This window comes from Streptomyces cinereospinus (assembly GCF_042430725.1).
Classification (GTDB): Bacteria; Actinomycetota; Actinomycetes; order Streptomycetales; family Streptomycetaceae; genus Streptomyces; species Streptomyces cinereospinus.
In genome coordinates, this window is record NZ_JBHMCY010000011.1 from 84,102 (window position 1) to 129,188 (window position 45,087).

At 73.1% G+C, this 45,087-nt stretch carries 40 protein-coding genes; 32 read left to right on the forward strand and 8 right to left on the reverse strand.

Annotation, left to right across the window (positions count from 1 at the left end):
- Positions 1-499: 499 nt before the first annotated feature.
- The 3 genes from ACFF45_RS08235 to ACFF45_RS08245 form a co-directional block, all read right to left on the reverse strand.
- On the reverse strand, positions 500-1,753 hold the full coding sequence (locus tag ACFF45_RS08235; RefSeq protein ID WP_381343962.1) for an ATP-grasp domain-containing protein: 1,254 nt from the start codon (positions 1,751-1,753) through the stop codon (positions 500-502).
- Between the two features lie 79 nt (positions 1,754-1,832).
- Complete coding sequence (locus tag ACFF45_RS08240; protein WP_381343965.1) at positions 1,833-3,167, reverse strand: hypothetical protein; 1,335 nt, start codon at positions 3,165-3,167, stop codon at positions 1,833-1,835.
- 35 nt (positions 3,168-3,202) lie between these two features.
- On the reverse strand, positions 3,203-4,180 hold the full coding sequence (locus ACFF45_RS08245) for an alpha/beta hydrolase (protein WP_381343967.1): 978 nt from the start codon (positions 4,178-4,180) through the stop codon (positions 3,203-3,205).
- A 353-nt stretch (positions 4,181-4,533) separates the two neighbouring features.
- Here ACFF45_RS08245 and ACFF45_RS08250 point away from each other — a divergent pair, with 353 nt between their 5' ends.
- From ACFF45_RS08250 to ACFF45_RS08300, 11 genes are all read left to right on the forward strand, one after another.
- The gene (locus ACFF45_RS08250) at positions 4,534-5,679 is read left to right on the forward strand and encodes a hypothetical protein (RefSeq protein ID WP_381343970.1); all 1,146 of its coding nucleotides are present in this window, start codon (positions 4,534-4,536) and stop codon (positions 5,677-5,679) included.
- 29 nt (positions 5,680-5,708) lie between these two features.
- Positions 5,709-7,046 (forward strand): DUF8614 domain-containing protein, encoded by a 1,338-nt coding sequence (locus tag ACFF45_RS08255; RefSeq protein WP_381343972.1) that lies wholly within the window; start codon positions 5,709-5,711, stop codon positions 7,044-7,046.
- Positions 7,047-7,052: 6 nt separating this feature from the next.
- Entirely contained in the window at positions 7,053-7,796 is a 744-nt protein-coding gene (locus ACFF45_RS08260) for an SDR family NAD(P)-dependent oxidoreductase (RefSeq protein WP_381343974.1), read from the forward strand.
- Between the two features lie 30 nt (positions 7,797-7,826).
- On the forward strand, positions 7,827-8,603 hold the full coding sequence (locus ACFF45_RS08265) for a hypothetical protein (RefSeq protein ID WP_381343976.1): 777 nt from the start codon (positions 7,827-7,829) through the stop codon (positions 8,601-8,603).
- Between the two features lie 22 nt (positions 8,604-8,625).
- On the forward strand, positions 8,626-9,462 hold the full coding sequence (locus tag ACFF45_RS08270; RefSeq protein WP_381343979.1) for a nitrilase-related carbon-nitrogen hydrolase: 837 nt from the start codon (positions 8,626-8,628) through the stop codon (positions 9,460-9,462).
- A gap of 32 nt (positions 9,463-9,494) precedes the next feature.
- Complete coding sequence (locus tag ACFF45_RS08275) at positions 9,495-10,472, forward strand: alpha/beta hydrolase (RefSeq protein ID WP_381343982.1); 978 nt, start codon at positions 9,495-9,497, stop codon at positions 10,470-10,472.
- A 189-nt stretch (positions 10,473-10,661) separates the two neighbouring features.
- Positions 10,662-11,885: an ATP-grasp domain-containing protein gene (locus tag ACFF45_RS08280; protein ID WP_381343984.1), complete on the forward strand. Its 1,224-nt coding sequence runs from the start codon at positions 10,662-10,664 to the stop codon at positions 11,883-11,885.
- The gene (locus ACFF45_RS08285; protein ID WP_381343987.1) at positions 11,882-13,093 is read left to right on the forward strand and encodes an MFS transporter; all 1,212 of its coding nucleotides are present in this window, start codon (positions 11,882-11,884) and stop codon (positions 13,091-13,093) included. Before ACFF45_RS08280 ends, ACFF45_RS08285 begins: the two co-directional genes overlap by 4 nt.
- Positions 13,094-13,160: 67 nt before the next feature.
- A complete protein-coding gene (locus tag ACFF45_RS08290) occupies positions 13,161-14,819 on the forward strand; it encodes an AMP-binding protein (RefSeq protein ID WP_381343989.1) in 1,659 nt (552 codons plus the stop codon).
- 58 nt (positions 14,820-14,877) lie between these two features.
- On the forward strand, positions 14,878-15,135 hold the full coding sequence (locus ACFF45_RS08295; RefSeq protein ID WP_381343992.1) for an acyl carrier protein: 258 nt from the start codon (positions 14,878-14,880) through the stop codon (positions 15,133-15,135).
- Between the two features lie 77 nt (positions 15,136-15,212).
- Positions 15,213-15,980, forward strand: a complete 768-nt coding sequence (locus ACFF45_RS08300) for a B3/B4 domain-containing protein (protein WP_381343995.1) — start codon at positions 15,213-15,215, stop codon at positions 15,978-15,980.
- Between the two features lie 173 nt (positions 15,981-16,153).
- Here ACFF45_RS08300 and ACFF45_RS08305 read toward each other — a convergent pair whose 3' ends face one another.
- Positions 16,154-17,428 (reverse strand): ATP-grasp domain-containing protein, encoded by a 1,275-nt coding sequence (locus tag ACFF45_RS08305; protein WP_381343997.1) that lies wholly within the window; start codon positions 17,426-17,428, stop codon positions 16,154-16,156.
- A gap of 287 nt (positions 17,429-17,715) precedes the next feature.
- Here ACFF45_RS08305 and ACFF45_RS08310 point away from each other — a divergent pair, with 287 nt between their 5' ends.
- Genes ACFF45_RS08310 through pdxR form a run of 5 tightly spaced genes read left to right on the forward strand, consistent with a single transcriptional unit; the run spans position 17,716 to position 23,172 of the window.
- Positions 17,716-18,942, forward strand: a complete 1,227-nt coding sequence (locus tag ACFF45_RS08310; RefSeq protein ID WP_381343999.1) for an MFS transporter — start codon at positions 17,716-17,718, stop codon at positions 18,940-18,942.
- Between the two features lie 6 nt (positions 18,943-18,948).
- Positions 18,949-19,947, forward strand: coding sequence for a thiamine pyrophosphate-dependent dehydrogenase E1 component subunit alpha (locus ACFF45_RS08315; RefSeq protein ID WP_381344001.1), 999 nt, complete (start codon positions 18,949-18,951; stop codon positions 19,945-19,947).
- Positions 19,944-20,996 carry an alpha-ketoacid dehydrogenase subunit beta gene (locus ACFF45_RS08320; protein ID WP_381344004.1) on the forward strand — a complete coding sequence of 351 codons (1,053 nt, stop codon included), beginning with the start codon at positions 19,944-19,946 and terminating at the stop codon, positions 20,994-20,996. The genes ACFF45_RS08315 and ACFF45_RS08320 overlap by 4 nt, the downstream gene beginning before the upstream one ends.
- A gap of 2 nt (positions 20,997-20,998) precedes the next feature.
- On the forward strand, positions 20,999-21,766 hold the full coding sequence (locus tag ACFF45_RS08325) for an SDR family NAD(P)-dependent oxidoreductase (RefSeq protein ID WP_381344006.1): 768 nt from the start codon (positions 20,999-21,001) through the stop codon (positions 21,764-21,766).
- Positions 21,763-23,172, forward strand: a complete 1,410-nt coding sequence (pdxR, locus tag ACFF45_RS08330) for a MocR-like pyridoxine biosynthesis transcription factor PdxR (protein ID WP_381344008.1) — start codon at positions 21,763-21,765, stop codon at positions 23,170-23,172. Before ACFF45_RS08325 ends, pdxR begins: the two co-directional genes overlap by 4 nt.
- A gap of 50 nt (positions 23,173-23,222) precedes the next feature.
- Here the strand turns inward: pdxR and ACFF45_RS08335 are convergent, their stop codons facing one another.
- A complete protein-coding gene (locus ACFF45_RS08335) occupies positions 23,223-24,623 on the reverse strand; it encodes a nitrosuccinate lyase (protein ID WP_381344010.1) in 1,401 nt (466 codons plus the stop codon).
- Positions 24,620-26,578: an FAD/NAD(P)-binding protein gene (locus ACFF45_RS08340; RefSeq protein WP_381344013.1), complete on the reverse strand. Its 1,959-nt coding sequence runs from the start codon at positions 26,576-26,578 to the stop codon at positions 24,620-24,622. Before ACFF45_RS08340 ends, ACFF45_RS08335 begins: the two co-directional genes overlap by 4 nt.
- A 338-nt stretch (positions 26,579-26,916) precedes the next feature.
- Here ACFF45_RS08340 and ACFF45_RS08345 point away from each other — a divergent pair, with 338 nt between their 5' ends.
- The 10 genes from ACFF45_RS08345 to ACFF45_RS08390 all read left to right on the forward strand — a co-directional run bounded on the left by ACFF45_RS08345 (position 26,917) and on the right by ACFF45_RS08390 (position 36,935).
- Entirely contained in the window at positions 26,917-27,960 is a 1,044-nt protein-coding gene (locus tag ACFF45_RS08345; protein WP_381344016.1) for an NAD(P)/FAD-dependent oxidoreductase, read from the forward strand.
- Positions 27,961-28,065: 105 nt separating this feature from the next.
- Entirely contained in the window at positions 28,066-29,391 is a 1,326-nt protein-coding gene (locus ACFF45_RS08350; protein WP_381344018.1) for a lysine N(6)-hydroxylase/L-ornithine N(5)-oxygenase family protein, read from the forward strand.
- 78 nt (positions 29,392-29,469) lie between these two features.
- Positions 29,470-29,835, forward strand: coding sequence for a cupin domain-containing protein (locus tag ACFF45_RS08355; RefSeq protein ID WP_381344021.1), 366 nt, complete (start codon positions 29,470-29,472; stop codon positions 29,833-29,835).
- Positions 29,835-31,475: a class I tRNA ligase family protein gene (locus ACFF45_RS08360; RefSeq protein WP_381344023.1), complete on the forward strand. Its 1,641-nt coding sequence runs from the start codon at positions 29,835-29,837 to the stop codon at positions 31,473-31,475. Before ACFF45_RS08355 ends, ACFF45_RS08360 begins: the two co-directional genes overlap by 1 nt.
- The gene (locus tag ACFF45_RS08365) at positions 31,472-32,734 is read left to right on the forward strand and encodes an ATP-grasp domain-containing protein (protein WP_381344026.1); all 1,263 of its coding nucleotides are present in this window, start codon (positions 31,472-31,474) and stop codon (positions 32,732-32,734) included. The genes ACFF45_RS08360 and ACFF45_RS08365 overlap by 4 nt, the downstream gene beginning before the upstream one ends.
- Entirely contained in the window at positions 32,731-33,093 is a 363-nt protein-coding gene (locus ACFF45_RS08370) for an avidin-fold protein (protein WP_381344028.1), read from the forward strand. Before ACFF45_RS08365 ends, ACFF45_RS08370 begins: the two co-directional genes overlap by 4 nt.
- Before the next feature lie 136 nt (positions 33,094-33,229).
- A complete protein-coding gene (locus ACFF45_RS08375; RefSeq protein ID WP_381344030.1) occupies positions 33,230-34,321 on the forward strand; it encodes an S-(hydroxymethyl)mycothiol dehydrogenase in 1,092 nt (363 codons plus the stop codon).
- A gap of 61 nt (positions 34,322-34,382) precedes the next feature.
- Complete coding sequence (locus ACFF45_RS08380) at positions 34,383-35,687, forward strand: MFS transporter (RefSeq protein ID WP_381344033.1); 1,305 nt, start codon at positions 34,383-34,385, stop codon at positions 35,685-35,687.
- A gap of 58 nt (positions 35,688-35,745) precedes the next feature.
- Positions 35,746-36,660, forward strand: coding sequence for a HipA family kinase (locus ACFF45_RS08385; protein ID WP_381344035.1), 915 nt, complete (start codon positions 35,746-35,748; stop codon positions 36,658-36,660).
- Positions 36,657-36,935 (forward strand): Rdx family protein, encoded by a 279-nt coding sequence (locus ACFF45_RS08390; RefSeq protein ID WP_381344038.1) that lies wholly within the window; start codon positions 36,657-36,659, stop codon positions 36,933-36,935. Before ACFF45_RS08385 ends, ACFF45_RS08390 begins: the two co-directional genes overlap by 4 nt.
- A gap of 195 nt (positions 36,936-37,130) precedes the next feature.
- Here the strand turns inward: ACFF45_RS08390 and ACFF45_RS08395 are convergent, their stop codons facing one another.
- On the reverse strand, positions 37,131-37,733 hold the full coding sequence (locus tag ACFF45_RS08395) for a nucleotidyltransferase family protein (RefSeq protein ID WP_381344041.1): 603 nt from the start codon (positions 37,731-37,733) through the stop codon (positions 37,131-37,133).
- A 213-nt stretch (positions 37,734-37,946) separates the two neighbouring features.
- On the opposite strand from ACFF45_RS08395, the gene ACFF45_RS08400 reads away from it, so the two are divergent.
- A complete protein-coding gene (locus ACFF45_RS08400; protein WP_381344075.1) occupies positions 37,947-38,243 on the forward strand; it encodes a DUF5955 family protein in 297 nt (98 codons plus the stop codon).
- Between the two features lie 171 nt (positions 38,244-38,414).
- On the opposite strand, the gene ACFF45_RS08405 is transcribed toward ACFF45_RS08400, so the two are convergent.
- On the reverse strand, positions 38,415-39,212 hold the full coding sequence (locus ACFF45_RS08405; RefSeq protein WP_381344044.1) for an IclR family transcriptional regulator: 798 nt from the start codon (positions 39,210-39,212) through the stop codon (positions 38,415-38,417).
- 332 nt (positions 39,213-39,544) lie between these two features.
- Here ACFF45_RS08405 and allB point away from each other — a divergent pair, with 332 nt between their 5' ends.
- The 5 genes from allB (at position 39,545) to ACFF45_RS08430 (ending at position 44,610) form a co-directional block, all read left to right on the forward strand.
- The gene (gene allB / locus ACFF45_RS08410) at positions 39,545-40,879 is read left to right on the forward strand and encodes an allantoinase AllB (RefSeq protein ID WP_381344047.1); all 1,335 of its coding nucleotides are present in this window, start codon (positions 39,545-39,547) and stop codon (positions 40,877-40,879) included.
- A gap of 32 nt (positions 40,880-40,911) precedes the next feature.
- Complete coding sequence (alc, locus tag ACFF45_RS08415) at positions 40,912-42,027, forward strand: allantoicase (RefSeq protein WP_381344048.1); 1,116 nt, start codon at positions 40,912-40,914, stop codon at positions 42,025-42,027.
- Between the two features lie 200 nt (positions 42,028-42,227).
- The gene (locus ACFF45_RS08420; RefSeq protein WP_381344051.1) at positions 42,228-43,055 is read left to right on the forward strand and encodes an AIM24 family protein; all 828 of its coding nucleotides are present in this window, start codon (positions 42,228-42,230) and stop codon (positions 43,053-43,055) included.
- 143 nt (positions 43,056-43,198) lie between these two features.
- Positions 43,199-44,116, forward strand: a complete 918-nt coding sequence (locus tag ACFF45_RS08425) for a DMT family transporter (RefSeq protein ID WP_381344054.1) — start codon at positions 43,199-43,201, stop codon at positions 44,114-44,116.
- Positions 44,117-44,214: 98 nt separating this feature from the next.
- Positions 44,215-44,610: a guanyl-specific ribonuclease gene (locus tag ACFF45_RS08430; RefSeq protein WP_381344057.1), complete on the forward strand. Its 396-nt coding sequence runs from the start codon at positions 44,215-44,217 to the stop codon at positions 44,608-44,610.
- Positions 44,611-45,087 lie beyond the last annotated feature (477 nt).

Consider the following 45,087-nt stretch of genomic DNA (forward strand, 5'->3'; position numbering starts at 1 on the left):
GGCCGTTCTGTGCGTGGTCGGGGTGGGTGCGGGGCTTGGCGGGCCGTTCTGTGCGTGGTCGGGGTGGGTGCGGGGCTTGGCGGGCCGTTCTGTGCGTGGTCGGGGGGCCTCGGGGCTTGCCCGGTCTTCCCTCCGTCGCGGGGCGGCCTCGCTCGCCGGGCCCTCCCGTGCGTCCTTGGTGCGGCCTGGGGCGGGCCCGGGCCCTCCGTCCGTCGCGGGGGCGGCCTCGGGGCTTGCCGGGCCCGTCCTGTGCGTCGTCGGGGCGGCCCGGGGCTCCGCCCGCCCTCCGTCCGTTCCGGGGCGGCCCTTGAGGTTGCCCGGTCCGTCCCGCGCGTCTGCGAGGCGGCCCTGGAGCCTGCCCGGTCCGTCCCGCCCCCTCCCGGACCGGCTCAGGGCCCGCCCGGCCCTCCCGTCCGCCTCGGAAGGCCCCTGGGAGGGGTCTCCGTGGGCCGTCGGCGACGTGGGGGCCGGGCGGGCCCTGGAGGGGGCCGCCACCCGGTCAGCGGGGGGCGTACACCGCCTCGGTGCCGGTGTCGATGTGCAGTCGGGACAGGGACGCGCGGGCCCGGTCCAGCGCCTGCCGGCCGGTGCGGCCGACGGCGATGGCGTGGGCGTGGCGGGCGGTGTTGTTGAGCTGGGGCCGGCTGTGGTCGCCCGCGCTCACGTAGACGCTGACGTCCGTGACGCCCTCCGCGAGGCGCGCGTGGCCGGCGCCCCGCACGGCCCGGACGTCACCGGGGTCGGCCGGCAGGAACGCGATGGCCGCGGCCTGCCGGGTGGTCACGGTGGGCGGGGTCCACGGTCCGAGGTGCATCCGCACCAGCTCCGCGCAGAGGTCCACGCCGGTCGACAGGGCGACCAGGTGCGTGATGCGGTCACCGGCCGGCCGGCAGTTGATCTCGATCAGCCGCGGACCGTCGGCCGCCAGCCGCAGTTCGACGTGGGCCGCGCCCAGGTCGAAGCCGACGGCCCGCAGCGCGTCGGTGGCCACCCGGGCGCAGCGGTCGGCCAGGTCGCCGTCCAGGTCGGCCGGCACGTGGTGCCCCGTCTCGAAGAAGTAGGGCGGCCGGCTCAGCTCCTTCCAGGTCAGCGCGACGACGGTGGGCGTGCCGCCGTGCACCAGGATCTCGACGCTCACCTCGGGACCGTCGACGTACTCCTCCATCAGGGCGGCGGGTATCTTGCGCTGGCCGCGTTCGTTGTGGGTGTCGGCCAGCAGCGCGCCGATGTGCGCGGCGGCCTCCGCGGCGGACGCGCACAGGCGCACGCCGTTGCTGCCGGCGTCGTCCAGGGGCTTGACGACGCACGGGTAGGGCAGTTCCCACCGGTACGCCTCGTCCGGGTCGGTCACCCGGGCGAAACGGGGGATCGGCACCCCCGCCGCGGCGCACAGCCGCCGGGTCAGGGACTTGTCGCGGGCCGCCCGCACCCCGTCCGGGGAGGGACCGGGCAGCCCCAGGGACCGGCTCGCGTCGGCGGCGCAGATCATGTGCCACTCACCGACGGCCAGCAGCGCGTCGACCTGCCGGTCGAGGTTCTTGACGGTGGCGACGACGCTGTCCGGGTCGTTGGTGTCGCAGCTCACGACGGAGTCCAGCCAGGCCGGGTCCAGCTTCTCGTGACCGGGCGCCAGGTACAGGTCCAGGTCCTGGGTCAGGAAGGTGACACGGTGGCCGGCGGCCCGGGCGGCGGCCATGGCCTCGTACCCGCTGCCGGTCAGGTTGCTTTCGAGGAAGGCGATGTGCTTCGTCATGCGTGGAGTCAGCCTGTCGGTGGGAGGGCGCGGTCGGACGGCGGGTCCTCGCGGCGGCGAGGACCCCTGAGGCGGAGGGTCAGCCGAAGGTCCAGCCGAACTCCACGGGGGGCAGCGGCTCCTGCACCGCCGACCGGGCCCGGTGCTGCACTCCGGCGGCGAACGCCGCACGCACCTCGGCCAGGGCGAACACGTCGGCCTCCCACAGCGCCGCGTGCAGCGAGCGGACGAGGCTCTCCAGCGCCGGGCGGGCGGCGGCGACCGCCTCCGGGGTGAGCGGGCGGCTCCACGCGGAGTGGCCCTGCCGCAGCCGGCCGATGACCAGCAGGGCCGCGGCCGTGTCGGCGGCGTCCTGGTGGGGAAGCTCCGTGTACGGGGTCAGTTCCTCGACGATGTCGCGCAGCGGGTCGGGCGTGCCGGTGGACTCCGCCGCCGCCAGCACGCCGAGCAGCACGGCGTACGCCTCCTCGAACCCGGCGCGCTCGAAGCTCTTCAGCCCGGGTGCCGGCGCCCCGGCGCCCGCCAGCGACGCCCGGCGCCACCCGTGCGCCGCGACCTGGGCGACGCTGCGCCGGAGCGAGCGGCGCAGGGAGGTGTCGAGGTCCTCGGCGGATCGTTCCGGTGCCGAGGCCAGGGCCTGTCGCAGACGGTGACGCCGTACGTTGGCGAAGAGCACCACCGGGCCCGGCGGCCGCAGCGGGGTCAGGTCCCAGTGGCCGGAAAGCGTCACCCCGCCGGCCAGCAGCAGATCGGCGACGGCGAAGCCGGGCCGCCCGTCCGCCCGGTCGGCGGCGTCCTCGCCCAGGACGCCGCCCGCCGCGCGCCGGAGCTCGTCCAGCCGGGCGCCCACGGCGTCCGCCTCGGCCTGCAGTTCGCCGTGCGGAGCGGCGACGAGCAGGCACGGCGGGACCCGGCCGTGCCGTGCGGAGAGGCCGTCGTCCGGCGCCCCGGAGGCGGCGGGAGCCGGGCCGACGCCGACCCAGGGGTCGTCGCCGGTGCCGGGGCCGGCGGAGGCCGGGGGCGCGGGCTGCCACTGCCCCGAACCCGCGTACGCCGACAGCGCGTCGGCCGCCAGGCGGGCGGAGGAGTTCCGCTCCGCGTCCGCGACCTCGGACAGCTCCCGGGCGGCGGCGCGCAGGAGCGGGGCGACCTGCTCGGCGTACTGCTGGTCCGGCAGGACGGTGGCGGGCAGGTCGAGCAGTGCCGCGGCGTCCAGCAGGGCCTGGACGCGGAGCAGGTGCTGCCAGGAGTTGGGGAAACGGTTCCGCAGCGCTGTGTGCGCCGGATCGAGTCGGGCGAGGTGAAGGCGGGGTTCGTCGTGGTGCCAGAAGACGAGCCGTCGGTGCGCCTGTCGGACAGGGGACTCCCTGCCGATGTGCTGAGCACGGGCGGCGGCGGACATGGCCGTGTTCATCGGTTCCAACCTTCGGTGTGGACGCGGGGGCGAGGTCAGCTCGGCCGGGCGAAGGCGGCTTTGAGTGCGGCGGTCTGGTCGTCGAGGGCCTGCCGGGTGAGTTCCGCCTGCGGGGCCGCCAGGTCGAAGCCGTGGAACGTCCGTGCGAAACAGTGCAGTTCGACCGGGACGCCGTCGCGCATCATGCGGCAGGCGTAGTCGATCCCCTCGTCGCGCAAGGCGTCCACTTCGGCCACCAGCACGTACGCCGGGGCCACTCCGTGGAAGTGCGCGCGCCGGGCCGGCGCCGCGTACTCGTGCGGCTGCGCCGCGTCCCCCAGGTAGTGCCGCCACATCAGGGGGCTGTCCTCGACGTCCCAGCCGGAGGCCCGGGGGAAGCGCTGGAACGACTGCGAGGTCAGCCGGTCGTCCAGGGCCGGGTAGAGCAGCAGTTGCAGCGCGATGCGCGGGCCCGAGCGGTCGCGGGCCAGGAGGGCCAGCCCCGCGGCGATGTTGCCTCCCGCGCTGCTGCCGCCGACCGCGACGCGCGTGCCGTCCCAGCCGCGCGGGCCGGCCCCGCCGGCCACCTGGCACAGCACCGCGTAACAATCTTCCAGTGCGGCCGGAAAGGGGTGTTCCGGCGGCCGTCGATAATCCACGGACACCACGACTGCGCCGACCTCCCGGGAGAACCGGACGCAACGGTCGTGCTCGGTGTCAAGATCTCCCGCCACGAAGGCGCCGCCGTGCATGTAGAGAAGAACGGGAAGGGAATCCGATTGTTTTGCGCCATGCGGCGCATAGATTCGGACAGGTATTTTTCGGCCATCTTCCGGCACGTCGAAGGTGGTGTCCTCGACTTTGACATTTCCCTCGTCGGGACCGGATCCGCGCAGCGCGCGCGAGAGCGAGACCGCCCGCCTGAAGTTGCGCCGCGCCTTGAGTGGATCAATGAAGGAGACAAAGGGCTGACGCCGCTCGGCCTCGACCAGCTCCTCGTCAAGGAGGCTTGAGACACTGTCCGTTGAGGTCACACCGGGGACTGTACACATGCCCATGTCGTGCACCGCAAGGGTTTCCGGGCGCGTCCCGCCTGGCTCGTGTGCCGTGGGCGTGATGTCCGGATCCCCGGCTTTCGCGGCGCATTTTCGTCATTGCCGTCACTTGGCAGGGCGCGTTCGCATTCCCTTAACCGAAAACCGTTGACTCGTTGATCGATTCACAGGTAATTTTTTTGACGGCGGTCCATCCGGTCGGGACTCGCCTGCATGAAGCTACTCTCCGTAACGACGCACAGCTCCCCTCACCCGGGCTGTGCGTTTCTTGTGCCGCCTGCTCCATAGTCGCAGCCAGGCGCCAACCTCAAATCTCAGGGGGTGGATGGTCCATGCAATCATCCGGAAAGCTACTCATCGACGCGCTCCTCGTCGTCGGATTCGGAGTTCAGCACTCCGGTCTCGCGACCCTCCGTGTCAAGCGCCTGGTCAAGGCGAAGACCGGTATCGAGGCGCTGGCCTGGCGCTCCGTGGAGTCCCTCTCCAACGTGGTGTACATCCTCGTGGCGGCCGCGCTGTGGCAGCACACGGGCGACGTGGTCTGGGAACTCACTGGCGCGTCCATGGTCATCATGTACGCGCTCGCCGTCGCCTCGTGGCTGTGGTACTGGCAGCTGCACCTGTTCGAGTACGACTGCGGACTGGCCTTCGGCTCCACCACACTGGTCTCCCAGGCGGCCGGCGCCCAGGGCCCCAAGCTGATCAACTGGAAGGTCGGCAGCCGGCGCTGGATCCGCTTCCCGGTCCACACGGCCTTCTTCGGCATGTTCTTCTGCCTGCCCGTCATGACCACCGACCTGCTGGTCCTGGCCGTGGTGCTGAACGTCTACAACGTGATCGGCAGCATCCTCTACGACAAGCGGATCATCGCGACGGCCGGGGACGCCGCCCGTCCCTACATCAACCTCACCGGCCTGATCTTCCCGCCCGTCTACCGCAACCCCGCGGGCGCCCGCGACCTGGAGATGGCCGCCCCGCTGCACTGGCGCAAGCCGTCCATGCACCTGCCCGGACTCGTGGTGGGCGTGGCACTCGGTGTCATGTACTACTTCCTCATCGGTCCGCGCGCCGTCACCTCGACGGACATGCTGCAGGCCGGCGGCGCCGGTCTCCTGGGCGCCGTCCTCACCGGTCTGCTGCTGGGCACCGTCCTGAAGCCGAAGGCCGCGGACTGGGGCCAGCAGCAGACGGACCTGTCGACCACCGTCGCCCTCAACGCCGCCACCGGCGTGGTCACCTGGGCCGTGATCGGCTGGGTCGACACCGGCGTGGCGCCGTCCTTCGCCGCGTTCCTGCCCCTGTGGTTCACCGTCCAGTACCTCGGACACGTCTTCGCCTTCCTCGCCAACCGCAAGAAGTGGTCGGCCTCGCTGACCCCGGTCGAGCGTGCGTCCGGTTCCGAGAAGTCCGCCCAGCCCGTGGGCCGTCCCGCGCCGTCGGCGACCGCCGCGGCCATGGGACAGGCGAACGCCGGCTAAGACGAGCCATCACTTAGGGAGAGCCGCACGTGCGCAGCGCCAGTCTCGACATCCCGCTCCGCGAAACCCTCCACCAATTCCCGTTCTGGCACCGGGAAGAACCGGTCGTCGCCGCCTTCCGGATCGACCCGGAGTACGCCGGGCTGCGTGAGCAGTTCCCGGACACCTGGGAGCACCTGGTACGGGCCAAACTGCTGCTCGACAGCGCCACGGCGCTGGACGTTCCCACCGTGACCGGCTCGGACGAGGAGCACGCCGAGCGCGTCGCCGGCCTCTTCAAGGCGGCGGCCGCGACGCTGAACCGTTTCGCCGACGAGGAGAAGGCGGAGTCCGCCCGCACGGCCGTCGAACACGCCCGGCAGGCGGCCGAACGCATCGTCATCTACGCCGACAGCCAGGAATGGAAGCCGGTGACGCTGCTGGAGCCGGCCCCCGGCGAGCCGTGGCTGTACTGCGGGCCGATCGGCACCTGGGCGATGCGGGACGTCGCCTCCCCGATCGGCCTGCTGGTCACCGTCCCCTGCCCCGAGCTGCAGACCGAGATCGACACGGTCAACGGCCGGATCGGGCAGATGCAGCAGGAGGCGGCCCGGATCCTGGGCGAGCAGGTCAAGTCCGTCCAGGACATCCACCCCACCATGCACATCATGAACCTGCTGCTGGCGGGCGGGGAGTCGGTCTCCGGGCACAAGAACTTCGCCCACTTCTTCCCGCTGGAGGCCGCCGAGTCCTCGGTCCTCGGGCCCGAGTTCACCGTGGTCTTCGCCAACGTGCACCGGGAGCGGATGCGCCGCTGCTCCCTGCCGCTGCTCCAGGACGTGCAGGACGGCACGGCCGAGGAGCGGCTGGACGACGTGCTGCGCATGTCGCTGCGCTGGTTCCGCTGCCACGACCTGGGCCACTTCTGGCGCCGTGCCTCCGTGCCCGGCGCGGGTGAGGCCCCCTCGGAGATCAGCTACTTCGAGCGCATGGCCCTGGAGGAGGCGTACGCCGACGTCCTCGGCCTGCTGACGGCACACGCCATGGGACCCCGGCCGGAGCTCGGGACCGCGTTCACCGCGGAACTCGTGCGCTACCTGTCCCGGCGCTACCATCACTTCGCCGACAGCGCGGCCGCCGTGCTCACCCTGGGCTGGCTCCAGGAACACCCGCAGGACGTGGAGTTCCCCCTGACGGACGACTTCATCGGGGCATCCCGCGAGGTCCTCACGGACCTGGCGAGGGCGCTGCACAGCGTGCTGTGGGACGCCGACCCGACCGAGATCGCCCGGCTGCGGGCCGCGTTGACCAAGGGCGCGGAGTACCGGGACTCGCTCACCCGGCACTTCGACCACCTGCCCACCGACCTCACCTACACCTTCGGTTAAGGAACCATGAACGCTCGCACAGTCGTCATCTCCGGCGCCTCCTCCGGTATCGGTCTGGCCACGGCCCGGCGCTTCGCCGACGCCGGTGACCATGTGGTCAACCTCGATCTCAGCAAGCCCGCCGCCGAGGACGCGGTGGGCCGGTGGATCAAGACCGACGTCACCGACTGGGACGCCGTCCGCGCCACCGTGGACGGCGTGGCCGAGGAGTCCGGCTCCATCGACGTGGTCGTCGCCAACGCGGGCATCAGCCTGCGGCGCACGTTCGTCGACATGACGGAGAAGGACATCAGGCAGCTGATGGACATCAACGTCATGGGAGTGATGGCGCTGTGGCAGGCCGCGGCGCGCCACATGATCAAGGCGCGCCGCGGTGTGCTCCTGGCCACGGCCTCCACCAACGGCTCGGCCGGCTACCCGTACTACGCCGACTACAACGCCTCGAAGGCGGCCGTACTGGCCCTCTCCCGCAGCCTGGCCCTGGAGCTCGCGCCGCACGTGCGCACCGCCTGTGTCAGCCCCGGCTACGTGATGACGCCGATGCAGCGGGCGGAGTACACCGACGAGATGTTCGCCGAGGTCAACGCGAAGATCCCGGCCAACCGGCACGCGGACCCCGCGGAGATCGCGTCCGCGTTCTTCTTCCTGGCCTCCGACGACGCCCGTTTCATCACCGGTCAGCAGCTCATCGTCGACGGCGGCGAACTGGCGGGCGGCACCGCGTCGGCGCACGGCACCGTCTTCGCCTGATCCGACGCCTTCGACGATGGGGAGCCACTGATGACTGTCACCTCTGCCGCCGTGAGGGAACTGCCGCTGATCGGCGAGGTGCTGGCAGACGCCGTCCACCGGTGCCAGACCGTCGGTCTCGACGGCGGGCTCACGGCGTACGTGGTGGAGGAACCGGGGAAGACGCTCACCGTCTCCGCGCACCACCGGGTCTACGACGCCCTGGTCCCGGTCACCACCCAGTCCTTCGGCGCCGACATGACGCCCTACTGGGCGCAGCGGAGCAAGGAGGGCTATCTGGAGCGGCTGGCCGAGTTCGTCCTCGTCGGTGACGAGAACGGGGCGTTCGTCGGCTGGACCGGGCACCACCTGCTCCGGTTCGACGAGCACGTGATCATCTACCTGGACTCCACGGGGATGGTCCCGCTGCGCCAGTCCAAGGGCACCATGCGCAAGCTGATGCGCGAGCGGATCGTGCACCACGTCCTGCCGCAGTGCCCGGAGCACCTGCCGGTCTACCTGACGGCGCGTACCGAGAGCCCGATCTTCTACCGGCTCATGCTCGGCCTGACCGACGGGGGCGCGGTGTTCCCGGCCCCGGGCACGCCGCTGCCCGAGGGGGTCGAGAAGTGCGGCGTGGACCTGGCCACCTGGCTGGGCCAGCGCACCATCCTCGAACCGGGGACGCTGACGCTGCGCAACGCCTACGACACCCTGGACGAGCTGTACGGGGAGCTTCCCACCACGGGCAATCCGGAGCTGGACGCCATGTTCCGCGGCACGCTCGGGCCGCTGGACGCCTTCCTCGTCGTCGCCCGGATGTGCTGACCCCGCACCGAGAGAGAAGATCATGCGAGCCGTACTCCTCCAGGCCGACGTGGATCACCGGCAGCCGGTGGAGCGGCGGGTGGCCGCGGTGTGCGACCAGGTCGTCGCGCACCGCGGCGCGGACCTCGTCGTCCTGCCCGAGCTGTGGGCCACCGGCTACTTCGCGTTCGACGACTACGAGCGGACCGCGCAGCCGCTGGACGGGCCGACCGCCCGGACGCTGAGCGAGGCGGCCCGCTCGGCCGGGGTGCTGCTGCACGCCGGCAGCGTCGTCGAACGCGCCCCGGACGGACGGCTGTACAACACCAGCCTGCTCTTCGGCTCCGCCGGGGAACTGCTGCACACCTACCGCAAGGTGCACCTCTTCGGGCACCAGTCGCGGGAGACGGCCCTGCTGTCCCACGGCGACACGCTGCTCGCCCAGGACACCGCGGTCGGCCGGCTCGGCCTGGCCGCCTGCTACGACCTGCGGTTCCCGGAGCTGTTCCGGGTACTGGCGGAGGACGGCGCCGAGGTGTTCGTGGTGGCCGCCGCCTGGCCGGCCGCCCGGATCGCCCACTGGCGGCTGCTGCTGCAGGCCCGTGCCCTGGAGAACCAGGCCTGGGTCCTGGCGTGCAACGCCGCCGGGCGGCAGGGCGCGACCGAACTGGGGGGCCACAGCATGGCCGTCGACCCCCGGGGGCAGGTCGTCGCCGAGGCGGAGGCCGGCGCGGCCGTGCTGGAGGCCTGTTTCGACCGGGCCGAGGTGGCACGGGCGCGCGCGGACTTCCCGGCCTTCTCCGACCGCCGTGTCACCGCGGACGGCCGGACGGCGACCGTCCGGACCCGTCGGGGCCCCTCCGGCGCCCCGACCCCCTGATCCATCAAGCCCGCTGCCGCTGAGGAACGCCCGTGCCCATCATCGTGCCCCAAGGTCTCGACCCCGAGCTGGTCCGCGTCGCCGAGCTGCAACCCGACCTCGACTACGGCCGCCCCCAGGAGTCCCGGGAGGCGCTGCGCCGCGCCTACCGGATCTCCCGGGCCCTGCGCGGGCGGAACGCGCCGGACGACGGCCTCACGGTCACGGACCGCCGGATCCCGGCGCGTGCGGGGGCGCCGGACATCCCGGTGCGCGTCTACACCCGTCCCGGCGGCGACGCTCCGGCCCCCTGTCTGCTCTTCTTCCACGGCGGGGGCTTCGTCACCGGCAACCTCGACACCGAGGACGACCGCTGCCGCGCGTACGCGCGGCGCACCGGCGTCACCGTCGTCTCCGTCGACTACCGGCTCGCGCCCGAGCACCCCTTCCCGTGCGCCTTCGAGGACTGCTACGACGCCCTGCTGTGGGTGGTGGCGAACGCCGGTGAACTGGGCGTCGACAGCGGGCGCGTCGTCGTCGGCGGGACGAGCGCGGGCGGTGCCCTCACCGCGGCGGTCACGCTGGCCTCCCGCGATCTCGACGGCCCCGCCGTCCGGCACCAGATGCTGCTGTATCCGGTGACCGACCACGCCATGCGGACCCGGTCGATGCGGGAGTTCGACGCCACCCCGGGCTGGCACGCCCGGAACAACGTGCACATGTGGCGGCACTACCTCGGCACCGACGAGCCGGAGAAGGTCTCCCCGTACGCCGCCCCGGCCGAGGCCGGCGACCTGTCCGGGCTGCCCCCGGCCTACCTGATGACCATCGAGTTCGACCCGCTGCGCGACGAGGGGATCGACTTCGGGCGCCGCCTGCTGGCCGCCGGGGTCTCCGTGCGGCTGCACCACCTACCCGGCACCTTCCACGGATTCGACGCCGCCGCCCCGCAGTCCACGGTCGGCCGGCGGGCCCTGGACGAACAGTGCGCCGTGCTGGCCCGGGCCACCGGGACAACCGTCGTCCGGTGAACTCCGGGAACGGCCCCGGGGAATTCTTCCGGACTTCACGGATTGCGGGCTTCCGCACATCCCCGACGCGGTTCCCGGCGCGCGGTTCCAGCATTTTCGGCCGATCTGGATTTGTCCGAGGTGACCCTCAACCTACCTGGTGACAGGACGCGTTGACAGTCATTCAATGTCTATGGTGAGGTGTGGGCCATGAACAGGAAGAAGCTCCTGCTTATCGGTAGTGGCGGCCGGCCATTCCGGGAGTACGCCCTCAAGGCGATCAGTGAGCGCGTCGACGTAATCCTCGTCGAAGGGCGCGAGATCACCTGGCAGGAGCCTTATGTCAAAGGCTTTCATCGCATAGATCCGGACGACTCGGAGGAACTGCTCCGGGTGGCCCGGGAGGAGTCCCCGGACGGGGTGCTCACCTATGACGAGGCGCTGGTCGAATCGACCGCGGAAATCGGCCGCGCGCTGGGCGTGCCCCACACCGACCCCGAGGCCGTCCGGCGGTGCAAGGACAAGAGCGCCCTGCGCGCCTGCCTCACCGAGGCCGGGCTCGGGCCGGTGCGGTTCGCCGTCGCCCATGACGTCGACGCGGCCCGCGCCGCGGCCGCCGGCATCGGGTACCCGGTGGTCCTCAAGCCGCGCGCGCTCGGCGGCAGCATCGGGGTGGTCCGGGTGGACGACGAGCCGCAGCTCGTCGCCGCGTTCACCGTCGCCGCCGAGGCCAGCGCCTCCGACGGCACCACCTCCCGGATCGCGGGCGTCCTGGTGGAGGAGTACCTGGACGGTCCCGAGTTCAGCGCGGACTGCGCCACCTGGCAGGGCGTGACCACCCCCGTGGTGGTGGCCGAGAAGGCCGTCGGTTTCGCCCCGTACTTCGAGGAGCTCGGCCACATCGTGCCCCCGGCGCCGCATCCCGGGCTGGACGAGGCGCTCTCCCTGGTCGTCGACGCGCACAAGGCCGCGGGGCTGGACAACCTGGTCACACACACCGAGTTCCGGCTCACCGGCCGCGGGCCGCGCATCATCGAGATCAACGTCCGGCTGGGCGGGGGCCTCATCCCGCTGCTGGGCACGCTCGCCCAGGGCACCGACCTCGCCGGGGCGTCGGCGGACATCGCGGTGGGGCGGCAGCCCGACCTGCCGGGCGCCCGTACCGGCGTGGCGGCCATCAGCATGCTCTACCCCCGGCAGGACATGCGGGTCGACCGGGTCCGGCTGGCCCGCGACACCGACGCGTACCCCGGGCTCGACCGGTTCGTGACGTTCCTCCCGGCCGGCACCGAGGTGCGGCTCCCGCCCCACGGCTTCCTGTCCCGGGTCGGTTTCGCCGTGGTGAGCGGCGCGGACCGCGAGGAGTGCCTGGCCCGGCGCGACGCCGTCGAGGCGGACGTGGTGATCGAAGGCGAGTCGCTGGGCGCCGTATGAGTACTGGCCAGGAGGCGGGCACGCGCCCGGCGGAGGACAAACCCCGGTCGATCGCCGCGATCGTCCGGCACGCACCGCGACCGGTGTGGGTGCTGGTCACCGGCGTCTTCCTCAATCGCGCCGGCTCGTTCTTCGCCACCTTCCTCGTGCTCTTCCTGCAGCAACTCGGCTTCACGCCGCGGGAGATGCCCGCCATCCTGCTCGCCGTCGGGGTCGCCACCCCGCTGGGCTCCCTCATGGGCGGATGGGCCTCCGACCGGCTCTCCCGGAAGACCTCACTGGTCGGCTCCACCCTGCTCGCCTCGTGCGGGCTGGGCGTCATCGCCGCGGCACCGAACAAGACGGTGGCGCTGGCCGGGGTGTTCGGCGCGGCCCTCTTCGCCCAGGCCTACCTGCCGGCCGCCTCGGCGCTCCTGGTCGACCACACCGAAGAGCGCGACCGGGTGCCCGTCTTCGCGTTCTTCCGGCTCGCCCTGAACCTGGGGTCCACCGTCGGGCCGCTGATCGCCGCCGTCGTCGCCCAGCACAGCATCCGCCCGCTGTTCCTGATCAGCTGCTGCATGTACGCGCTGTTCAGCCTGTTGCTGGCGGTCGGGCTGCCCTCGGTGCGCGGCGCCGCGCGGGTGCGGCCGAAGAGCACCGGGACCGACGCGGGCATCCCGCCGCGCCTGGTGGTCTTCTACCTGTCGATCGTGGCCATCACCGCCGTGTACGTGCAGTACAACTCGACCGTCGCGCTGTCGGTCTCCGAGGCGCACGGCCCCGACGCCTACGCCTACCTCCTCACCCTCAACGGCGCCCTGGTCATCCTCTGCGAGATGCCGCTGAGCGGACTGACCCGCAGGGTGGCCTGGTGGATCCCGGCGCTGGCCGGCACGGTCCTGATGACGGTGGGCATCGTGCTGTCGGGGGCCGCCCGGCCCTACGCCGCCGTCGCGGCCGGCGTGGTGATCTGGACCGTCGGCGAGATGCTCTTCTCGCCCGTGGTCAGCAGCGCCACGGCCGCCCTGTCGCCCCCCGACCGGGTCGGCCGCTACCAGGGCTACCTGTCCACGGTCCAGGCGGTGGCGTTCGGCCTGGGCCCCGCGGCCGGCACCTTCCTGTACGGCACCGACACCCGCATGCTCTGGCTGTGCTGCGCGGGTGTGGGGGCACTGGCGTGTTGCGGATTCGTCGCGGCCGGCCGGGCCGCGCGGCGAGCCCGGTGACCCGCCCCGCACGCCGCCCGTCCCACGGCACCGTCCTCGTCATCCCAGGTAGGAGCAGTAGCAGCTGATGGACGCACAACTCGCCGCCGGCACCACCGGACCGGCGCCCGCCCCGCGCGGCGCCGGCGTCGTCATCGACTGGCTGGGCCGCGCCCGGACCGGCGGGGTGCACCTCTACCACCGGGGCCGGACACGCTTCGTCGGCTGGCCCGAGGTGCACCGTGACGTGACCGAGCTGACCGAGCGGCTCGGCCACGGCGGCATCCGGGCCGGCATGCGGATCGGCCTGCGCGCGCACAACTGCTACGAGTGGCTGGTCCTGGACCTGGCGCTGCTGAACCTGGGTGCCGTGCCGGTCGCGCTGCCCGTCCCCGACTTCAAGGGCCGCGACAACGCCGGCCTCTGCCGGCAGTACGGCCTGTCCGCGGTGTTCGCGGGCAAGGAGGGCCGCGCCGCCTCCGACGACGTGTCCGTCGCCGCCCTGGAGACGGTGCTGAGCGAGCCGCTCGCCGTCAAGCCGCTGGACCCGGCCCCCGCTCCGCAGGGGGAGCGCCTGCCCGCCGGGGACGCCGAGGTGTTCACCCTCGCCTTCTCCTCCGGGACGGCCGGCCGCGTCAAGTGCCTGCTGCTCGGCTGGCCGGGCGTGGCGGCGCTGATCGAGGCGCACACGGAGGCGTACCCCTTCCGGCGCGACGACCGCGTCATGATCGCCCTGCCGCTCTCCACCTTCCAGCAGCGCTACCTGTGCTACCTGGCGATCCGCAACGACTGCGGCGTCGTGCTCACCACCGTCGGGCACTTCGTCGATGCCCTCCAGGCCACCAGGCCGACCGTCCTGCTGGGCCCGCCGAACTTCTACGAGTTCGTCGAGAACCGCTACCGCGCCATGGACCCCCGGCGCCGCGCCCGGCTGGAGTCCGTCGCCGTGCTGGCCTCCCTGCTGCCGTCCGAGCGGATGCGCCGGCACTGGCGACGCGGGGTCTTCCGCGAACTGCACGAGATGTACGGCGGATCGATGCGCCTGATGCTCGTCGGGTCCGCGCCGGTGCGGGACGGGATGCTGGAGTTCTTCGCGCGGACCGGTTTCGAGCTGTACCAGATCTACGGCATGACCGAGATCGGCTTCCTCACCTGGAACCGCCCCGGCGCCAACAAGATCGGCTCGGTCGGCCGCGAGGTCTACCCCGGGACCGTCTCCCTCTCCGGGGACGGCGAGGTCACCGTCCGCCACGACCGGCACCTGTGCGTCGGCTACGAGGGCGAGCCGGCGGAGAGCGTCGCCCAGGTGTTCCGCGGCGACGACACCATCGCCACCGGTGACCTCGGCACGTTCGACGAGGACGGCCATCTCGTCCTGCGCGGGCGGAAGAAGAACCTGATCATCACCACCGGCGGGCAGAAGCTCCAGCTGGAGGACCTGGAGGAGGAGCTGGCCCGCGCCCGGGGCGTGACCCAGGTCTGCCTGTACCCGCTGGACGGCGGCGGGATGGCCGCGGTCGCCTGGTGCGAGGGCGACCAGGAGGCCGCCGGGGCGTCGCTGCGGCCGCGGATCGACCAGCTCAACACCCGCCTCGGGCGCGCCCAGGACGTCCGCCGCCTGGCGCTGCTGCCCGGTCCCCTCGCCGCCGGCAGCCCCCTCCTCAACCGCAACCTCAAGGTCAACCGGGACGCGGTGCGCGAGGCGACCGCCGACCGGCTCGAACCCCTCGGCCCCCACGCCCCGTGACCGGCACCGCCGTGATCTCCCTCGTCCGTGACCATCCGTGCGACAGGCAGGAAATGACATGACCGACAAGCCGACCGTGGACACCCAGAGCGTCGCGACCGCCGTGGCCGGGCTCTGGAAGAACCTCCTCAAGCGCGACGACGTGCCGCACGACGTCGCCTTCCCGGAGCTGGGCGGCGACTCGCTGCTGCTGATCTCCCTGCTCACCCGCATCGAGGAGGACTTCGACGTCTACCTGGAGGCGGAGGACATCCTCGACGACCTCACCGTCGACGGCATGGCGCGAGCGATCGCCAAGGAACGCGCGGCATCCTGAACGCCCCGCCCCCGCACCCCCGCACGGGCACCCCGCCCGACCACCCGCCGCCCCCAGGAACACCCAGGAACACCCCTATGACTGAGTCGTACGACCCGGACAGCGCCGGCCCCGGGCCGCGCCGGCTGACCGTCGCCATGTCGCCGGAGATCGCCGCCCGCTACCCCGAGTGCCGCACCGTCTTCCTGCTGGCCCAGGGCATCAAGAACAACGAGCCCTGGCCCGGGACGGAGGAGGCGCTGGCCGCCCTCGAGACCGACGTGCGCGAAGGCCGCCGGCAACTGCCCACCGAGGACGAGGCCGCCATCGCCGCCTGGCACGACCTGCTGCGCAGCTTCGGGACGAACCCCCGGCGGGCCCGCCCCAGCATCGACGCGCTCAGCCGGCGGCTGCGCAAGTCCGGCCGGCTGCCCCGGGTCTCCTCGCTCGTGGACACCTGCAACCTGGTGTCCCTCACCTACATGCTGCCCACGGGCGGCTTCGACCTCGCGGCCTTCCGCACCGGCATCGAGCTGCGCCACGCGCGACCCGACGACGGCTACGTCCCGCTCGGCGAACCGGACAGGACCGAGACGCCGCTGACGGGCGAGGTGATCTACGCGGACGGCTCGCAGGTGATGACCCGGCACTGGAACCACCGCGACTCCGACGTCACCAAGGTCACCGAGGCCACCCGGGACGCGGTACTGCTCCTGGAGGGCATCTCCTCGGTCATCACGGCCGAGACGCTGCTGCGCGCCCGCGACGAGCTGGCCGAGCGGGTGGCGCCGCACGCCGAGCGCGTCAGCCTGTACGAGATCGACCCCGCCGAGCCGCTGGAACTCGTCTGGGAGCCGACGCCCTGATCCGCGCCCCGGGTCACCGTCCGGCCGCGGCCCCCCGCCGCGCCGGGGCCCCGGCCTCGTCCCCGCCCGCGGACGAGGCCGCAGTGCCGCAGCCGCGGGTGCGCGGCGCGGCCGACCCGCGGCGCGGCCCCGCCCGGGACCGCGTCCCGGCCGGGGCCGCCCGCCGGGGGCCGTCAGGCCCCCGGCTCGTCCTCCAGCTCGTAGAAGCCGCGGCCGTCGAGGAAGCGGACCGTGCCCAGGTCGCGCAGCAGGACCTCGTCGACGTCGTGCGCCAGCGACAGCGTCACCGGGTACGTGGAGTCGTCCACGGTCGGGCTGAGCGACTCGCCGGGGGAGACCAGGGGACGGACGCTCTCCACGCTCTCCAGGGACGCCAGTTCCTCCATGCCGCGGTAGGCGCGCAGCCGGCCGCGCACCGGCGAGACCATGGCGGCCCAGGCGACACTGCGGTGCACCACGTAGTCCTCGCCGCACCGGGCGTGGAACCGCTGCGGGTCGGTGTAGGCGTCGACGCTCCAGCTGATCTGCGACGCACCGGTGGCCCGCTGGGTGAACCCGGGCAGGTCCAGGCCGGAGATCCGGGCCCCCACCTCCACCAGGCAGGGACCGTCGGGCGTCAGCTTGACCTCGATGTGCGCGGGACCGTGCCGGATGCCCAGCGCGTCCAGCACCCGCAGCCCGTACTCCACCACCTGGTCCTGCACCTCGCCGCGGCGGGGCAGCAGATGGCAGGCCACGGCCAGGTCGAGCACGCCGTTGGCGCTGATCCGGTGCGTCTTCCACACGTCGGTCACGTGATGGCGGCCGTCCCGGCTCACCGTGTTGACCAGGTACTCGGCGCCCACCAGGTACTCCTGGGCGACCACACCGTCGTCGGGCTCGGAGAAGATGTTGCGCCGTCCGGTCAGCGCGCGGAAGGCGGCCACCGCGGCGTCCGGCGTGTCGCACCAGGTCACCCCGTCGTTGGCGGCGCTGCGCAGCGGCTTGAGCACGACCCGGCGGCCCAGCCGCTCGTGCCACTGACGCAGTTGCTCCTCGTCCCGCACCCGGATCTGCTCGGCGCCGCGCAGCCCGCTGGACTTGACGCGCTCGATCATCTCGAACTTGTCCCGCCGCGCCCGGCTCAGCGCCGTGCCGTTGGCCGGCAGGTCGAGTCCGGCGGCGACGAGCGCCTCGCCGAGCGCGTCCGCCAGCTCCACACCGAGTTCGCCGGCCGCCATCACGGCGACCGGTTTGAACTCCGCGATCTTTTCCGCCGTTTCCCGCACGTCTCCGTGGTGCACCAGGTCGACCGAGTAGGGGAAGGGGTCCGGTTTCCCGGCGTAGAGCGTCGGTACCTCCGGCGTGCTCTGCACTCTGATCGGCGTGAAACCGGCGGTGGAGAAGGCGTCCGCCAGCCGCCAGGAAAGGGCATAGGTGTCAACAAGGGCTATATGGCGGGTTGTCACGTCTGTGGATACCCTTCGGTGCGATGTCGAGTGATGATGTGGCGAGATAACCGAATCCAAGGTTTCGATTCCAGTTGCCCCACTCCGAGCTGTCAAGTCGCCCAGTTCAAAAGGTGTTTGACAGATCGTCAAAGGACGGGTGACAAAGATTACAGATGGCCTGGCGAGCATGGACTCGTCTCGTTCGGTCTTGTACGGTTCCGTTGAGGCGAAGAGCCGCGACGGGCTGCATCCGCAATTCAATTGAATGGGTCGGGGGAGGCTCATGACGCCCAGTTCCGAGTTCGATGCGTAAGTTAACCACGGTGGCCCGTCTTGCAGGGCTTCCGAAAAGTTTCTGGATTGTTTTCGCGGGACAGTTCGTCAATCGCATCGGCAATATGGTCGTCCCGTTCCTGGTGCTGTATCTGGGGCAGCAGGGGATGTCGGCGGGGGACGCGGGACTCGTCCTCGGCGCCGTCGGTGCCGGCGGACTCGCGTCCCAGCCGCTGGGCGGCTCGCTCACCGACCGCTTCGGCCCGCGGCTGGTGCTGGTCGGTGGTCTGTCGGCCAGTGCCGCGTCCATCGCCCTGCTCGGCTGCGCCCGTGGCCTTCCGGCCATCCTTGCCGCCGCCGTCCTGGTCGGCGTCGTGGCCGACGTCTACCGGCCCGCGGCCGCCGCGGTGGTGGCCCGGGTGGTGTCCCCGGCGGACCGGCCCCGCGCCTACAGCCTGATCTACTGGGCCGTCAATCTCGGAGTCGCCCTGGGCGGTCTGATCGCGGGCATCCTCACCAGCCACGGCTACTGGACCCTGTTCCTGGTGCAGTCCCTGACCACGGCCGCGTTCGCCGTGGTCACCGCGGCGCTGCTGCCGGCGGACCGCCCGGCCCCCCGGCGGACCCGGTCCGGCGGCGACGCGCCCGGTGCCGGGGCCCTGCGCGACCGGCTGCTCCTGGCGCTGACCGCGCTGAACCTGGTCAACGGCGTGGTGGCCGCGCAGATCACCGTCGGGCTGCCCCTGGCCATCCGGGACGACGGCCTCGGCGCCGGTGCCTACGGGGCGGTCTTCCTGGTCAGCGGCGTCATCATCGGCGTCACCCAGCCCCTGTTGTCCGCCTGGCTGGAACGGTACGACCGGCTGGTCGTGCTGAGCGTCTCCTGGCTCGTGTTCGGCCTGGGCATCGCCGCCACGGCCCTGGCGGACACCTGGCCCGAGTACCTCGTCACGGTGTGCGTCTGGACGCTCGGCGAGATCGGCGCGGCGAGCTTCGTCGGCTCGCTCGTCGCCGACCTGGCCCCGGAACACGCCCAGGGCCGCTACCAGGCCACGTTCGGCTGGTCGTACTCGGCCGCCCAGTTCGTCGGCCCTCCGGCGGGAGCGCACCTGTACGCCTCACTGGGACCCGGCGCCCTGTGGTGGTCCTGCGCGGGCCTCGGCGTCGCCGGCCTGGTCGCCGGCCTCGCCCTGGTCGCTCCGCTCCGCCGCCGGCTGCGGCCCGTTCCCCAGCCCATCACGCTCGAGAAGGTTGGCTGATCACCCATGCACACCTCCACACGAGAACCGGAGTCGACGACTCTCACGAACACCCCGCTGGAGCTGTTCCGGCGCATGACGCTGGCCAGACGGCTGGACGAGCGGATCCCCGCCCTCCAGGAGGCGGGCCTCATCAAGGGGCCCATGCACCTCGGCATCGGGCAGGAGGCGGTCGGCATCGGCGCCACGTCGGTGCTCGACCGGGGCGACCTCGTGACCGCCACCCACCGCCCGCACGCGCTGTACGTGGGGTGCGGGCTGCCGCTCGGCCCCACCCTGGCGGAGATGATGGGGCGGGCCGGCGGACAGGGCAAGGGACGCGGCGGCCACATGCTGGTCGGCGACCGCGACCACGGCCTCCTCGGACCGTCGGGCATCGTGGGCCACTCCCTGCTGCTGGCGGTCGGCCACGGCTTGGCCCACAAGCGTGCCCGCGAGGGGCGGGTCACGCTGTGCGTCACCGGCGACGGCTCGGTCAACTCCGGTGCCTTCAACGAGTCCCTGAACATGCTGGCCCTGTGGCAGCTGCCCGTGGTCGTCCTGGTGGAGAACAACGGGTACGGACTCAGCGTGCGCCTCGACCGCCACGTGTACGAGACGGAGCTGCACCGCCGGGGCGCCGCGTACGGCGTGCCCGCCGTCCGGGTCGACGGCAGTGACGTCGAGGCGGTGCGGGACGCCGTCGCGGGCGCGTTCGTCCGCGCCCGCACGGGGGGTGGGCCGACCCTGGTGGAGGCCGTCACCTTCCGGGACTGCGCCTTCTCCGGCGCCGACCGGGGCGGCTACCGGCAGGAGGACGAGTGGGAGGGCTACGTGGACCCCGTCGAGCTCGCCGCGGCACGGCTGCGCGCGGCCGGCACCTCCCCGGAGGACCTGGCGCGCGTCACCGGCGAGGTGGACGCGGAGCTCGACGAGGCGGTCGCCTTCGCCACCGCCAGCCCGTGGCCGGACCCGGCCGACATGCGCGTCTACGCCGCCCAGTGGGACGGGGAGGACCCCCGATGAACAACGCGACGCACCACGACACGCACCACGACACGACCCACCACGACAACGCAGCCCACCACGACACGAAGCACCCGGACACCACGTACGGCGCCGCCCTCAACGACGCCCTGCGCCAGGAGATGCGCAGGGACGACCGCGTCGTCCTGCTCGGCCAGGACGTCGGCGTGTACGGCGGTGTCTTCGGCGTCTCCTCGGGACTGCTCGACGAGTTCGGCCCGGAACGCGTGCTGGACACCCCCATCTCGGAGAACGGCATCGTCGGCGCCGCGGTCGGCATGGCCATGAGCGGCCTGCGGCCGGTCGTGGAGATGATGTACACGGACTTCATGACGCTCGCCCTGGACAGCATCGCCAACGGCGCGGCCGTCTTCCCCTTCGCGTACGGCGACCAGGTCCGGGTGCCGGTCGTGATCCGGACCCAGGGCGGCGCGGGCGTCAACGCCGGCCCCCAGCACTCCAAGTCGCTGGAGGCCTGGACCGCGCACCTGCCCGGCATCCACACCGTGATGCCCGCCGACCCGGCGGACGCCAAGGGCCTGCTGACCTCGGCGCTGCGCAGTGACGACCCGGTCGTGCTGGTCGAGCACAAACTGCTCTACAGGACCAGCGGCCCCGTGCCCCAGGGCGAGCACACCGTGCCGCTCGGCACGGCGCGGGTCGTCCGGCCGGGCACCGACGTCAGCGTCCTGGCCCTGTCCCGGATGGTCGGTGAGGCCCTGATCGCCGCCGAACGCCTCGCCGAGGAGGGCATCGACGCCGAGGTCGTGGACGTACGGTCGCTGCGCCCGCTGGACGTGGCCACCCTGGCGCGGTCGGCCCGCGCCACCGGCCGGGTCGTCGTGGCGACCGAGTCGTGGGTCCGGTACGGCCCCTCCGCGGAGATCGCCGCCGCCGTGACCGAGGCCGCGTTCGGCGCGCTGCGCGCCCCCGTGGTCCGGCTGGGCTCGCTGGGCGTGCCCTATCCCGCCAGCCCGGCGCTGGAGTCCACCGTGGTGCCGGACGCCGCGAGCATCCAGCAGTCCGTCGAGACCCTGATGAAGGAGTAGGAATGCCGGACAAGTCCTTCGACGGCAAGGTCGTCCTGGTCACCGGGGGCGGCACCGGCATCGGCCGGTCGATCGCCCTCGCCTTCGCGCGCCGGGGCGCGGACGTGGTGGTCTCCGGGCGGCGGACCGAGGAGCTGAAGGCGACCGTCGCCGAGATCGAGGAGGCGGGCGGCAGCGCCGACGCCTGCCCGGCGGACGTCACCCGGGACGAGCAGGTCGCCGCCCTCGTCGACACCGTGCTCGGCAAGTACGGCGCCCTGCACGTCGCCTGCAACAACGCGGGCGTCCCCGGTTCCGGCCGCAAACTGCACGAGTTCGCGACCGACGACTGGCGCCGCATCGTGGACACCAACCTCCAGGGCGTGTGGCTGTCGATGCGCCACCAGGTGCCGGCGATGCTGCGCCAGGGGAGCGGGAGCATCGTCAACGTCTCCTCCATCGCCGGCCTCGTGGGATACCTCGACGCGGCCCCCTACACCGCCGCCAAGCACGGGGTCGTGGGGCTCACCAGGAACGCCGCCATCGACTACGGGCCGAAGGGCATCCGGGTCAACGCGGTCTGCCCCGGCCCGGTGCTCACCCCGATGCTGGAGGAGGCGCGCCGCAACCGCGGCCCGTCCGCGGACGAGTTCTACCTGCGCAACATCCCCCTGGGGCGGCTCGCACGCCCCGAGGAGGTCGCCTCGGCGGTCCTGTGGCTGGCGTCCGACGAGGCCTCCTACGTCACCGGCCAGGCGCTGGCCGTCGACGGCGGGTGGACCGCGCAGTGAGTGCGCGTGCGCGCACCCACCCCCTGGACCTGCACCTCGACCTCGACCTGCGGCACCGGCGCGGCCGCAGCGAACAGCTCGTGCTGGCGCTGCGGCGGGCGATCGAGAGCGGCAGGCTGCTGCCGGGGACCCGCCTGCCCTCCACCCGCAGTGCCGCGGCCGACCTCGGCGTCGCCCGCGGCACCGTCGTCAGCGCCTACCACCACCTCATCGCCGAGGGGTACCTGGAGGCCGCGCAGGGCTCCGGAACCCGGGTGACCCGGCCGTCGGCGTCCGGGCACCAGGAGCCCGGCCCGGTCCCCGGGGCCCGCAGTCCCTGGCAGTACAACCTCAAGCCCGGCATGCCGGACGTGACCCTGTTCCCCCGCGCCGCCTGGGTCAAGTCGACCCAGCGGGTGCTGAACACGGCTCCCGCGGAGGCGCTGGACTACGGGGACCCGCGGGGCCGCCCGGAGCTGCGCCGTGCCCTGGCCGACTACCTCGGGCGCAGCCGGGGCGTCGTCACCCGTCCCGACCGGATCGTCATCTGCCACGGCTTCACCCAGGCGCTCGGCCTGATCGCCACCGTGCTGGCGGAGCAGGGGGTGGGCACGGTCTCCGTCGAGGACCCGAGCTACCCCCACTTCCGCGACATCATCCGGCTGGCCGGGCTCGGCACGCACGCCGTCGCCGTGGACGACGACGGGCTGCGGCCGGAGGGCCTGCGGGGCCGGGCCGCGGTGGTCACCCCGATCCACCAGTACCCGCTGGGCGTCACCATGTCCGCCGAACGCCGCAGGGCCCTGGTCTCCTGGGCGGAGGCGGTCGACGCGGTGATCGTGGAGGACGACTACGACGGCGAGTTCCAGTACGGCAGGAACCGGGTCGGCGCGTTGCAGGCGATGGCGCCGCACCGGGTGATCTACGCCGGCACCACGAGCAAGACGCTGGCCCCCGGGCTCCGGCTGGCCTGGCTCGCCGTACCGGCCGACTGGGTCGAACGGATCACCAGCGCCAAGCGCATCGCCGACCAGCACTCCGCGGCGCTGACCCAGATGATCGTCGCCGACCTGCTGGTGTCGGGCGCCTACGACCGGCACATCCGGCAGTGCCGGGACGGCTACCGCACGCGCCGCGACCAGCTCCGCCAGGCCCTGGCCGACCATGTGCCCGCGGCGCGGCTGGTGGGCGAGAACGCCGGCCTGCACACCCTGATCCGCTGGTCGCCGGAGGGCCCCGGGGAACGCGAGGTGCTCCGGGCCGCCCGCACCGAGTCCCTCGCCCTGGCCGGTCTCGGCGGCTACTGGGGAACTCCGGGCCCGCACCCCTCCGGACTGGTCGTCGGCTACGCCACCCCGCCACGGCACGCCTACGCCGGGGCCCTGGACGCGCTGGTCCGGGTCCTCGCCCGCTGCTTCGCGGGGTGAGCCGCGCGCCGGTACGCGGGGCCGGGGCGGCCGGCGCCGCCCCGGACGCCTCAGGCCAGCGCCCGGTCGACCAGTTCGGCCGCGGCCCCCGTGTAGTGCGCCGGGTCGCACAGCGCGTCCAGCTGCTCCCGGCTGAACACCTCGGTCACCAGCGGCAGTTCCGCGAGCACCTGGGCCAGCGGCACACCCGTGCCCGCGGCCCGCGCCGAGGCCTGGGCCAGCAGGCTCCTGGCCGTCTCCTTCCCCAGCCGGGGCGACAGCCGGGCACTGATCCGCTCGGACACCACCTGGCTGCCCGTCAGCCGCAGGTTGGCCGCCATGCGGTCGGCGTGCACGGTGAGGCCCTCGGCCAGTTCCACGGCCGTGTAGGCGGCGCCCCCGGTCAGCCGCAGCGCCTCGCGCAGCAGCTGCCACTCGGCGTGCCACGCCCCGCCGGAGCGTTCGTCCTCGGCGACCAGGCACTGCGTCAGCCCGGCGGAGACGACCGGCACCTGGAGCGCCGCGCTGCGGATCAGCGTCGCCAGCACCGGGTTCCGCTTGTGCGGCATGGCCGACGACGCCCCCCGGCCCTCCCCGGCCGGTTCCGCCACCTCCCCGATCTCGGTGCGCGCCAGCGTCTGCACGTCGACGGCCAGCTTGCCGAGCGCGCCGGCGGTGAAGGCGAGCGCCGCCGCCAGGTCGGCCAGGGGCGTGCGCAGGCTGTGCCAGGGGAGCGCGGGGCGGGCCAGCCCCGTCTCCGCGGCGAAGGCGTCCAGCAGCCGGCCGGCGTACTCCGGCGGCGGGAGGGCGTCCGGGCCGCTGTCGACCCGGGCGTACTCCAGGTAGCCCGCCAGGGTGCCCGCGGCGCCGCCCAGGGAGACGAACAGCCCGCCGTCGAGCACCCGGGTGAGCCGGGTCCCGGCGTCCAGCAGCAACTGGCGCCAGCCCGCCGCCTTGAGGCCGAAGGTGGTGGGGACCGCCTGCAGGGCCAGGGTCCGGCCGGCCATGACGGTGCCGCGGTGGCGCCGCGCCAGCGACCCGAGCGCCTCGGCCGCGCGGGCCAGGTCGGCGCGGATCAGGCGCAGCGCCCGGGCCGAGACCAGCATGGCGCCGGTGTCGAAGATGTCCTGGCTGGTCGAGCCCCGGTGGACGTACTCGGCCGCCTGCCGGTCCTCGGCCGCGACCAGCCGGGTCAGCGCGCGGACCAGTCCGACCACGGGGTTGGCGGTCTCCCGCGCCTCCACCGCCAGGGCCCGCACGTCGAAGTGCTCGGCGCGGGCCGCGGCGGTGATCACCCGCGCGCCGGCCGCCGGCACCGTGCCGAGGCTCGCCTGGGCCCTGACCAGGGCCGCCTCCGCGTCGAGCATGCCCTGCACCCAGGCGACGTCGCCGACGGCGGCTTCGACGGGCGTGCCGGCGCGCACGGGGGACAGCAGGCCGGTGTCGGCCTGGGCCGCGGGCGCCGGGGTCACGCGCCCACCTCCTGGGGGCGGGCCTCGGCGCGCAGCCCGGCCGGGGACAGCGCGAGCACCGCCCGGGCGATGGCGTCGGCGTCGCCCAGGCTGACCGAGTCGACCCCGGGGCGTGCGGTGGCCGCGGTCACCCAGTGCACCGACTCGGTCGGCACGCCGTGCGCGAAGCGCCGCGGATGGGCCCGGCCCCGCGCGTCGACGATCCGGCTGGGGCGGGGCGTCACCGCGACACCGCCCGTCTCGTGCACCGTCCCGCAGCCGCCGTCGATCCGGAAGGGCGTCATCTCGCCGTCCTCGAGGAGCTGGCGCATCAGCGGATCGGTCGTGCGGCGCACGTCGGGTTCCGGCAGCCGCGCCTCGATCAGCACCGACGCCCGCACGGGCGGCCCGGGTATCTCGCGCGAGGCGCACACGAAGGCCCGCTCGGCGGCGTCCACCCGGATGTCCGCTCCCGGCCCCGTCACCTGGAGGATGCCGGCCCTGATCAGCGCGACCAGCTGCTCGACGCGGAAGGCGGGCGGGCCGATCGACAGGAAGGCGTTGAGCGGCGTGTACCAGCCGTCCAGCTCGTCGCGGTGGGAGTTGCCGTCGAGCCCGCCGTGGTCGACCGCGAGCCTGATCTCGTTGCGCAGGTCGCGCAGGACGTCCAGGGCCGCCTTCACCGGGTTGCTCAGGTTCCCGCCCCGGGCCTGGCGGACGTCCTGCTCCAGGTGGCCGACGAGCCAGGCGTGGAACTCGCCCTGGTTGGCGAAGGAGCGGCCGGCGCTGGGGTGGGCGAGCCGCTCCCAGTCCCAGCGGCTCTCGGCCGGCACGCCGAACGCGTCCAGGACCTCGACCCGGTGCTCCTCCGGTTCGGCGGCCAGGTACAGCTCGGTGAACGCCTCCCGGTCCGCGCCGCGGCCGCAGCCGGCCAGCAGGGTGCTGTAGTAGACGCTCTCGACCTCACGGGCGATGAGCGGCCACAGGTCGATGCCGAAGTAGACGCGGTCGCCGTCGTCGGCCCGCCGGCGCAGTCCCGCGATGTGCTCGGCGGTCAGCAGCCGCGGGAAGTAGCGCCCGTGCGCGCCCTTCTCGTTCTCGCCGCGCGCGTGGTACGGGATGCCGCGCCGGGAGGTGGCGACCATCCGCGGCTCCAGCCCGCTGGGCTCGTAGACCAGCGCGTCGCCGCGCCGCACGAACCGGCCGCCGCGCCCGCTGGTGAGCAGGGCCATGTGGTCGAAGAAGTTCAGTCCCAGGCCGCGCAGCAGGACGGTCTGGCCGGGCCGGACGACATCGAGGTCCAGGTCGGCCGGGTTGGCCGGCGGCAGGTGGACCAGGCCGAGCGCGCGCGCCTGCTCGGTCAGCGCGCGTTCCTTGTCGTCGGCCTCGACCCCGACGTGGCCCTGGGAGAGGACCACCGCGTCCAGGCCGTCGATCAGCCGCCCGTTCTCCAGCAGGACGCTCTGCTCGGGCACGTCGTCGGTGCCGCCGCTCAGCGCCACGGCACGGGAGTAGTGGGTGGTGATGTCCACCTGGTCCGGCGCGGCCAGGCAGACACGGGCGAACATCTCGCGCAGATATCCGCCGAAGAAGGCCCGCGTCGGATAGCTGTCGGGGCCCAGCAGCCGGGCCTCGGCGAGCAGTTGCTCGTCCCGGTCACCGCTGTTCGCGGCGTGCGCCCCGCGCAGTTCCCGCGCCCACTCGTACAGGCTGGGACCCGGCTCCACCGGTCCTTCCATGGAGACGCTTTCGTCCGTGAAGACGGTGATCTGGGAAGCGACGGTATTCATGAGCAGTTGCCGGGACTGATCGGTTCGCCATACGGCACCGGCACCCGTCGGACTGGGGTCCACCAGATAGATGTGTACGCCTTGGCTTTGCGGAGCGCGGCGCGCGTTGGCACACAGTCGTTCCAGTACCGCCAGACCGCGCGGGCCGACTCCGACAATGCAGATCGACAAAGGCCTTCTGGGCACAGATATCTCTCCTGCGGCGGGGGAGGGGCCGATTAGGGCACCCTGCTCTGCGGTCACCGTAGGTCAGGGCCCCACACCTCACTGGTCCACTTCCGCACACGGCGATCGGTCCACTTGAACCGCCCTGGAAGGACGCGGCCTTTTCAGCCAAAGTCTGTTGACGCTTCTGCGCGGTTCCTGATTTCATTGGGCCGGTTTTGTTCGCATGTCAGGAGGGGGCGGCACGTGCGGGACGAACTGGGCACAGGCAGAAGGGCGGACGCCGCGACGCCCACTGCCGGGAGTGCCGTCACACGAGTTCGCGTTATTCCGCTTCCGTGCCACAAGGCCTCGGCGGAATGCGCATAGCCGTCGTCGGCGGCGGTATCGCGGGGGCGATGCTCGCCTTCCGGTTGCGGCAGGAGAGCCCGCGTGCCGAGCTGACCGTGTTCACCACCGCCGCCGCACCGGACGACGCGACGGCCGCCTCGGGCGGAATGGTCCGCGGTTTCGAGACGCATGCCGACTCCTGCCGCCTGGCGGCGGAGAGCCTGACGGAACTGCGCGGCAGCGCCTGGCTCACCCGGGCCGGCGACTACCGCGAGGTCGGGTCCGTGTACGTGCTCCCGCCGGACGAGGACCCGGCGGGGCGGCTGTCCGTGCTGGAGGAGCTGCTGCCCGGCTCCGCCCGGACCGAACCCGCGCACCGGCTGGCCGGCACGGCCGGCCTGCGCGGCCTGCCGGCCGGCGTCACGGCGGTGGTGGAGCGGCTGGCCGGCCATCTGTCCCCGGCCGGGCTGCGCTCGTCCGTGCTGCGCCGGCTCGCCGGGAGCGGGGTGCGGATCGTGCCCGCGACGGTCCGGCGGATCACCCGTCGGGCCGCCGTGCTGCTGCCCGACGGCAGCTCACGGCGGTACGACATGGTGGTGGCCGCGGCCGGGGCCTGGACGCCGTCGCTGCTGCCGCACTCCGGCGGCGGGCTGCGCACCAAGCGCATCCAGTACGGGGTGTACCCCCTCGACGTGCCCGGTCTGGGCGCGTTCGTCGACGCCAACTCGGACCTGTACGGACGCCCCTGCGGGCCGGGCCGGTTCCTGCTGGGCCAGGGCACCGACGACTGGGACGTGGTCCCCGGGCGGGTCGCGTCCGAACCGGCCCTGAGCGACCGGGTGCGCGCCGCCGCGCGCACCCTGTTCGGCAGGCCGGACGACCCGCTGGCACCGGTGCGGCTGGTCGCGTCCTTCGACTGCTACGCCCCTGACGGCGGCCTCAGGCTCCGCCCGGTGCCGGAGACCTCCCAGGTCTTCACCTTCACCGGCGGCAGCGGGGGAGCCGCCAAGACCGTGCTGGCGGCCAGCCGGCTGGCGGCACGGCACCTGCTCGGCACACCCGCCCCGCGCTAGGCCGCGCGGCGCCGCGACTCCTCTGTCCGATCTCCCTGAAGAACGCACCACCCGGTACCGGACCTCGAGTCCCGGATATCCGCGCGATTATCTTAGGAGAGGCCGTTGAAGCAGCAGCACGTGGAGCTCCTCGCCATCGGGGCGGGACCCGCGAACCTGGCACTGGCGGTGGCACTCGAGGAAATGGCCCCGGACGATCTGGTGGAGAACACCCTGGTCGTCGAGAAGAACTACGACATCGCCTGGCAGCGCGGCCTGCTGCTGCCCTGGACGCAAAGCCAGGTCTCGTTCCTCAAGGACCTGGTGACGCTGCGGAACCCGCGCAGCGCCTATTCCTTCGTCAATTACCTGCACGCCACCGGACGGCTGGACGAATTCGTCAATCTCGGCACGTTCACGCCGTACCGCCTGGAAATATCCCGCTATCTCGAATGGGTGGCCTCGTCGCTGCCGCGCGTGCGACTCGATTACGGGCGCCAGGTGGTGGCGGTCGAGCCGTTCAGGGAAGGCGACCGCATCACCGGATGGCTGGTGCGGTTCGCCGACGAGTCGACCGTCCACTGCCGTGACATCTCTTTCGGCATCGGGCGGGACCGGCACGTTCCGGAGCAGTTCGCCCAGCTGCCCGACGAGCGGGTCGTTCACAGCACCGAGTTCACCGCCAAGGTGAGCCGGCTCGATCCGGCCGCCGTTCGCAGGATCGTGGTGGTCGGCGGCGCGCAGAGCGCGGCGGAGATGCTGTGGGCCTCCTACCAGCAGTTCCCGCAGGCCGACTGCACCATGGTGATGCGCTCGATCGGCCTCGACAACTACGACAGCTCCAAGTTCACCAACGAGCTGTTCTACCCGTCCTCCGTGGACACGTTCTTCGCGGCGAGCCCCGAAGCGCGGGCCCAGCAACTGCAGGAGATCCACCGGAGCAACTACGGCGGGCTCGCGCCGGGGCTGCTGGACAGCATCTACCGGGAGATGTACCTGGAACGGCTCCAGGGCGGCCGGCGCCTGTCCATGGTCACCATGACCGACGTGGCCGACGCGCAGAAGGACGGCGACGAGGTGGTGCTGACCCTCGTGGACCGGCGTACCGGCCGCACCGAGGAACTCCGCTGCGACGTGGTCCTGCTCGGAACGGGCTTCAGCAAGCGGATGCCGGCCGTGGTCCGGGACCTGGCCGCCGCGATCGGCCTCGACGAGATCGCCGTCGACCGCAGCTACCGGATGGTGCTGCCGGAGACGGCCACGGCGAGGTGCTACCTGCAAGGTGTCAACGAGGCGACGCACGGCATCGCCGACTCCCTGATCAGCGTCCTGGCCGTCCGGTCCGGCGAGATCGTCACCGACCTGCTGGCCGGCCGGCACCCCGGCCCGCCGCCCGCCGGCCCGGACCCCGGGGCCGCCGGCCTGCTGCTGGAGACCCTCCCGCAGAACTGACCCCGCCCCGACTTTCGACCAGCCCTGCCGACCCACGACGAACCGATTCCCGCGGACCTAAGGCGAGATCTGATTCAGATGACGAGTATTCGCAGCCTCCGACGTGACAACCTCCAGCCGGACAACGGTCTGCGCGCCCAGCGCCTGATGCCCTGGCCCGAGCTCAACGCCCCGTTCGAGGGCTCCTGGTGCGTGGTGCCGCCGAACGCCGAGTCCGGTGCCCACTCCCACCACGAGTACGAGATCTGGGTGGCGATGACCGGCGCCGCGGAGATCGTGACCGACGCCGGGACGACGCCCTTCGTCGCCGGTGACATCGTCTACTTCACGCCCGGCGAGCGGCACCAGGTCGTCAACCGGGGCGACGAGGACTTCCAGATGTACGCCGTGTGGTGGGACGCGGAGATGTCCGAGCGGTTCACCGAGCGCCACGGGGCGACGTGATGACCACCGACGGCCGCCCGGCGATCATCGTGGCCGCCACCCCCACACCCAACGGCGACCTGCACGTCGGCCACCTGGCAGGCCCCTACCTCGCCGCCGACGTGTGCGCGCGCTACCTGCGGGCGAGCGGCAGGGAGGTCATCTACACGACCTGCACGGACGACAGCCAGAGTTACGTGGTGACCACCGCCCGCCGCCGCGGGGTCCCGCCCGAGCAGCTGTGCCGTACCTCCGCGGCGCAGATCCAGCAGTGCCTGGACGCGCTGGGCGTCTCCATGGCGGGGCTGCCGCCCATCGACGAGCGGTACCGGCAGACGGTGCTGTCCTTCGTCGGCGCGCTGCACGACGCCGGCCGCTTCCGGCTGCGCACGGTGCGGCTGCCCTACGCGGTGCGGGCGGGCGCGTTCCTCTACGACGGCCTGCTCAGCGGCGTCTGCCCGGTGTGCCTGGCCGGCAGCAGCGGGGGCGCCTGCGAGGACTGCGGCCACCCCAACAACTTCGACGAGCTGCTGGACGCGCGCTCCACGCTCGATCCCGAGGACCCGGTCGAGTACCGCGAACAGGACATCCTCGTCCTGCCGCTGGAGGAGTACCGCGACCGGCTCACCGACTACTTCGCGGCGCGGACACCGTCCTGGCGGCCGCGGGCCAGACGGCTGATCGCGGAACTCCTCGCCCGGCCGCTGCCCGACGTACCGGTGACCGTCCCCGGTACCTGGGGCATCCCGGCCCCCTTCGCGGAGACGCCGGGCCAGGTCCTCTACCCGTGGATCGAGGCGATGCCGGCGGTCATGCACAGCACGTCGTGGTCGGCGGAGCGGACCGGCGAACCCGAGGGGGCCGCCGACCGGCACTGGCTGGCCGGGGCGGAACCCCTCCTGGTCTACTTCCACGGCTTCGACAACGTCTTCCACTGGGGCCTGGTCGACCTGGTGATGCTCATGGCCCACGGCGACCGCTACGCCCTGCCGTCGTACAACGTCTCCAACGAGTTCTACGACCTGGACGGCGAGAAGTTCTCCACCGGCCGCAACCACCTGGTGCGCGGCATCGACCTGCTGAGCAAGGTGCCGCGCGACCTCGTGCGGTTCTACCTCGCCCTGTCCGGCCCCGAGTGCCAGCGCACCAACTACACCGAGGCCGACATGCACGAGGTGGTCACCCGGCGGCTGTGCGAGCCCTGGAACCGGCTCGCCGCGGCGACGGACCGCCTGTCCGCCCGGGCCGGCTCCGCCGCACTGCCGACCGGCCCGGCCGGCCGGCGACGGGCCGCCTCGGTCGCCGAGCGGCTGCGGCAGTGCTACGAACCGGCGAACTTCAGCGCCGGCCTGGCGGCCCAGACCGTCAGCTCCCAGCTCGTCCGGCTGTGCGCACAGGCCGAGTCGGCCGACCCCGGGTCGCTGGGCGACCTGTACCTCGAAGTGCGCACGCTGCTCGCCCACGCGGCACCGATCCTGGTGGACGCGGCCGCGGAACTGACCGCCACCGGACAGGACCTCTCCCTGACCGGCGCGGCGGACCAGGAGATCACCCCCTTCCGGATGCCCCGGCTTCCGACGACCACGGACTCGGCGCACTGGCAGGCCGACCGGCGGCCGGCCGCGTCCCCCGCGCACGACGAGGCAGGGAACGACAGGTGAAACTGCTCGCTATCGAAAGCCGCCAGTACCTGGAGTACTACAAGTCCCGTTACGAGCAGATCGAGGCGCTGGGTGCCGAGCTGTTCGTGCTGAACGGCGAGGGCGCCGAGGACTTCTGGCCGGCCGGCCGCTACCGCGTGGTCGGGTCCAAGCACATCGCCGACATCGTCGCCGAGGCCGAGAAGTGGCACGCCGGTGAGCGGTTCGACGGCGTGCTGACCTTCTCCGAGGCGGCCGTCACCACGGTGGCCGCGGTGGCGGAGGCGCTCGGCCTGCCCGGCATCGGCCTGGAGGCGGCCGTCGCCAGCCGCAACAAGTACGTGATGCGCCGGGCCCACGAGCGGGCCGGGGCACCGCACCCCGCGTACCGGCTGGTCACCCGGCTCGACGAGGCGCACGCCGCCGCGGCCGAGTTCGGCTACCCCGTCGTCGTCAAGCCGACTCTCGGCGCGGCCAGCAACTTCGTCTTCCGGGTGGACGATCCGGAGCAGATGACGGAGCGGTTCGAGCAGGCGATCACCGGCATCGGCTCCATGGTGTGGGCCGAGTCCGAGGCCGACGGCCTCGACCTGGGTCCGCGGGCGCTGCTCGTCGAGTCCTTCCTCGACGGTCCGGAGTACCTCATGGAGGTGCTGGTCTGGGACGACGAGGTCTATCTGGGCTCGGTGGTGGACCGCATCACCGCCGAGGGCAGCACGTTCGACGACGACGTGCACCACGCGCCCACGTCGCTGGGCCCCGAGGACCTCGCCGCCGTGCACGAGGCCGTGGCCGCCGGGGTACGGGCACAGGGCCTGCGGCGCAGTGTGCTGCACGCCGAGGTCCGCTTCCACCGGGGCAGGCCCTACCTGCTGGAGATCGCCGCGCGGGTGGGCGGCGGCGGGCTGGACGAGATCGCCCGGCTCACCGCCGGGTACGACCCGATCACCGCCGTGATGGACGTCGCCCGCGGGGTCCGGCCCGCGGCGGGCCACTACGCCCCGACCGGCGTGCACGTGACCGCCATGTGCCTCATCTGCGACGCCGGGGTCGTCGGGCAGGTCCATGTGCCCGACGAGGTCGCCGAGTCGGAGAGGGTCTTCCTGCTGAAGATCACGGCGAGCCCGGGGGACGTGATCCGGCGTCCGCCGGAGGGCAACTCCATCCTCGGGTTCCTCGGCACCACCGGGGACTCCCTGCGGGACGCGTTCGACACCATGACCGAGCTGGCGAGCAGGGTCACCGTCACCTACGCCGACGACGACCGGAGGCCCGCGTGATCGACTACGACGGCCGGCGCTTCAGTCCGGTGGCCGACGGCGGGCCGGAGGAGGAGCGGGTCGCGACGTACCACCAGGACGGCGACCTGCTGTGGGGCGAGTTCTCCGGCGGGCGGGCCCGGCGCGGCTCGCTGACCGGCATCTGCGGCCCGGACGGCTCCCTTCGGTTCGCCTACTGCATGGTGCTGGAGGACGGCGAGATCGTCTCCGGCCGCTGCGTCAGCACCCCGCAGGTCCTCCAGGACGGCCGGATCAGGCTGCGGGAGGTGTGGGAGCGCTACGGTCCGCACGCGGACAGCGGCGTGTCCTACCTCCAGGAACTCCCGGCCCCCCGGCCCGCGGCCGGCCGCGCCCCCTGAACGACGGCGTCCGCCAGGCCGCCCACCGGTCCGCCCGCGCCGCCGGGCGGACCGGACCCCTGCCCCAACCAGCCCCCACCAGCGCCACGCGGTACCGCACAGCGCCGGCCAGCGAGTGAAGAAGGAGATGGGCGCGATGCCCCAGACGGTTCAGGCAGTGGTCGCCCCCGGCAAGGGACGACCGGCGGAGGTACGGGACATCGTCGTGCCCGACCCGGGCCCGGGCGAGGTGACCGTCCGGGTCCAGGCGTGCGGCATCTGCCGTACCGACCTGCACTACCGCGACGGGGTCATCAACGACGACTACCCGTTCCTGCTCGGGCACGAGGCCTCCGGAGTGGTCGAGCAGGTCGGGCCGGGCGTGCACGACGTCGCCCCGGGCGACTTCGTGATCCTGAACTGGCGGGCGGTCTGCGGCCGGTGCCGGCCCTGCCGGCGCGGTGTGCCGACCGCGTGCGTCAACGAACTGGGCGCGACCCAGAAGATGACGCTGACCACCGGCGAGCCGCTGACCCCCGCCCTGGGCATCGGCGCGCTGGCCGAGCTGACCCTGGTGCACAGCGGGCAGTGCACCCCGGTCGACCCGGCCGTCGACCCCGCGGTGGCGGGGCTGGTCGGCTGCGGCGCGATGTCCGGTCTCGGCGCGGCGCTGAACACCGGCAACGTCCGTCCGGGCGACTCGGTCGCGGTGATCGGCGTGGGCGGCGTCGGCGCCGCCGCGGTGGCCGGTGCCCGGCTGGCCGGGGCGACGCGGATCATCGCCGCGGACATCGACCCCCGCAAGCTCTCCTGGGCCGCGGAACTCGGCGCCACCGACGTGATCGACGTGACCTCGGCCACGGACGTCGTCGGCGCGATCAAGGAACTCACCGGCGGGCTGGGCGCCGACGTGGTCATCGACGCGGCCGGCTACCCGGAGACCTGGCAACAGGCGTTCTACGCACGCAGCATCGGCGGTACCTTCGTCCTGGTCGCCCGGCCCGACGCGGGCATGCGGCTGGAGATGCCCCTGCTGGACGCCTTCCTGCACGGGGGGACGTACAAGACGTGCTGGTACGGCGACTGCCTGCCGTCCCGGGACTTCCCCGCGCTGGTCGACCTGCATCTGCAGGGCAGGCTCCCGCTGGAGCAGTTCGTCACCGAGCGCATCGGCCTCACGGACGTGGAGAAGGCGTTCGACAGCCTGCGGCGAGGCGAGGTGCTGCGCAGCGTCGCGGTCCTGGGCTGACGCCCTCGGCCCGGGCACCTGTGCTCAGTCCGCGCCATCTCCCCTACCGAAGGTGCCTCCGTTGCCCACCACCCCCAGACCCACCCGCCACGCCGGAAAGACCGTCCTGGCGGTGCTCACCGCCTCGGCGTTCCTGCTCACCCTCGCGGGCTCCGCCCTGAAGAACACCCTCCAGGTGTACTTCCTGCCCATCACCGGCGACTTCGGCGGCTCCCGGTCCGACCTGGCGTGGGCCGTCACCCTGTTCTCGGTCGCCACCGCGGTCTTCTCCCCGCTCGTGGGCAGTGTCGCGGACCGCATCGGCGGCGCCCGGACCCTCGCCGTCGGATCCCTGCTGGCGGGCGTGGCGCTGCTGGGGTGCGCGCTGTCCGGGCCGCTGTGGCTGTTCATCGTGATCTACAGCCTCGTCGCGGCGCTCGCGCTGACCATGCTGTCGTACGTGCCGCTCGGCGTCTTCGTCGACGAGCTCTTCCAGGACGGGCGCAAGGGGCTGGTCTACGCGCTGATCACCAACGGCGGCGCCGTGGGCTTCATCCTGCTGGTCCCGCTGTGGACCTGGCTCGGGCAGTGGCTGACCTGGCGGACGGTGCTGGGCGGGGTCGGCGTGGTGTTCCTCGTCGTGCTGACGCCGCTGGCCCTGGTGGTGACCCGGCAGTCCGGCCGGGTGACCGCCTCCGCGGGACAGGGCGCGGGCACCGCCGAGACGGTGGCCGCGCCGTCGTTCGGCAGCCAGCTGCGCATGTGCCTGCGCTCCGGTGAACTGCGCCTGCTCGGGCTGGCGTTCGTCGGCTGCGGCTTCACCATGGCCTTCATCGATGTGCACTTCGTACCGTTCATGTCGGACCATCACATGGGGGACGCCGTCAGCTCGTCGGCGATCGCGCTGCTGGGGGCCTTCGAGATCGCCGGCAGCCTGCTGGCCGGCTGGCTGTGCGACCGCGGGCACGTGAAGGCGGTCCTCGTCGGCGCGTACGTGACCCGCGCCGTCGCCATGGTGCTGCTCGTGCTGACCCCCTCGCCGGCCATGGCGCTGCTCTTCGGCACGGTCTTCGGCCTCAGCTACCTCGCGTCGGTGATCGCGACCTCGATGTGGATCGCCCGGGTGCTCCCGGTCTCCGTCCGCGGCACGGCGATGGGCCTGGTCTGGATGGTGCACGCGCTGGGCGTGGCCCTGTCCAGTCAGTTCGGGGCCGTCATGCAGGACCGCACGCACAGCTACGTCCCGATCATCCTCAGCTGCGCGGTGCTGACCGCCGTCTCCGCGCTGACCGTGCTGCCCGCGGGCTCGGCCCGCCCGGCCGCGCCGGTGCGCAAGGAGGACGACGACCCCTCCCGGCCGGACCTGGCGGACACCCCGGCACCCTGACGCGTCTGGTTATGCTCACCTCAGGCCGGAGGCCGGCTCCCCGGTGTGAGGACGTGACATGCTGACCGAGGTCACCGCGACCCGCTACATCGCCCCCCTGCGCTCCGGCGGCTCCGTCCCCGGCGTCGTCGAGGCCGACGACCTGGGGACGTACGTCGTGAAGTTCACCGGCTCCGCGCAGGGCCGCAAGGCGCTGGTCGCCGAGGTGATCGTCGGTGAGCTGGCGCGCGCGCTGGGGCTGCGCTTCCCGGAGCTGGTGCTGGTCCGCTTCGACCCGGCCGTCGCCGGCCACGAGGAGCACCAGGAGGTGCGCGAGCTGCACGCGTCCAGCGCCGGGATCAATCTCGGCATGGACTATCTGCCGGGCGCCCGGGACTTCACGCCGGAGGTCGCGAGGACCTTCCGGGTGGAGCCGCTGGAGGCCGGGCGGATCGTCTGGCTCGACGCGCTGACCGTGAACGTCGACCGCACGGTGCACAGCTCCAACCTGATGATCTGGCCGACGCTCGGCGTCGCCCCGCCCCGCCTGTGGCTGATCGACCACGGAGCGGCGCTGGTCTTCCACCACCGCTGGGACCTGTCGGCGCCCGGCAAGAGGTACGACTTCCGGCACCACGCCCTCGGCCACTGCGCGCCCGACGTGCGGGCCGCCGACGCCGAGCTGGCGCCCCGGGTGACCGAGGAGCTGCTGCGTGAGATCGTGGGGCGGGTGCCGGACGCCTGGCTGCTCGGCGAGCGGGGCTTCGCCGCGGCCGAGGAGGTCCGTGAGGCGTACGTGGGCCATCTGCACGCGCGCGTGCGAGCGTCCGGCGCGTGGCTGCCCACCGACTTCCCGACCCGTGAGGAGATCGCCGCCGAGGAGGCCCTGCGCGCGGCGCGGACCCGGCAAGGCAGGCCGAAGTGGCTCAAGCAGGTCCCCGACCTGCACGGCGAACCGGCCGCGGAACAGGATTGGTCGGTGCACCTGCAATGACGTCCACGACCCAGCGGGTCCAGATCGAGTACTGCACCCAGTGCGGATGGCTGCCGCGGGCGGCCTGGCTGGCGCAGGAGCTGCTGACCACCTTCGGGGCGGAACTGACCGAGCTGGCCCTGAAACCGGGCACCGGCGGGGTCTTCGTCGTGCGGGTGAACGACGAGGTGGTGTGGGACCGGCGGGAACAGGGCTTCCCGGAGCCCACGGGGGTCAAGCGGCTCGTGCGCGACCGAGTGGCCCCGGGGAAGTCCCTGGGCCACTCGGACAAGTGAGGCCGCCCGCCGCGGCTCAGCACTTCCTTCAGCGGTGGCACCGGGTGCCAGAAGACGCCGGCGGGGAATACCGCACCTGCTGCGCGGTCGGGTGCCTCTGGTAAATGGATATTAGTTTCCTCATTATGGATTCAATGGTTTGTTGATGTCGGGATTCTCCACGCCGAGGCGAGGCGGCGCTGGGTGCCGCCCCGCTCACTCGAGGTGGCTCAGGTCGGCCGCCGTGTCGATGTCGTACGGCCGTGCCACGTCACCGCACTCGACGAGGCGGACCGCGGCCGCGTGCTCCGTCAGGTACGCGCGTGCCCCCCGGTCGCCGCTCGCGGTCGCCGCGACCCCCGCCCAGTGCGCGGCGCCGAGCAGCACGGGGTGGCCGCGGACGCCGTCGTAGGCGGCCGAGGCCAGCGAGGACTCGTCGGAGCAGGCGGCCAGCACGCGCGCGACCGCCTCCGGCCCGATGCCGGGCTGGTCGACGAGCGACACCAGCGCGGCGCGCGCGCCCGTCCCGGTGAGCGAGCGCAGCCCGGCCCGCAGCGAGGAGCCCATGCCCCGCTCCCACGCCGGGTTCTCCACCAGCACGCAGCCGGACAGCTCCGCCCGCTGCCGTACGGCGTCGGCGCGCGCCCCCAGGACCACGTGCACGCGCGCGCAGCCGGCCGCCCGCAGCACCCCGACGGCGTGCTCGACCAGGGGGCGGCCCCGGTGTTCGAGCAGCGCCTTGGGCCGGCCGCCGAGCCGGCGTCCGCCGCCCGCGGCGAGCAGCAGGGCGGCGACCGGGGGTGCGTTCTGATCCGTCATGGGTCCTGCATACCCGACCGCGCGCGGGCCGGACGGTGTCGTGGGGCTGAATTTCGGTCCGCGCGGTGGCGCGACGGCACCCGGTGGCGTTAACTGGCCCGCGTCCCCCGGCGCACGAACGGCGCCAGGGGGCGCACGGGGGATCGGGGCGGGACTGCGTACACCGTTGTGCCAGGGGGGAGAGCTGTGTTGCGGAGCTTGGGGCAGAGGCCGGTGACCGGCAGCGACGAGGACCCGAGAGTGGCGGAGCTGCGGACCGCCGTGTCCCGGCTGCGCCGCGAACTGGCCGCGCATCCGGGGGAGTTCACCGACCGGGTCGTCGCCGAGGAGGAGCTCGCGGCGCTCGCCGCGATGACCGCCGACGGCCCGCCCGAGGTCCCGCGGCTGCGCCGGTCGCTGCTGCTGATCGCCGGGGCGATCGGATCGGTGAGCGCGCTGTCGCGAGGGCTGTCGCAGGTCCGGGACGCGGTGGAGCTGTTCGGCGAACCGCCCCGGCGAGACGCCCCCTGAGGGAGGTCTCCCCCGGGTCCGGTACGGCTCAGCGCCAGGGGCGGAACGGGAACGGCCCGTCGCCCTCGAAGCGCACCCTCCTGATCGTCACGCGGATCGGCGAGCGGCCGTGCGAGGTGCGGACGACGGCCTCCCGGCCGGCGTGCCGACCGGACCAGTGCGCCGGCCCCGTCACGCGGGGTTCTGGCTGACCAGGGCCTCGGACAGCTCCGCGGCGATCTGCTGGAGCACCGGCACGATCCGCTCCGTGGCCGCCTCCGTGACGCGGCCGGCCGGGCCCGAGATGGAAATGGCGGCGGAGGTGGGGGAGTCGGGCACCGGCACCGCCAGGCAGCGGACGCCAATCTCCTGTTCGTTGTCGTCGACCGCGTACCCGAGGCGGCGCACGTCGGCCAGCGCCGCGAGGAAGCCCTCCGGCGTGGTGATCGTCTTCTCCGTCGCGGCGGGCATGCCGGTGCGGGCGAGCAGGGCGCGCACCTCGTCGTCCGGGGTGCCGGCCAGGAGCGCCTTGCCCACGCCGGTGGAGTGCGGCAGGACCCGCCGGCCCACCTCGGTGAACATGCGCATCGAGTGCTTGGACGGCACCTGGGCGACGTAGACGATCTCGTCCCCGTCGAGCAGTGCCATGTTGGCCGTCTCCCCGGTCTCCTCGACCAGCCGGGCGAGGTGGGGGCGGGCCCAGGTGCCGAGCAGCCGGGAGGCGGACTCGCCGAGCCGGATCAGCCGGGGGCCGAGCGCGTAGCGGCGGTTGGGCTGCTGGCGGACGTACCCGCACGCCACCAGGGTGCGCATCAGCCGGTGGATGGTCGGCAGGGGCAGGCCGCTGCTCGCGGAGAGCTCGCTCAGGCCGACCTCGCCGCCCGCGTCCGCCATCCGCTCCAGCAGGTCGAAGGCGCGCTCGAGGGACTGGACGCCGCCGCCGTTGGCGGACTTGGCGGCGTCGGTGGTGCTGGCGCTGGACGTCGGCACGGCGCGTTCCTTTCGAGGCTGGCTGGCGGGCAGAAGCCTACCCGGCAGCAGGTCGGCTCCCCGCTTGTACGCGGCGTCGTTCTGTCTGTTGGAATCTTAATTCCGCTTTGTGGAAACGTCCAGATCTCAGGGTCGCGGGCGCACTGTGGAGCAGGCCTCGGGGTCGCGGGCGCACCGGGGACCAGGCCTCGGGGTCGCGGGCGCACTGGGGAGAGGTGCGCCCTTGACGGTGCGCGGACGGGAGGCGAGACTCCTTCAACAGAACGTTGAAAGTGACGGCAGCGCGTCGCGCACGCCGACGCGGCAGCGCACCGACCGGGAGAGGGGTCCGGGTGTCCGACGCTGAACTGGTGCTGCGCTCGACGCGCGTCATCACGCCCGAGGGGACGCGCCCCGCGTCCGTCGCGGTCGCCGGCGGCACGATCACCGCCGTCCTGCCGTACGACGCCCCCGCCGGGGGCGTCCCGCTGACGGACCTCGGCGACGACGTCCTGCTGCCCGGCCTGGTCGACACCCACGTGCACGTCAACGACCCCGGCCGCACCGAGTGGGAGGGCTTCTGGACCGCCACCCGCGCCGCGGCGGCCGGCGGCATCACCACCCTCGTCGACATGCCGCTCAACTCCCTGCCCCCGACCACGACCGTCGACCACCTGCGCACCAAGCAGGAGGTGGCCCGCCGCGCGGCGCACGTCGACGTCGGCTTCTGGGGCGGCGCGCTGCCCGGCAACGTCAAGGACCTGCGCCCGCTGCACGAGGCCGGCGTCTTCGGCTTCAAGGCGTTCCTGTCGCCGTCCGGCGTCGACGAGTTCCCGCACCTCGACCAGGAGCAGCTCGCCCGCTCCCTGGCCGAGACCGCCGGGTTCGGCGGCCTGCTGATCGTGCACGCCGAGGACCCGCACCACCTCGCCGCCGCCCCGCAGCAGGGCGGCCCCCGGTACGCCCACTTCCTCGCCAGCCGTCCGCGCGACGCCGAGGACACCGCGATCGCCCACCTGATCGCCCAGGCGAAACGCCTGCACGCGCGCGTGCACGTGCTGCACCTGTCCTCCGGCGACGCGCTGCCCCTGATCTCCGCCGCCCGCGCCGAGGGCGTGCCCGTCACCGTCGAGACGTGCCCGCACTACCTGACGCTGACCGCCGAGGAGGTCCCGGACGGCGCCAGCGAGTTCAAGTGCTGCCCGCCCATCCGCGAGGCCGCCAACCAGGACCTGCTGTGGCGGGCGCTGGCCGACGGCACGATCGACTGCGTGGTCACCGACCACTCCCCGTCCACCGCCGACCTCAAGACGGACGACTTCGCCACCGCCTGGGGCGGCATCTCCGGACTCCAGCTGAGCCTGCCGGCGGTGTGGACCGAGGCCCGCGAGCGCGGCCACACCCTGGAGGACGTGGTCCGCTGGATGTCCACGCGGACGGCGGAACTCGTGGGGCTGCGCCGGAAGGGCGCCATCGAGGCCGGCCGGGACGCCGACTTCGCCGTGCTCGCGCCCGACGAGACCTTCACCGTGGACCCGGCCGCCCTCCAGCACCGCAACCGCGTCACCGCCTACGCCGGGCGCACCCTCAGCGGCGTCGTGAAGTCCACCTGGCTGCGCGGCGAACGCATCGTGGCGGACGGCGAGTTCACCGCACCGAAGGGGCGGCTGCTCACCCGCACCTCCTGAACCCCGACGGCAGAGAGGCAGACCTGATCACCGTGACGGCGACATCGAGATTCACCGGCGACGCGAGCCCCTACGGAGGCGGCGACCCGTACGCGGACTACCGCACCGCCCACTTCCCCTTCACCCAGTACGCCAACCTCGCCGACCGCCGGCTCGGTGCCGGAGTCGTCGCCGCCAACGACGAGTTCTTCGCCCCGCGCGAGAACCTGCTGGTGCCCGAGCGCGCCGAGTTCGCCCCCGAGCACTTCGGGCACAAGGGCAAGATCATGGACGGCTGGGAGACCCGGCGCCGCCGCGGCGCCTCCGCCGCGCACCCCTGGCCGGCCGCCGAGGACCACGACTGGGCGCTCGTCCGCCTCGGCGCGCCCGGCGTGATCCGCGGCATCGTGGTCGACACCGCCCACTTCCGCGGCAACTACCCGCAGTCCGTGTCCGTCGAGGGGGCGTGCCTCCCCGGCTCCCCGTCCCCCGGGGAGCTGCTCGCCGCCGACGTGACGTGGACGCCCCTGGTCCCGCGCACGCCGGTCGGCGGCCACGCGGCGAACGGCTTCGCCGTCCCGGCCGAGCGGCGCTTCACGCACCTGCGCGTCAACCAGCACCCCGACGGCGGCATCGCGCGCCTGCGCGTGTACGGCGAGGTGGTGCCCGACCCCGAGTGGCTGGCGGCGCTGGGCACCTTCGACGTGGTCGCCCTGGAGAACGGCGGCCGGGTCGAGGACGCCTCCGACCGCTTCTACTCGCCGGCCACCCACACCATCCAGCCGGGCCGCTCGCACAGGATGGACGACGGCTGGGAGACCCGCCGCCGCCGGGACCGGGGCAACGACTGGATCCGCTACCGGCTGGTGGAGCGGTCCGAGATCCGCGCGATCGAGATCGACACCGCGTACCTGAAGGGCAACAGCGCGGGCTGGGCGTCGGTGTCCGTACGGGACGGCGGGGGCGGCGAGTGGACCGAGGTGCTGCCCCGCACCCGCCTGCAGCCCGACACCGACCACCGGTTCGTGCTCCCGGCCCCGGCCACCGGCACGCACGCGCGCGTGGACATCTTCCCGGACGGCGGGATCTCCCGCCTGCGCCTGTTCGGCTCCCTCACCGGCGAGGGCGCGGCGCGTCTGACGGCGCGCCACCGGGAACTGGGCGGCTGACGCCCGTCCGGCTCGCGGAGCGCACCCGTCCGGAGGCGCCGGTGCGCCCCGCGCGGCTCACGTCCCGTGCCCGCCGTCGACCGAGCACCGAGACGTCGTGCCACCATTCCAGCGACGGCCCCACCCGGCCGCCGGCGGCGAACGGACACCGAGGTCGCGCACCCGGAACCCGGGGCGACACCACGCGCGTTCTTCCCGATGTGACCCTTCGGCACGAGATCGTCGGCAACGCCACGCAGCTGGTGGTCGTCACCCTGCGCCCGGGGCAGACCGTGTACTGCGAGGCGGGGACGTTCCGCTTCAAGACCACGAACGTGACCATGGAGACCCGGCTGTCCGCCCCGTCCGGCGGCGGCGCGGCACCGGGCCGCCCCAAGGGCGCCGCGGCGGCGGGGATCGGCGGCCTGCCGCGCCCGGCCCTCGGCACGGCCGTGCAGACCGGCCGGCGGGCCCCGGCGGACGAGTCACCGGCGTTCCAGTACCTCACCGCGCAGGACGGCGAGGGCACCGCCGGCTTCGCCGGGGTGCTGCCCGGCGAGCTGCGAGCCCTGGAACTCGACGGCACCCGCGCGTGGTGCGCCCAGCGGAACGCCGTCGTGGCCGCCGAGTCCACCGTCGGGTTCGCCCTCCTCGACCTCCGCGGCGGGCGGACCGGCACAGCGGGCGGCGAGGGCGTCGCCCTGGGGCGGCTCACCGGCCGCGGCACGGTGATCATCGCGGGCGCCGGCACCTTCGTCGACCTCAACCCGGCCGGCCTCGGCGGCCGCGTCGAGGTCGGCGCCGGCTCCCTGGTGGCCTTCGAGGAGAGTGTCGGGTACGGCGTCCGGCGCGCCGGCGGCCCGGACCGCCCCAGCCTGATGCACGCGGTGTCCGGCGGCGAGGGCGTGGCCCTGGCCACGCTGGAGGGCGACGGCAGCGTCCTGCTGCAGTCCACGACCGTCCAGGGCCTGGCGACCGCCCTGAACAGGACCCAGGGCGGTGACCGGCAGGGCCCGGCGAGCGGCTTCTCCCCGACGCCCGCCGGGTGAGTGCGGACCGGGCCCCGCACGTCCCGTCGAAGAACCCCCGGAAAACACCTGGTCCCGCGCGGAACCCACCGGTACGGTGATCGTCCCCGTGCGAGCCGGCGCCGTCTTCGCACCTCACCGCCGAAGACCGGAGCCGCCGCCCCATGACGTCGTCGACCGTCGCACCGGCCGTCCTCGCCCCCCGCCGCGCCTGGCTCGCCGACCTGCCCGTACTGATGGTGGCGGTGGTCTGGGGCGCGAGCTACCTCGCCGCCAAGGACATCACCACCGCCCGGACGGTGATCGCGGTCCTGGTGCTGCGGTTCGCGCTGGTGCTGCCGGTCCTGGTGGTCGTGGGGCGGCGCTCGCTGCGGGCGCTCACCGCGGCCCAGTGGCGCGGGGCGGGCCTCCTCGGCCTGATCCTCGGCGGGATCTTCCTGCTGGAGACGTACGGTGTCGTGCACACCTCGGCCACCAACGCGGGCCTCATCATCAGCCTCACCATGATCCTCACGCCGCTCGCCGAGGCGGCCGTGACCCGCACCCGGCCGTCCGCGGCCTTCCTCGGCGCGGCGGCCGTCTCGGTGCTGGGCGTCGTCCTGCTCACCCAGGGCGGCGGTTTCACCCGCCCGTCCTCCGGTGACCTGCTCATGCTCCTCGCGGCCCTCGCCCGCACCCTGCACGTCATGGCGATGTCCCGCGTCAAGGCGGTCCAGGACGCCCCCGCGCTGCCGCTGACCACCGTCCAACTCGGCACCTGCCTGGTGGTGTTCGCGCTGCTGTCCGGCGGTACCGGGGCGAGCCCGTGGGACACCGCGGCGGGCTTCGGGGCGCGGGAGTGGGCCGGGCTGCTGTTCCTGTCCGTGCTGTGCACGCTGTTCGCGTTCTTCGTGCAGATGTGGGCCGTGCGGCGCACCTCCCCGTCCCGGGTGAGCCTGCTGCTGGGCACCGAGCCCCTGTGGGCCGCCGCGGCCGGCATCGCGCTCGGCGGCGAACGGCTCGGCGCGCTCGGGCTGCTGGGCGGCGCGCTGGTCCTGCTGGGCACCTCGTGGGGCCGCCGGGCGGCGGACGCGCCTCGGTAGTTCACTTCGTTAACTCACCGAGAACTGCCGTGACATGACGGCGAACTCTGCCGACTTGTCATTGACATGCCACTGTCTACGCGCGTCATCATACGTCCATGAGATTCCCCCCACGCGCCACCCGCATCGGCGCCGCAGCCGCTCTCCTGTCCGCTCTGCTCGTCGGCGGCACGGTCTCCGCCGCCCCGGCGGGCGCCGCCGCCACGGCGGTCGGCAGCATCTGCTACGGCGACCTGCCGTCGCAGGCGTACACCACCCTGGGCCTGATCGAGCAGGGCGGGCCGTTCCCGTACTCGCAGGACGGCCAGACCTTCTACAACCGCGAGGGCATCCTGCCCAGCCAGTCGAGCGGCTACTACCACGAGTACACGGTCAGGACCCCCGGTGTCTCCACACGCGGCGCCCGCCGGATCGTCACCGGTGAGGACTACCAGGAGGACTACTACACGGCGGACCACTACGCGTCGTTCGACCTGATCGACTACGGCTGCTGAGCGAGCCCCCACCGGGCTCGGCCGGGCTCACGGCCCGGAACGCCGGCATCCGACGCACGGATACGACCCTCGCCCCGCGGACTCCCGTTTTCGTCCGCCGCGGGGCGGGGACCCGGGCTGTGAGTGATCACGTATCCTCCCATGTCGGCGCCGGACCACGGCGATTGACGCGGGTCCGGTGCCGGGCCGGCGTCGGCGCGGCCGGCGGTACCGGACGTCTCGGGAGGGAACAGCACAGTGAGTTTCGGGGGCCCCAATCCGTACCAGCCGCACTGGCCACCGAACGGCGGGCCCCCGCCACCGCCCCACAACCCGGGACCGTACGTCCCGCCGCCTGCGAACTCCGGGCCGTATGTCTCGCCGTCCCCGCACCCGGGCCCGTATGTCCCGCCGCCGCCTGCGAACTCCGGGCCGTATGTCTCGCCGTCCCCGCACCCGGGCCCGTATGTCCCGCCGCCGCCTGCGAACTCCGGGCCG

Excerpts from the sequence above, each read along its gene's own strand:
- ACFF45_RS08315 (WP_381344001.1), top strand. The coding sequence starts at position 18,949 with ATGCACACCTCCACACGAGAACCGGAGTCGACGACTCTCACGAACACC.
- ACFF45_RS08285 (WP_381343987.1), top strand. The coding sequence starts at position 11,882 with ATGAGTACTGGCCAGGAGGCGGGCACGCGCCCGGCGGAGGACAAACCC.
- ACFF45_RS08425 (WP_381344054.1), top strand. The coding sequence starts at position 43,199 with ATGACGTCGTCGACCGTCGCACCGGCCGTCCTCGCCCCCCGCCGCGCC.
- ACFF45_RS08375 (WP_381344030.1), top strand. The coding sequence starts at position 33,230 with ATGCCCCAGACGGTTCAGGCAGTGGTCGCCCCCGGCAAGGGACGACCG.
- ACFF45_RS08265 (WP_381343976.1), top strand. The coding sequence starts at position 7,827 with ATGACTGTCACCTCTGCCGCCGTGAGGGAACTGCCGCTGATCGGCGAG.
- ACFF45_RS08310 (WP_381343999.1), top strand. The coding sequence starts at position 17,716 with ATGCGTAAGTTAACCACGGTGGCCCGTCTTGCAGGGCTTCCGAAAAGT.
- ACFF45_RS08320 (WP_381344004.1), top strand. The coding sequence starts at position 19,944 with ATGAACAACGCGACGCACCACGACACGCACCACGACACGACCCACCAC.
- ACFF45_RS08325 (WP_381344006.1), top strand. The coding sequence starts at position 20,999 with ATGCCGGACAAGTCCTTCGACGGCAAGGTCGTCCTGGTCACCGGGGGC.
- ACFF45_RS08280 (WP_381343984.1), top strand. The coding sequence starts at position 10,662 with ATGAACAGGAAGAAGCTCCTGCTTATCGGTAGTGGCGGCCGGCCATTC.
- ACFF45_RS08355 (WP_381344021.1), top strand. The coding sequence starts at position 29,470 with ATGACGAGTATTCGCAGCCTCCGACGTGACAACCTCCAGCCGGACAAC.
- ACFF45_RS08360 (WP_381344023.1), top strand. The coding sequence starts at position 29,835 with ATGACCACCGACGGCCGCCCGGCGATCATCGTGGCCGCCACCCCCACA.
- ACFF45_RS08300 (WP_381343995.1), top strand. The coding sequence starts at position 15,213 with ATGACTGAGTCGTACGACCCGGACAGCGCCGGCCCCGGGCCGCGCCGG.
- ACFF45_RS08270 (WP_381343979.1), top strand. The coding sequence starts at position 8,626 with ATGCGAGCCGTACTCCTCCAGGCCGACGTGGATCACCGGCAGCCGGTG.
- ACFF45_RS08390 (WP_381344038.1), top strand. The coding sequence starts at position 36,657 with ATGACGTCCACGACCCAGCGGGTCCAGATCGAGTACTGCACCCAGTGC.
- ACFF45_RS08430 (WP_381344057.1), top strand. The coding sequence starts at position 44,215 with ATGAGATTCCCCCCACGCGCCACCCGCATCGGCGCCGCAGCCGCTCTC.
- ACFF45_RS08290 (WP_381343989.1), top strand. The coding sequence starts at position 13,161 with ATGGACGCACAACTCGCCGCCGGCACCACCGGACCGGCGCCCGCCCCG.
- ACFF45_RS08260 (WP_381343974.1), top strand. The coding sequence starts at position 7,053 with ATGAACGCTCGCACAGTCGTCATCTCCGGCGCCTCCTCCGGTATCGGT.
- ACFF45_RS08395 (WP_381344041.1), bottom strand. The coding sequence starts at position 37,733 with ATGACGGATCAGAACGCACCCCCGGTCGCCGCCCTGCTGCTCGCCGCG.
- ACFF45_RS08250 (WP_381343970.1), top strand. The coding sequence starts at position 4,534 with ATGCAATCATCCGGAAAGCTACTCATCGACGCGCTCCTCGTCGTCGGA.
- ACFF45_RS08240 (WP_381343965.1), bottom strand. The coding sequence starts at position 3,167 with ATGAACACGGCCATGTCCGCCGCCGCCCGTGCTCAGCACATCGGCAGG.
- ACFF45_RS08385 (WP_381344035.1), top strand. The coding sequence starts at position 35,746 with ATGCTGACCGAGGTCACCGCGACCCGCTACATCGCCCCCCTGCGCTCC.
- ACFF45_RS08345 (WP_381344016.1), top strand. The coding sequence starts at position 26,917 with ATGCGCATAGCCGTCGTCGGCGGCGGTATCGCGGGGGCGATGCTCGCC.
- ACFF45_RS08295 (WP_381343992.1), top strand. The coding sequence starts at position 14,878 with ATGACCGACAAGCCGACCGTGGACACCCAGAGCGTCGCGACCGCCGTG.
- ACFF45_RS08235 (WP_381343962.1), bottom strand. The coding sequence starts at position 1,753 with ATGACGAAGCACATCGCCTTCCTCGAAAGCAACCTGACCGGCAGCGGG.